44 protein-coding genes, 2 tRNA genes, 2 rRNA genes and 5 pseudogenes (2 of these 53 only partly in view) are annotated in these 57,671 nt (G+C 36.3%); 20 read left to right on the top strand and 33 right to left on the bottom strand.

The annotated features are described in order from the left end of the window. The 4 genes from FEZ18_RS04950 to FEZ18_RS04965 form a co-directional block, all read right to left on the bottom strand. Positions 1 to 155 (bottom strand): 23S ribosomal RNA (locus FEZ18_RS04950) (it extends 2,694 nt beyond the left edge of the window). 250 nt (positions 156 to 405) lie between these two features. Then, positions 406 to 479, bottom strand: a tRNA-Ala gene (locus FEZ18_RS04955). A gap of 249 nt (positions 480 to 728) precedes the next feature. Further along, positions 729 to 802, bottom strand: a tRNA-Ile gene (locus FEZ18_RS04960). Positions 803 to 949: 147 nt separating this feature from the next. After that, positions 950 to 2,469: ribosomal RNA gene (locus tag FEZ18_RS04965) — 16S ribosomal RNA — on the bottom strand. Together the 16S and 23S rRNA genes with 2 tRNA genes alongside form the textbook arrangement of a ribosomal RNA operon. Before the next feature lie 1,227 nt (positions 2,470 to 3,696). Between FEZ18_RS04965 and rpsU the strand changes: the two genes are divergently transcribed. Next, positions 3,697 to 3,891, top strand: a complete 195-nt coding sequence (rpsU, locus tag FEZ18_RS04970; protein WP_153267297.1) for a 30S ribosomal protein S21 — start codon at positions 3,697 to 3,699, stop codon at positions 3,889 to 3,891. A 63-nt stretch (positions 3,892 to 3,954) separates the two neighbouring features. Here the strand turns inward: rpsU and FEZ18_RS04975 are convergent, their stop codons facing one another. Continuing rightward, positions 3,955 to 4,749, bottom strand: a complete 795-nt coding sequence (locus FEZ18_RS04975; protein ID WP_153267298.1) for a DUF2797 domain-containing protein — start codon at positions 4,747 to 4,749, stop codon at positions 3,955 to 3,957. 41 nt (positions 4,750 to 4,790) lie between these two features. On the opposite strand from FEZ18_RS04975, the gene FEZ18_RS04980 reads away from it, so the two are divergent. Beyond that, positions 4,791 to 6,305 (top strand): GH3 auxin-responsive promoter family protein, encoded by a 1,515-nt coding sequence (locus FEZ18_RS04980; RefSeq protein WP_153267299.1) that lies wholly within the window; start codon positions 4,791 to 4,793, stop codon positions 6,303 to 6,305. A gap of 302 nt (positions 6,306 to 6,607) precedes the next feature. Here FEZ18_RS04980 and FEZ18_RS04985 read toward each other — a convergent pair whose 3' ends face one another. From FEZ18_RS04985 to FEZ18_RS05040, 12 genes are all read right to left on the bottom strand, one after another. Further along, the gene (locus FEZ18_RS04985) at positions 6,608 to 8,464 is read right to left on the bottom strand and encodes a SulP family inorganic anion transporter (RefSeq protein WP_153267300.1); all 1,857 of its coding nucleotides are present in this window, start codon (positions 8,462 to 8,464) and stop codon (positions 6,608 to 6,610) included. A 2-nt stretch (positions 8,465 to 8,466) separates the two neighbouring features. Continuing rightward, positions 8,467 to 9,786, bottom strand: coding sequence for a Na+/H+ antiporter NhaA (gene nhaA, locus FEZ18_RS04990; protein WP_153267301.1), 1,320 nt, complete (start codon positions 9,784 to 9,786; stop codon positions 8,467 to 8,469). Between the two features lie 570 nt (positions 9,787 to 10,356). Continuing rightward, on the bottom strand, positions 10,357 to 10,986 hold the full coding sequence (locus FEZ18_RS04995; RefSeq protein ID WP_153267302.1) for a carbonic anhydrase family protein: 630 nt from the start codon (positions 10,984 to 10,986) through the stop codon (positions 10,357 to 10,359). Between the two features lie 229 nt (positions 10,987 to 11,215). After that, entirely contained in the window at positions 11,216 to 11,419 is a 204-nt protein-coding gene (locus FEZ18_RS05000) for a hypothetical protein (RefSeq protein WP_194269519.1), read from the bottom strand. A 120-nt stretch (positions 11,420 to 11,539) separates the two neighbouring features. Then, positions 11,540 to 12,304 (bottom strand): tetratricopeptide repeat protein, encoded by a 765-nt coding sequence (locus FEZ18_RS05005; protein ID WP_153267304.1) that lies wholly within the window; start codon positions 12,302 to 12,304, stop codon positions 11,540 to 11,542. A gap of 1 nt (position 12,305) precedes the next feature. Next, a complete protein-coding gene (locus FEZ18_RS05010; protein ID WP_153267305.1) occupies positions 12,306 to 14,081 on the bottom strand; it encodes a BatD family protein in 1,776 nt (591 codons plus the stop codon). Positions 14,082 to 14,175: 94 nt separating this feature from the next. Continuing rightward, positions 14,176 to 15,015, bottom strand: coding sequence for a tetratricopeptide repeat protein (locus tag FEZ18_RS05015; protein ID WP_153267306.1), 840 nt, complete (start codon positions 15,013 to 15,015; stop codon positions 14,176 to 14,178). A 117-nt stretch (positions 15,016 to 15,132) separates the two neighbouring features. Beyond that, complete coding sequence (locus FEZ18_RS05020; protein WP_153269049.1) at positions 15,133 to 16,170, bottom strand: VWA domain-containing protein; 1,038 nt, start codon at positions 16,168 to 16,170, stop codon at positions 15,133 to 15,135. Between the two features lie 89 nt (positions 16,171 to 16,259). Continuing rightward, positions 16,260 to 17,264 carry a vWA domain-containing protein gene (locus FEZ18_RS05025; RefSeq protein ID WP_153267307.1) on the bottom strand — a complete coding sequence of 335 codons (1,005 nt, stop codon included), beginning with the start codon at positions 17,262 to 17,264 and terminating at the stop codon, positions 16,260 to 16,262. Continuing rightward, positions 17,264 to 18,943 (bottom strand): BatD family protein, encoded by a 1,680-nt coding sequence (locus FEZ18_RS05030; protein ID WP_228122868.1) that lies wholly within the window; start codon positions 18,941 to 18,943, stop codon positions 17,264 to 17,266. The genes FEZ18_RS05025 and FEZ18_RS05030 overlap by 1 nt, the downstream gene beginning before the upstream one ends. 61 nt (positions 18,944 to 19,004) lie before the next feature. Next, the gene (locus FEZ18_RS05035; RefSeq protein WP_153267308.1) at positions 19,005 to 19,868 is read right to left on the bottom strand and encodes a DUF58 domain-containing protein; all 864 of its coding nucleotides are present in this window, start codon (positions 19,866 to 19,868) and stop codon (positions 19,005 to 19,007) included. Between the two features lie 134 nt (positions 19,869 to 20,002). Then, positions 20,003 to 21,004, bottom strand: coding sequence for an AAA family ATPase (locus FEZ18_RS05040; protein ID WP_153267309.1), 1,002 nt, complete (start codon positions 21,002 to 21,004; stop codon positions 20,003 to 20,005). Positions 21,005 to 21,274: 270 nt separating this feature from the next. Here FEZ18_RS05040 and FEZ18_RS05045 point away from each other — a divergent pair, with 270 nt between their 5' ends. Both FEZ18_RS05045 and FEZ18_RS05050 read left to right on the top strand, forming a co-directional pair. Beyond that, a complete protein-coding gene (locus tag FEZ18_RS05045) occupies positions 21,275 to 22,027 on the top strand; it encodes an SDR family NAD(P)-dependent oxidoreductase (protein ID WP_153267310.1) in 753 nt (250 codons plus the stop codon). Between the two features lie 56 nt (positions 22,028 to 22,083). Continuing rightward, a complete protein-coding gene (locus tag FEZ18_RS05050; protein WP_153267311.1) occupies positions 22,084 to 23,217 on the top strand; it encodes an ATP-binding protein in 1,134 nt (377 codons plus the stop codon). Positions 23,218 to 23,345: 128 nt separating this feature from the next. Here FEZ18_RS05050 and FEZ18_RS05055 read toward each other — a convergent pair whose 3' ends face one another. Next, the gene (locus FEZ18_RS05055) at positions 23,346 to 24,899 is read right to left on the bottom strand and encodes an aldehyde dehydrogenase family protein (protein WP_153267312.1); all 1,554 of its coding nucleotides are present in this window, start codon (positions 24,897 to 24,899) and stop codon (positions 23,346 to 23,348) included. A gap of 115 nt (positions 24,900 to 25,014) precedes the next feature. On the opposite strand from FEZ18_RS05055, the gene FEZ18_RS05060 reads away from it, so the two are divergent. From FEZ18_RS05060 to FEZ18_RS14905, 3 genes are all read left to right on the top strand, one after another. Then, on the top strand, positions 25,015 to 26,079 hold the full coding sequence (locus FEZ18_RS05060) for an isoaspartyl peptidase/L-asparaginase family protein (protein ID WP_153267313.1): 1,065 nt from the start codon (positions 25,015 to 25,017) through the stop codon (positions 26,077 to 26,079). 78 nt (positions 26,080 to 26,157) lie between these two features. Continuing rightward, a complete protein-coding gene (locus FEZ18_RS05065) occupies positions 26,158 to 30,639 on the top strand; it encodes an alpha-2-macroglobulin family protein (protein ID WP_317164453.1) in 4,482 nt (1,493 codons plus the stop codon). Continuing rightward, entirely contained in the window at positions 30,593 to 31,726 is a 1,134-nt protein-coding gene (locus FEZ18_RS14905; protein ID WP_317164454.1) for a hypothetical protein, read from the top strand. Before FEZ18_RS05065 ends, FEZ18_RS14905 begins: the two co-directional genes overlap by 47 nt. A 379-nt stretch (positions 31,727 to 32,105) precedes the next feature. On the opposite strand, the gene FEZ18_RS05070 is transcribed toward FEZ18_RS14905, so the two are convergent. Continuing rightward, positions 32,106 to 33,107 carry an NAD(P)H-dependent glycerol-3-phosphate dehydrogenase gene (locus FEZ18_RS05070; protein ID WP_153267314.1) on the bottom strand — a complete coding sequence of 334 codons (1,002 nt, stop codon included), beginning with the start codon at positions 33,105 to 33,107 and terminating at the stop codon, positions 32,106 to 32,108. 131 nt (positions 33,108 to 33,238) lie between these two features. On the opposite strand from FEZ18_RS05070, the gene FEZ18_RS05075 reads away from it, so the two are divergent. Together FEZ18_RS05075 and lysM are read left to right on the top strand one after the other, a co-directional pair. Beyond that, positions 33,239 to 34,177 (top strand): nicotinic acid mononucleotide adenyltransferase, encoded by a 939-nt coding sequence (locus FEZ18_RS05075; RefSeq protein ID WP_153267315.1) that lies wholly within the window; start codon positions 33,239 to 33,241, stop codon positions 34,175 to 34,177. A 161-nt stretch (positions 34,178 to 34,338) separates the two neighbouring features. Then, a complete protein-coding gene (lysM, locus tag FEZ18_RS05080) occupies positions 34,339 to 34,824 on the top strand; it encodes a peptidoglycan-binding protein LysM (RefSeq protein ID WP_153267316.1) in 486 nt (161 codons plus the stop codon). Positions 34,825 to 37,033: 2,209 nt separating this feature from the next. Here lysM and FEZ18_RS05085 read toward each other — a convergent pair. The 4 genes and pseudogenes from FEZ18_RS05085 to FEZ18_RS05100 form a co-directional block, all read right to left on the bottom strand. Continuing rightward, positions 37,034 to 37,879, bottom strand: a complete 846-nt coding sequence (locus tag FEZ18_RS05085; protein ID WP_153267317.1) for a hypothetical protein — start codon at positions 37,877 to 37,879, stop codon at positions 37,034 to 37,036. Positions 37,880 to 38,336: 457 nt separating this feature from the next. Beyond that, positions 38,337 to 38,936 (bottom strand): hypothetical protein, encoded by a 600-nt coding sequence (locus FEZ18_RS05090; protein WP_153267318.1) that lies wholly within the window; start codon positions 38,934 to 38,936, stop codon positions 38,337 to 38,339. Between the two features lie 242 nt (positions 38,937 to 39,178). Next, positions 39,179 to 40,183, bottom strand: a complete 1,005-nt coding sequence (locus FEZ18_RS05095; RefSeq protein ID WP_153267319.1) for a TlpA disulfide reductase family protein — start codon at positions 40,181 to 40,183, stop codon at positions 39,179 to 39,181. 81 nt (positions 40,184 to 40,264) lie between these two features. Beyond that, a pseudogene (locus FEZ18_RS05100) lies at positions 40,265 to 41,080 on the bottom strand (alpha/beta hydrolase). Between the two features lie 408 nt (positions 41,081 to 41,488). Between FEZ18_RS05100 and FEZ18_RS05105 the strand changes: the two are divergent. Then, positions 41,489 to 41,851, top strand: a pseudogene (locus FEZ18_RS05105) (transposase); the annotation flags it as partial. Positions 41,852 to 42,010: 159 nt separating this feature from the next. On the opposite strand, the gene FEZ18_RS05110 reads toward FEZ18_RS05105, so the two are convergent. Both FEZ18_RS05110 and FEZ18_RS05115 read right to left on the bottom strand, forming a co-directional pair. Beyond that, positions 42,011 to 42,307, bottom strand: a complete 297-nt coding sequence (locus FEZ18_RS05110) for a type II toxin-antitoxin system RelE/ParE family toxin (RefSeq protein WP_153267321.1) — start codon at positions 42,305 to 42,307, stop codon at positions 42,011 to 42,013. Beyond that, a complete protein-coding gene (locus FEZ18_RS05115) occupies positions 42,300 to 42,539 on the bottom strand; it encodes a type II toxin-antitoxin system ParD family antitoxin (protein ID WP_110476660.1) in 240 nt (79 codons plus the stop codon). Before FEZ18_RS05115 ends, FEZ18_RS05110 begins: the two co-directional genes overlap by 8 nt. 326 nt (positions 42,540 to 42,865) lie before the next feature. Here FEZ18_RS05115 and FEZ18_RS14635 point away from each other — a divergent pair, with 326 nt between their 5' ends. Together FEZ18_RS14635 and FEZ18_RS05120 are read left to right on the top strand one after the other, a co-directional pair. Beyond that, on the top strand, positions 42,866 to 43,183 hold the full coding sequence (locus tag FEZ18_RS14635) for a phage integrase N-terminal SAM-like domain-containing protein (protein ID WP_228122921.1): 318 nt from the start codon (positions 42,866 to 42,868) through the stop codon (positions 43,181 to 43,183). Positions 43,184 to 43,186: 3 nt separating this feature from the next. Next, a complete protein-coding gene (locus FEZ18_RS05120; RefSeq protein WP_153267322.1) occupies positions 43,187 to 43,603 on the top strand; it encodes a transposase in 417 nt (138 codons plus the stop codon). 274 nt (positions 43,604 to 43,877) lie between these two features. Here FEZ18_RS05120 and FEZ18_RS05125 read toward each other — a convergent pair whose 3' ends face one another. The 3 genes from FEZ18_RS05125 to FEZ18_RS05135 form a co-directional block, all read right to left on the bottom strand. Continuing rightward, entirely contained in the window at positions 43,878 to 44,441 is a 564-nt protein-coding gene (locus FEZ18_RS05125) for a hypothetical protein (protein WP_153267323.1), read from the bottom strand. Between the two features lie 299 nt (positions 44,442 to 44,740). Continuing rightward, positions 44,741 to 45,667, bottom strand: a complete 927-nt coding sequence (locus FEZ18_RS05130) for a hypothetical protein (protein ID WP_153267324.1) — start codon at positions 45,665 to 45,667, stop codon at positions 44,741 to 44,743. After that, entirely contained in the window at positions 45,664 to 46,260 is a 597-nt protein-coding gene (locus tag FEZ18_RS05135) for a hypothetical protein (RefSeq protein WP_153267325.1), read from the bottom strand. The genes FEZ18_RS05130 and FEZ18_RS05135 overlap by 4 nt, the downstream gene beginning before the upstream one ends. A 448-nt stretch (positions 46,261 to 46,708) precedes the next feature. Between FEZ18_RS05135 and FEZ18_RS05140 the strand changes: the two genes are divergently transcribed. After that, entirely contained in the window at positions 46,709 to 47,416 is a 708-nt protein-coding gene (locus FEZ18_RS05140; protein WP_228122870.1) for a tyrosine-type recombinase/integrase, read from the top strand. After that, a pseudogene (locus tag FEZ18_RS05145) lies at positions 47,416 to 48,537 on the top strand (IS91 family transposase). Before FEZ18_RS05140 ends, FEZ18_RS05145 begins: the two are co-directional and overlap by 1 nt. A 301-nt stretch (positions 48,538 to 48,838) precedes the next feature. On the opposite strand, the gene FEZ18_RS05150 reads toward FEZ18_RS05145, so the two are convergent. The 4 genes from FEZ18_RS05150 to FEZ18_RS05165 all read right to left on the bottom strand — a co-directional run bounded on the left by FEZ18_RS05150 (position 48,839) and on the right by FEZ18_RS05165 (position 52,749). After that, entirely contained in the window at positions 48,839 to 49,501 is a 663-nt protein-coding gene (locus FEZ18_RS05150) for a hypothetical protein (RefSeq protein ID WP_228122873.1), read from the bottom strand. Positions 49,502 to 49,659: 158 nt separating this feature from the next. Beyond that, complete coding sequence (ltrA, locus tag FEZ18_RS05155) at positions 49,660 to 50,907, bottom strand: group II intron reverse transcriptase/maturase (RefSeq protein ID WP_153267326.1); 1,248 nt, start codon at positions 50,905 to 50,907, stop codon at positions 49,660 to 49,662. A gap of 648 nt (positions 50,908 to 51,555) precedes the next feature. Continuing rightward, on the bottom strand, positions 51,556 to 52,083 hold the full coding sequence (locus FEZ18_RS05160; RefSeq protein ID WP_153267327.1) for a GNAT family N-acetyltransferase: 528 nt from the start codon (positions 52,081 to 52,083) through the stop codon (positions 51,556 to 51,558). A gap of 12 nt (positions 52,084 to 52,095) precedes the next feature. Further along, positions 52,096 to 52,749 (bottom strand): endonuclease III domain-containing protein, encoded by a 654-nt coding sequence (locus FEZ18_RS05165; protein ID WP_153267328.1) that lies wholly within the window; start codon positions 52,747 to 52,749, stop codon positions 52,096 to 52,098. Positions 52,750 to 53,056: 307 nt separating this feature from the next. Between FEZ18_RS05165 and FEZ18_RS14640 the strand changes: the two genes are divergently transcribed. The 4 genes and pseudogenes from FEZ18_RS14640 to FEZ18_RS14980 all read left to right on the top strand — a co-directional run bounded on the left by FEZ18_RS14640 (position 53,057) and on the right by FEZ18_RS14980 (position 55,015). After that, positions 53,057 to 53,485, top strand: a complete 429-nt coding sequence (locus FEZ18_RS14640; RefSeq protein WP_228122875.1) for a phage integrase N-terminal SAM-like domain-containing protein — start codon at positions 53,057 to 53,059, stop codon at positions 53,483 to 53,485. A gap of 23 nt (positions 53,486 to 53,508) precedes the next feature. Then, positions 53,509 to 53,739 carry a hypothetical protein gene (locus FEZ18_RS14820; protein ID WP_255473341.1) on the top strand — a complete coding sequence of 77 codons (231 nt, stop codon included), beginning with the start codon at positions 53,509 to 53,511 and terminating at the stop codon, positions 53,737 to 53,739. Positions 53,740 to 53,776: 37 nt separating this feature from the next. Continuing rightward, positions 53,777 to 53,896, top strand: a complete 120-nt coding sequence (locus tag FEZ18_RS14825; RefSeq protein ID WP_317164460.1) for a hypothetical protein — start codon at positions 53,777 to 53,779, stop codon at positions 53,894 to 53,896. A gap of 2 nt (positions 53,897 to 53,898) precedes the next feature. After that, a pseudogene (locus tag FEZ18_RS14980) lies at positions 53,899 to 55,015 on the top strand (IS91 family transposase). Between the two features lie 304 nt (positions 55,016 to 55,319). Here the strand turns inward: FEZ18_RS14980 and FEZ18_RS05185 are convergent. After that, positions 55,320 to 56,345, bottom strand: a complete 1,026-nt coding sequence (locus tag FEZ18_RS05185; protein ID WP_153267330.1) for a DUF4932 domain-containing protein — start codon at positions 56,343 to 56,345, stop codon at positions 55,320 to 55,322. A gap of 598 nt (positions 56,346 to 56,943) precedes the next feature. Here FEZ18_RS05185 and FEZ18_RS05190 point away from each other — a divergent pair. Both FEZ18_RS05190 and FEZ18_RS05195 read left to right on the top strand, forming a co-directional pair. Next, the gene (locus FEZ18_RS05190; protein ID WP_228122749.1) at positions 56,944 to 57,546 is read left to right on the top strand and encodes a tyrosine-type recombinase/integrase; all 603 of its coding nucleotides are present in this window, start codon (positions 56,944 to 56,946) and stop codon (positions 57,544 to 57,546) included. A gap of 2 nt (positions 57,547 to 57,548) precedes the next feature. Next, positions 57,549 to 57,671, top strand: a pseudogene (locus FEZ18_RS05195) (IS91 family transposase) (it continues 1,010 nt past the right edge of the window).

A 57,671-nucleotide genomic window follows, 5' to 3' on the forward strand; every position in this document is an offset into this window, starting at 1 on the left:
CTGGATACTATATCTTCAATATAGTGGGTTGCCCCATTCGGATATCTACGGATCAAATCTTGTGTGCAGATCCCCGTAGCTTTTCGCAGCTTATCACGTCCTTCATCGCCTCTGAGAGCCTAGGCATTCCCCATACGCCCTTATTTAGCTTATTGTACTTTTTGCTTTTTTAATGAGTTTACTATACCTATCAAGAAATTGATAAATACAATACAATTAAACATACATCGCTCGCACGGAGTATGCTTAATCTTAAATTATTACTTAAATAATAGATTAAATCTATATATTTTTTCATGTATCTTTTTTTCAATATGTCAATGAACGTTTAAAAGTATTAAGATCTTAGTATTAAGTATTAAGACGCATCTTAATACTTTGTACTTTTATCTTTGTACTCTCTAGTGGAGAATATCGGAGTCGAACCGATGACCTCCTGCGTGCAAGGCAGGCGCTCTAGCCAGCTGAGCTAATCCCCCGTGTTTAAGTGAACAGTCTTTAGTTAAAAGTTAACAGTAACTAATCGCTGCAACGTTAACTGGGTTGCTCTACTTCTAAAATTTCCTTTTTTTTTAAAGAACGTTTCTTTTAAAAACAATCCTATCGATTCCCTTTAAAAGATACCCACTCTCGTGGGCATACTCAGCACTTAAGTGCTTCGTAGTCTCAGGCAGACTCCCCTCGACTACGCTCAGGGTAAACTTCTCGTCTGTCTTTCGACAACTCTGTAGTCTCAGGCAGACTCGAACTGCCGACCTCTACATTATCAGTGTAGCGCTCTAACCAGCTGAGCTATGAGACTGTTTTTTAGTCGTCAGTTTTCAGTTTTCAGTAATTATTCTTACTGAGCACCGTTATCTGGTGACTTTATTATTTTAAATTAACAGCAATGAGAATAAACTATTTTTCAAGCTAGGTTTTTTTCTTCCTCTTAGTCGTCTTTCTCTAGAAAGGAGGTGTTCCAGCCGCACCTTCCGGTACGGCTACCTTGTTACGACTTAGCCCTAGTTACCGATTTTACCCTAGGCCGCTCCTTGCGGTAACGGACTTCAGGTACTCCCAGCTTCCATGGCTTGACGGGCGGTGTGTACAAGGCCCGGGAACGTATTCACCGCATCATGGCTGATATGCGATTACTAGCGATTCCAGCTTCACGGAGTCGAGTTGCAGACTCCGATCCGAACTGTGATAGGGTTTATAGATTCGCTCCTTCTCGCGAAGTGGCTGCTCTCTGTCCCTACCATTGTAGCACGTGTGTAGCCCAGGACGTAAGGGCCGTGATGATTTGACGTCATCCCCACCTTCCTCACGGTTTGCACCGGCAGTCTTGTTAGAGTTCCCGACACTACTCGCTGGCAACTAACAACAGGGGTTGCGCTCGTTATAGGACTTAACCTGACACCTCACGGCACGAGCTGACGACAACCATGCAGCACCTTGTAAATTGTCCGAAGAAAAGTCTATCTCTAAACCTGTCAATCTACATTTAAGCCCTGGTAAGGTTCCTCGCGTATCATCGAATTAAACCACATGCTCCACCGCTTGTGCGGGCCCCCGTCAATTCCTTTGAGTTTCATTCTTGCGAACGTACTCCCCAGGTGGGATACTTATCACTTTCGCTTAGTCACTCAAACCGAAGTCCGAACAACTAGTATCCATCGTTTACGGCGTGGACTACCGGGGTATCTAATCCCGTTCGCTCCCCACGCTTTCGTCCATCAGTGTCAGTTCATTATTAGTAATCTGCCTTCGCAATTGGTATTCCATGTGATATCTATGCATTTCACCGCTACACCACATATTCTAACTACTTCATAATAACTCAAGATAACCAGTATCAAGGGCAATTCTACAGTTGAGCTGCAGACTTTCACCCCTGACTTAATCATCCACCTACGGACCCTTTAAACCCAATGATTCCGGATAACGCTTGGATCCTCCGTATTACCGCGGCTGCTGGCACGGAGTTAGCCGATCCTTATTCTTACAGTACCGTCAAGCCTCTACTCGTAGAGGTGTTTCTTCCTGTATAAAAGCAGTTTACAACCCATAGGGCAGTCATCCTGCACGCGGCATGGCTGGATCAGGCTCTCGCCCATTGTCCAATATTCCTCACTGCTGCCTCCCGTAGGAGTCTGGTCCGTGTCTCAGTTCCAGTGTGGGGGATCCCCCTCAGGGCCCCTACCTATCGTAGCCATGGTATGCCGTTACCACACCATCTAGCTAATAGGACGCATAATCATCTTTTACCGATAAATCTTTAATATAAAATCCATGCGAATATTATATACTATGGAGTATTAGTCAGAATTTCTCCTGGTTATCCTCCAGTAAAAGGCAGATTCTATACGCGTTACTCACCCGTGCGCCGGTCGTCGACAAGTGCAAGCACTCTCGTTACCCCTCGACTTGCATGTGTTAGGCCTGCCGCTAGCGTTCATCCTGAGCCAGGATCAAACTCTTCATCGTTAATTTTTATCGTGCTCGCTAATTCTAAAACTAGCCAACAACTTTAACAACTAAATAGGAATGTTCTAGTTCTCAAAATGGTCTATTCTCTTTTGTGATCTTAACCGTTTCCAGTTAAAATCTTACGCTGTCAATTCAATATGTTTATGAACTTGTTTCTCTTGAACTAACGTCGTTTCCTCCGTTAGCGGGTGCAAATATAACACCTTTTTTTAATCTCACAATGCTTTTTAAAGTTTTTTTTTAAAAAAAATATCACTCTACTTTTTTATCCTTAAATCACACTCTAAATGAACTTCGCTTCTAACAAGTTTAATACCCGTTTTAGCGGGTGCAAACATACAATACATTTCCGTATTATCAACTACTTTTTTTAGCCTTTTTTTAAAGTTTTTTTGCCGCCTTTTTAATCGCCTTGTTTTGTGGGGGTTATAAACTTAAAACCAATCGAATACTATAAACTAATTTTGTTTGAGGCGGTTTTTTGGTGTTAAACACCTATAAGTCCCACACGTTTTACAGATGTTATCGTAAATGTATTGGTTTACATTGGGCCTACTAACAAATTTATTAGATTATGATTCTTTTTAGATAGTCTTTAAATAATACTCCTTAATAAGGTCGCACTACCTCATTACACCCCTACCTATTATAAGTCCGTATGGTATTACCTCGTTTTACGGTTTGTAGGTCTCCTTATTATATAGCTATAAGATTATATAGGTATAAGGTTTTACTCCACTACCATAATATACAGAACCCCAAAAAAAAGCTGAAAACCTACGTGCAACGATAGACTGGGTTAAGGATTAAGGTGACAGCCTTTATTTGCGGCCGCCTATGGTAAAAAAAAGATCTGCCGGCCGGCCGGCAGGTACAGCTCAAAGCCTGACCTTACAACATCCAATGCGCGGTAAGGGAACGCCCTAAGAAAAAAAACAACAGCTCTATTATAAATTACTCCTATATATTGTGTGGATTTATTTATATGTCTATTTTTGCGGATTGAATATAATAAGAATCGCGTTTTAAACCTAAAATGCAAATCTAGAGCTTACTAAGATTATCGGACAGAAATTAATACTAACATGCAACACATAGTCTAGATTTTTGGCTTTCTTTTCAATTTTATAAAACAAAGCGCTTATTTTATTAGGTTTTACTAATTAAATTCTAGAACTTTGCCTTCCTTTTTGGAAATCCTTATAAAGAATAAAAACAATATTTATGTTAAAGATTATAGTTAAAGATGGTGAAAACATCGAAAGAGCGCTAAAACGCTACAAAAGAAAACACAGAAACATTAAAGTGATGCAAAACTTAAGAGATGGTCAATTTTTCACAAAGCCGTCTGTAAAGAAACGCCGTCAACTTCAAAAAGCACAATACATACAAAGTATTAGAGACAACGAAGAGATTTAGTCTTTGTTTTAAAATACACTTTAATATCAATCCTATTTTCTTTAATGAGCTAAATAGGATTTTTTAATTTACAATAATTTTAACGACTAGACCTTCATTAGAGCGAATATTAAAAACGGTATCGTCTTCAAAAATTAAATACTGCCCTTTAATACCCACTAATTTTCCAGTGTACTCTTGCTGTTTTACTAAATTTAGGCTTTTTGGTTTTTTAGGATATTGAATAACAGGGAATTCTATATTTGTTTCGTTATTATTTTCAATAAAATACTTAATGGCTTCGTCTGGAATATAGGTTTTAAGTTTTTCCCGCCATTCGACCAAATTTTCATCGTCGACGTCATTTTTTAACATTTTTCGCCAATTGGTTTTATCTCCAACGAAATCCTTTAATGCTAGTTCTGTAATACCCGCAAGGTATCTGTTTGGCACTTCAACTATTTCAATAGCTTCATGAGCGCCTTGATCTATCCAACGTGTTGGAACTTGTTGTTTTCTAGTAACCCCAACTTTTACATTGCTTGAGTTTGCCAAATAGACAATATGTGGTTGCAGTTGTACTTTCTTTTCGTATTCCAAATCGCGATCTTCTTGACCTAAATGAGCCGTACTCAATTCGGGTCTAATAACCCAATCTGCAGCCTGTGGTACTTCGAAAAAGCATTTTTTATCGAATCCTTGTCGGTAAATAGGTTTGTCTAGACCGCAGTTTAAGCATTGGTATTTAACAAACTGAATCGTTAGCGTTTTATTTAATAACTGATTCATGTGTAAAAAATCGTTCTCGAACACTAAATAGTATTGAACAGGGTTTGAGAGCTCTGTTTTCATTTTTGTTAATACCCCTTGGAAAATCATAAAAAAAAGCCTTATTTTGAGAGCCTAAAGATAAACAAAATATGCCAATTCCTATAGTGAACTCTATTGCTTCTTGGTTTTTAAAAAAACGATTTCATCAAATCGAATTATTTTTAAAATACCCGAACGAAGTACAAAACGAACTGCTTTTAAGCCTAATAGATACCGCTAAAGATACTGAGGTTGGTAAGCAATACGATTTTTCATCGATTACTAACTATGAAGCTTTCGCAGCGCGTGTTCCCATAAAAAGCTACGAAGGGTGGCACGATGTTATTGAACGGTCTCGCCAGGGAGAACATAATATATTTTGGCCCAGCCCTATTAAGTGGTTTGCAAAATCTAGTGGAACGACAAACTCGAAGAGTAAATTTATTCCCGTAAGCACAGAGTCTTTAGAAAATTGCCATTATGCTGCTGGCAAAGATTTATTATGCATGTACCTTAATAATAATGAAGGGTCGCAATTATTCACAGGAAAAAGCTTGCGCTTAGGCGGAAGCAAAGAATTATATAAAGAGAACGGCACTGTATTTGGCGATTTATCGGCTATATTAATTGACAACATGCCATTTTGGGCAGAATTTAGTAGTACGCCCAGCAATAAGGTGTCTTTAATGAGCGATTGGGAATATAAAATGCAAGCCATTGTAGACGAAACTATAAACGAAAACGTTACCAGTTTAGCTGGTGTGCCATCGTGGATGTTGGTGTTATTAAATAATGTTTTAGAAACCACTGGTAAACAAAGTCTATTTGATGTTTGGCCTAATTTAGAGGTGTATTTTCATGGTGGTGTAAGCTTTTCGCCATACGTAGATCAGTATAAAAAAATACTTCCCAAAGACAGTTTCCAATATTACGAAATATACAATGCTTCTGAAGGTTTTTTTGCTATTCAAGACCAAAACAACTCGGACGAGTTATTACTCATGTTAGATTACGGTATTTTTTACGAATTTATCCCCATGAACATTTATGGCTCTAAGGAAGAGAAGGCCATACCTCTAAGTGACGTTCAGTTGAATCAAAATTATGCCGTGGTTATCACCACAAACGCCGGTTTATGGCGTTATAAAATTGGTGATACCGTACGCTTTACTTCATTAAGTCCCTACAGGATAAAAATTTCGGGTAGAACGAAACATCATATTAATGTTTTTGGTGAAGAACTCATTATAGAAAATGCCGAAGATGCTTTGAAACGAGTTTGCCAAACCACAGAAGCAGAAATTGTAGAGTATACTGCCGCACCAATTTTTATGAAAGACCAAGAGAAAGGTGCACATGAATGGATAATAGAATTTAAAACAGCTCCTCAGGATTTAGATCGTTTTGGAGCCTTGTTTGATCAAGCTTTAAAAGACTTAAATTCAGACTACGAAGCCAAACGCTATAACAATTTAACCCTTAATGCACCCAAAATACATGTGGCTCGGCCTAAATTATTTTACGACTGGTTAAAGCAGAACAACAAATTAGGTGGCCAGCATAAAATTCCGAGATTATCGAACTCCAGAGACTATATCGAGGAATTGTTACGTTTAAATTATTAATGGACGCTTTTTCCTGTTATAATTACAACCATACCACACCATTTTTACTTTATTGCCATTTCGATTGGTGCCTCTTAGTAGCCTATAAAAACGCCAATTTAAGGTAATACCAAATTAATAATAAGACAATTCAAAATTAAATTGGTATAAGAGCTAGCTATTGAAACTTGTATTACCAGACATTCTAGAACGCGTTGTTTTTAATTTAGAACTCTTTGATATTTCTCTACATCATGTTTAACATGATATAGCCTTATTTTAGGACGGATCACTTCGTCTAGATTCAAAATTTGAGGCTTCTATTAGGGTGATACTCTTTTATTTATCCATTTTACACAGTCTCCAAATTTAGAGAAAATTTGGTCTTCTGTCACTACGTATGGAATAATATCTATACGTTCCATCATAAAACGTGGTTGCGACGCTAATTTAACAAAAAGCACCTTAATATTTTTTTTCTGTAAATCTCTAAGCATATCTTCCATGGCATATACCCCAGATTGATCCATGTGCCTTACACGCCCCATGCGCATAATAACATACGATGCAGTTTCTGGGATTTGAGATGTTAAATTTAAAAAGTCGGTTATAGATCCAAAAAACAACGGCCCTTTTAAATGGGTGACAAATACCTTTTCGCGCAATTGTTCTGGAAAATCGATTTCATTCTCCCACTCTTTTTCTTTAAATGGCTGCACATCACTTTGCTCGCCAGTTAAATCACTGATTTTTTTCATGAACATTAAAGATTCAATCACCAAACCAATGGCCACAGCATACACTAGATTCCAAAAAGTAGCCAACAATAACACCGCAAACATAACTGCCGCTTCTGAGCTAAATTTGAATGGCCCTAATTTTACATCTTTTGGAAGTCCCGTTATGGCTCGTAATCCCTTGTAATCCATAACTCCTATACCCACAGTAATCAATACTCCAGCTAGAACTGCCGCCGGTATTTGAGAAGCAATTGGTCCTAAGCCTAACAAGATAATAAGCAACATCACGCCAGCTATCATTCCCGAAAGTCTTGTTTTGCCACCAGAATTAATATTAACAACCGTTCTAATAGTTGCACCAGCACCTGGAAGTCCTCCAAAAATAGCGGCAACGCTATTACCAACACCTTGGCCAATTAACTCTTTATTTGGTTTATGCTGGGTTTTTGTAATATTATCGGCCACAACACTTGTAAGCAAAGAGTCTATCGAGCCTAACAATGCCAAGGTAAAAGCCGTAAAGATATAAGGAGATATACTACTTAACGAAAAGCTTGTGAAAATTTCAAAATTTGGTACAGGAAAGCCACTCGGAATTTCTTCGATGGGTTTGTAATCCAAACCAAAACCGATGGCAATTGCCGACATTACAATTAAGGCCACTAGGGTACTTGGAATCGCCTTTGTTATGAGTTTAAACCCATAAATGATGAGAATCGTTCCTAGCGCTAAAATAAGCTCTAACCAATTTATATTTTGAAAAGCACGTGGAAAGGACTTAATGGCTCCCCATACTCCAGAGGTTTCTTTAGCAGCAAGTATTTGAGATTCTTTTAAAATCTGTTCTTCTGAAAACTCGCCGGTATTGCCCAGAATCTCTTTAAAATCTTTTAAAACTAAAATACCGTCTTTAGCCTCATCGGCTAGAATTTCTTTTATAATAACTCCTTCTGCTTCGGCCTTAAATTGATTCACATAATCTAAGTCTTCTTTGGGATAATAACCCAACGAAGGTAAGATCTGAGTTATCAAAATCATAACACCAATGGCCGTCATAAACCCAGAGACCACCGGGTAAGGTATGTATTTCACATATTTACCAAGCCCCAAAACACCAAAGCCTACTTGTATTAATCCCGCTAGAAGAAATACACTTAAGATAATGGGGATAGCTTTATTCACATCGCCATCGTTAACAGCGATAATCCCAGAGACTAACACCATACAAACGGCAGTCATCGGAGCAGTTGGTCCAGAGATTTGAGTGTTTGTACCGCCAAAAAGTGCAGCAAAAAAACCGACAAAAATAGCACCGTACAAGCCCGCTGTTGGACCTAAACCAGAAGATACTCCAAAAGCTAAAGCTAGTGGTAAGGCCACTATACCTGCAGTAACACCTCCAAAAGCATCTCCCCTAAAATTAGAGAAAAAAGATTTCATGGTTACTGTTTTTTATTGGAGTTGAGTTTTAATATTACAAACCCTATAACTGCAGAAACTAGAGACCCGATTAAAATTCCAATCTTGGCAGAATCAATATACTCTGGGCTGTTACCAAAGGCGAGACTTGCAATGAATATAGCCATAGTAAACCCGATACCTGCTAAGAAAGAAACCCCAATAATGTGCATATTGTTTATCTCTTTTGGTATTTGAACTATTTTTAATTTTTTAACGAGAAAAACAATTCCAGAAACCCCTACACTCTTACCTAGAACCAAACTAGCGACAAGCGTTGTAATTAAAGCGAAATTAAGATCGTACTCACTATTTAACATCACACCGGCATTAGCGAGTGCGAAAACTGGGATAATAAAATTACCAACTACGGTATGAAGTGAATGTTCTAAATGCTGTAAAGGCGATCTAAATTTTAATGTCCATTTTTCTAAGTTATCAATTTGCATGAGCTGTCCGCTAGATAAAACGGGGTCTTTTGTATCTTCTGCTAACTTTAGTTCGCCTGTAATAGTTTCTAAATTCTTTGTAAATAAGGAGGCGTCAACCTTTTGTCTTAAAGGAACAGCAAAGGCTAATAATACACCAGCTAATGTTGGATGAATACCAGACTTAAGGAACAGCACCCAAACAACCAGACCTACCACAATTAAAACAGACTTCGAATATAAATTTCGGTAGGTTAAGAAAAACAAAATTAGTAACAATATACTCGCTATAATAAGTAGCGAAATTTGGATGTTATCACTATAAAATATAGCAATTACCATTACGGCACCCAAATCGTCAACAATAGCAAAAGCGGTTAAGAAAACTTTCAGACTTAAAGGTATTTTATCACCTAATATTTTTAGCACTGCTAAAGCAAATGCAATATCTGTTGCCATAGGAATACCCCAACCACCTGCTGTTTCTGGGTTCGAGTTAATGAAATAATAAAACAGGGCTGGAATAATCATACCTCCTAAAGCGCCATATAAAGGAAATGCTATTTTTTTTGGTGAATTTAACTCGCCTATAGTTAGTTCTCTTTTAACTTCTAAGCCTATTACAAAGAAGAATATGGCCATTAATCCATCGTTAATCCATAAAATTAATGGTTTTTTTAACTCAAAGACGTCAAAAGAAAATCCGAGTTCATATTGCCAAATTGCATTATAGGTTTCTCCCCATGCTGAATTTGCCCAGATTAAGGCAATAATGGTTGCAGCTAAGAGTAATACGCCACTTAAGCTTTCCGATTTTATAAAATTTTGTAAAGATGATAACACACTACCTTTTCCTGATATTTCTTTATTTGACATTCTTTTATCTTTTTTTAAGATTTATAAAATGACTTAGTAAAACTAGTCGGTTCTAATTATATAACAACCACTTTTTATGGCTCCTCGTTGTATTTTTTTTAAAATTATTATCGCTGTTGAAATTTTAGAATACTAACCTCAGTAAAGTTGGTAATAAAAAAATCTGACATAATGAACAAAGGAAAAATTATGGAAGTTACCTCCAATGCTTTATTATGTTTTGAAAATAGTTGTAAAAAAAATAGCAAGTGCGAATTTAAAAATCATTTTTCAAAAAAACACTATTAAAAACCGATAAAGATACTTTTAGTTAATAAAATTATGAATTATTCGGGTTAGATCAGTAAAAACACGATTTATCTACGATATTCCAGCGGTATTAGACACATATCTAAGAGGAAGTCTTTTAAAGAAGGTTAATACTAAGGCTTTAAAACATCGAAATGGAATGAACTTCATGAATTGAAGACCAAAAAGATTACAATTAGTCTACAGGCCTCATAATTTTAGAACAAAAAAGTAGCATTAACAAGCTCATTAATGCTACCCAGATTTTAAAAATTTAAAGTTTTATTCATAAAAATCTACTGCTCCTGTTTTTACATCGTACATGCCTCCCACAATCTTAATTTCTTTGTGGTTCACCATTTCGGCTAGCACACTGCTTTCAGCTATTATTCTACCCATATTTAGTAAAACATTTTTAGCCGCAACATTGTCGACGAATTGGGAATTTGATGAATTGCGCCTAGATTCATCTTTAGGCTCGGTAACGGCATCTATAGCCGGTTTAATATGAGATAACATGTGTGTTAAATTACCCAATTTAGCATTGTCGCAGGCACCTTTTACAGCTCCACAAGACGTATGGCCAAGAACTACAAGTAATTTCGTGCCTGCCAGCTTGCAAGCAAATTCCATGCTACCTAAAATATCCTTATTTATAAAATTTCCAGCAATTCTAATGCTAAAAATATCTCCTAAACCTTGATCAAAAACTAATTCTGCAGACACTCGAGAATCGATACAACTTAGTATGGTTGCAAAAGGGAATTGCCCCTCTCTTGTATCGTTAACTTGTTCTAGTATATTTCTATTAGCTTTTAAATTGTTCTGAAACCGTAAATTACCTTCTTTTAAAAAACGTAATGATTTTTCTGGTGTCATTGTCGCTTGAGTTTCTTTTGTATGTGCTTTCATTTTGCTTTGTTTTTGTATATGTGATGTGATTAGAACTTATACCAATTTAATCTTGAAATGTCGTATTGTTAATTTGGTATTTAAGAAATCAAGTTTTTTAACCTCTATTTATTACACTGAGCAGGACGTCTAAAAACACCGGTTGTATTTATACCCCTTTTTCTAAACTAAATGATTATAAAGTTCTGGTTTACTTTAAAAATGCAGACAGACTTATTTACCCGCCTATTTAAACCAGCTGTTCTGGAGGTGGAAGTATGATGTATGAAAACCGTGTTAAGTAATGGTTAACATAGCTTGAAGAATTATTTACAGCCTTGTAACCCACAGTAAGCGGCTCTTTCTCTATATTGAAAAACACTAATTCTGAGTGTTCTTCAACCTCTTCTGAGCTATAAAAAACCGAATGTAATTGCGCCTTATCTTCAGCCATAAAAACCATGGTAGACCAAGAAAAGGAGAGCAAAAAGAGGGCTGCAAACCATATGGATAAGCTCGTATTTTTCATTAGAAAAAAATAACATTATCCTCAAATATAGCGAATTTTGTTTAATTAATAGCTAAAATCGTTCAACAATTTTATATCTGCAGAATCGATCCAACCCGTTTTTCCATCGGCTAGTTTTATCTTTTTCCAATTGTTTAAAGTATCTAACACCTGAACTTTAGTCCCTTCATGTAATCTAAACGCTATCTCACTTCGCAAATTTGGTTCGTTTTTCACCTCGCTCTCTTGAGCAAAAACAATTGCTGGTCTATTATTTTTATCACTATTAAATTTATGAAAAGTAAAAGCTAAACTTAATAGTACTAAAACTAAGCTTATAAAACTTCCAATAAAGGCCAAACGCTTATTAAAGGACGAATATGCGAAATAATAGATTAAAAAGAGCGCAACAAAACACAATACAAATACAATTGAGGTTTTAGCCCAAGAATCGAAACTCATGATATTTGTAAAGCTTTTAATAAATTTAGATAGCCCTGTTTGGGGAACAACATCTATGGCATCAATAGTCATGTTTTTTGCAAAAGCCATGTTGTTTTGTATCGTTTTATCCTGTGGTGCCAACAACAACGCCTTCTCGTAGAAATAAATACTTGGCGCAATATTGTTTAATTTATAGTGCGCGTTAGCCAAATTAAAATAAAGTGCTTCAGAATGATTTCCAGAATCTAAAATCGCGGTATACTTCTCAATGGCTTCAGCGTATTTTCCTTGGTTATACAAAGCGTTGCCCTGCTCAAAAAGCTTATCGTTTTGTGAAAAAACTAAGGTACTGCATAAAAATAATAGAAGGTATGCTGCTGTTTTCATTTTAGCGTGCTTGTTTATCAATTAAAGAAATCGTTTTTGCAGCCTTATCATAATCCTGCTGCATCTCTACATTAGTAATTGGCGTATAACGTGCCAGTTCGCAATTTTTAATGATACTCATAAAATCGGATATTGCAACGGCACTAACCTGCTTGTCTTCTAATAGAGCAACTACTCTGTCTTTACTAAGCTCACTGGTTTCAATTTGTAATTTAGCTTTTAAATAGTTGTGTAGTGCACTTTCTAGGGCATCGTAAAAAGCGTCTTTATCTCCGAGAGTGCGTTTCGCTTTTCCTAAATATTTTTTAGCAAGTTTATCTGCTTTTCTAATTTTACTACCATCGACATCGGCGTCTAGAGCCCTTTTTTTCTTTCTAATTACTATGGCAAGCGGAATGGCTATAAATGGGAGTAATAAAGACGTCCAAAACCAAGGTGTTTTAAAAAAATATCCTGTTTTTGTAGGCGAAAACTTAGTTTTCGTTTTTATAAAGGCAAACTGATCGTTATTTAAAACAACCCGTTGTTTGCCAGTACCGACATTCGCATTGTTATTGGTACTCGAAACACTACTTACTGGTCCTTCTAAAACGTCTATAATAAGGTTATCAGACGATATTCTTTTGTAAGTTTCCGTTCTTAAATCGAAATACGAAAACGAAATACTTGGTATGGGGTATTTACCTTTAAATTGCGGAACAACCGTATAACTATCTTGAATTTTCCCCTGCATACCAGCTAAATTTGTTCTGACACTTTCGGTATGCTCTGGTTCGTATACCTCTAAAGAGCTAGGTAAAGAAACTTTAGGTAATTTAAACAATTTTAGATTGCCTTTGCCACTTACCTCAACTTTTAATTGTAGCGATTCTAAGGCGTCTAATTCCGTTTTAGACGCTGTAACATTAAAATCGAAGCTACCTACGGCTCCCGTAAAATCAACAGGTCTACCTTGCTCGGGTAGTGGCTTTACATTTATGGTTCGTCGCCCTGCAGACACGGTTTTGTTAGTTCGAGTCATTAAACGCCCTCCAAAAATATCACGCCTGTTTGTTGGTACTCTTACGGCAATATCTAAGCTTAAAGGTTCTATGGTTAATTTTCCGGTTTTCTGCGGATATAACACGGTTCGTCTCAACACTAAAAATTGGTATTCCTCACCTTTATAGGTCCCCATTTGGACTTTTTCTCCTTGCACATCGATATTCTGACTCCAAAAATCGTTGTACCGCGGACTATCGATTTCCCGCCAATTATCAACCCCAGTATTTGGCGATACATAAAGTTTATAAACTACCGTTATCCCTTCGTTTAGATAGGGGTCTGTTTTAGAAACCTCGGCGACCAAATGAATGTTTTGAGAAGCTATATAGTTTGGATCGTTAGGATCCTTGGGTTTATCGATAGCGGCTGTAACTTTAACCTTTACCGGTAGGGTTTTATAAATTTCTCCATCTATTGAAATAGTGGCTTGATTTATAGTGAAATCGCCTTGCTTTTTTGGGGCCAAAAAATAACTAAAGGTCTTTTTATAAGTTCTAACCCCATTAATCCATGAGTTGCTTACCGCTTGGTTTGGACCTCCAACAACAGTAAATCCGTTAAAATCTGGAGGATTAAAATTATCACCATCTTGATTCATTTCAAAATCGACACGTAAGCGCTCATTAATACCCAAAGTACTTTTGCTCACTTTGGCTTCAAATTTTACTTGTGAAAAAGTAAAACCTGTTACCAACATTAAAATTATAAATGATATGTGTTTTTTAATTTTCATGTTTTACTTTACGATTTAAGAATACGCTTTTTGATTTAGGTTTTTAATAGTTTGTAAATTTCTATTAACACCGGTTCCTTATTCTCGATTCGTTTTACCAGTCCTTCTCTGCTTTTACGCTTTCGCCTTTTTGTTTTTTTGCGTTCATTTTTTCTTGAACTTTCTTCTCTTGATTATTCATCGCTTCTAACAAACTCTTAATTTGCTGCGGCGACAGTTGTCCAGGCTGTGGTTGCGACTTCTGCTGGTCTTTATTATTACCGTCATCTTCCTTATTTTTGTCGCCTTCATCTTTATTATCCTCGTTAGGTTTTCCTTCATCTTCCTTTTCATCCTCTCCGGCATCATTATCCTTATCGCCCTGATCTTTTTTATCGTTGCTATCATCTTCCTCTTCGCCGTCCTTTTTATCTTGGTTTTCTTGGTCGCCTTCTTCTTTATCGTCTTGATTATCGTCTTCTTTATCTTGATCTTGTTGATTTTTTTGCTGCTCTGCACAGGCTTTTGCTAAGCCCAAATTATAACGCGCCTCATCATCTGTGGGGTCGTTTCTTAATGCATTCTTATAAGCTTCAACTGCGGCAATACAGTTTTTGTTTTTCATTAAAATATTACCAATATTATGATATGCCTTATGCTTTTCTGTTTTAGAAACGGCATTTTTAAGAGCCAGTTCATGTCGGTATAGCGCCTCGTCGTAATTTCCTTTTTTATAATACGAGCTTCCCAAATTATATAAGCCCGCTACCGTGGTTGGCTGTTCTGATATTGCTTTCCTATAAGCCATTTCGGCCGATACAAAATCGTCGTCTATTAAAGTATTACCCTGATAAATGTAATTGTTAGACTTTTTAGATGCCTCTAACTCTTCTTTTTCTTGTGCAAAAGAAAAAGATGCAAATATTGTAAATAGAAGTATCGCTGCTTTTTTCATCGTCATTGTTTCTAAATTCTAATATAGAAAACCTTTCAAGTTAATATCGTTAAAAAATTTATAAATTATAAGTGCTGTTTTGCTTGACTTGAACCTATGGATTTCAAGTCGGGAAGCCTAAAGATTTTCATTAAATAAATTTAATTTTTTAAGCCATTCTGTTTTTCGTTCTAAAAGAAAAATATCTAAAAGCAAAAAGAAAATTCCAAAGCCTAAAAACCATTGAAATTGGTCTTGATACTCTGCAAATTGCTTGGCTTCGAATTCGGTTTTGTCCATTTTATTTAAAAGTTCCCTAATGCGCTCAACCACCGCATCGGTATTTTGGCCATTAATGTAAACTCCATTGGCTCCTGCTGCGATATTTTTTAGTGTGGTTTCGTCTAGTCGTGTAATAACCGTTTCTCCCTGTCTATCCTTTTTGTAATTTGAAATCACACCATTTCTTTTTATGGGTATTGGTCCGCCTTTTACATCGCCCACTCCAATAGTAAAAATTCTAATTCCTTCTTTTAGAGCTTCTTCGGCTAAAGACACGGCATCTTCACCATGGTCTTCACCGTCTGATATGATAATAAGTACTCGGTTGGTTTGCTGCTCGTTGTCGAAATAGGTTTTAGACAGTTTAATGGCTTCATCGATTGCTGTCCCTTGCGAGGATAGCATATCGGTATTCATACTGTTTAAAAACATTTTGGCCGCTGCGTAATCTGTCGTTATTGGTAATTGCGGAAAAGCTTTACCCGCATAAGCAATAATACCGATACGATCGCTGGCCAAATTATTGATAATTTGTGTTACCAATTGTTTCGATTTTTCTAGTCGGTTTGGTGCAATATCTTCGGCAAGCATACTTTTGGACACATCGATAGCAAAAACAATATCGACGCCTTCCCGCTTTACAGTTTCCAACTTAGAGCCAATTTTCGGATTTACCAAAGCCAGAGCTAAACAGGCAAAACCAAGACTTAATACCGCGATTTTTAAAATAGATTTGAATAAAGATCTGTTTGGGCTTAACCGTTTAAGCAGTTTTTTATCGGCAAACTTCTGCTGTGTTTTGTGTTTCCAGATTTGAAGCACAAAAAAGCATAGAACGATTGCTGGAATCACTCCCAGAGCCCAAAACCATATTTTTTCTTCTAACTGCATTATGTGTTTATTTGTTTTTCGTGGATTTGTTTTCCTCGAATTCACTAATTAAAACTAAAAGTCTTCCGCTTTTGCGGAAATAAAAACCGTTGTTATATAAAACTTCTAAAAATTGTAAATCGCAATAGCAATTCTAAAAGCAATAATAGCCCTGCTAGAATAACCAAGGGTCTAAATTTTTCTTCATAATTATAAAACTTAAATTCTTCAATTTCTGTTTTTTCAAGTTTATTAATTTCTTCGTAAATATCTTCTAGTTTTTTATTATCGGTCGCTCTAAAATACTTGCCTCCAGTAAGATCTGCGATTTCCTGCAGTAATTTCTCATCAATTTCAACTTGTACGCGGCCATATTGAAAATTGCCGTTGGGCAAGATGGCAACTGGTGATAATGCCATACCGTTTGTTCCTAAACCAATCGTATAGGTTTTAATGCCGTATTCTAGTGCCAATTCGCTTGCAATTTTAGGGTCTATAAATCCAGAATTGTTAACGCCATCGGTTAACAAAATAATAACCTTACTTGTGGCTTTACTATCTTTTAAGCGGTTTACAGCGGTTGCTAAGCCCATTCCAATAGCGGTGCCACCTTCTATAATGGTATTGTATTGTATCTCCTTTAAAGCGCGTAGCACTATAGATTTGTCGCTGGTAATTGGTGTTCTGGTAAAGCTTTCGCCGGCGTACTCCACTAACCCAATTCTGTCGTTTGGTCGGCCTTTAATAAACTCTGCAGCGACACCTTTTAAGGCTTCCAATCTATTTGGTTTTAAATCTTTTGCCAGCATACTAGCAGATACATCAATAGCCATAACAATATCTATACCTTTGGTGGTTTTTGTTCTTGAAGACACATCTACCGTTTGCGGTCTCGCCATGGCCACGATAAGCAATGTTAAAGCCAATAGTCTTAAAACAAATAAGAAGTGCTTGGCTTTAGGTAACCACGAATTTTCTAGTTTAAAACCCTTTAAACTAGATATTTTTAATTCTGAGGTTTGTACACGATGCTTTAAAACATACCAAAATACCGCTAACGGTAAAAGCAGTAGTAACCAAAAAAAATCTTTATTTAAAAATTGTATTCCTTCAAACATTATTCTTCGACTTCTTTAAGTTCTATTGAATTTAAAATACGTGCCACCATCTGATCTGCATAAGTATCGTCTTTAGGACTTGTAATTATAATTTGTTGGAGCACATTTTCTGCCGTAAAATGAAGCATAACATAGTTCCCTTCCTGTAGTTTATTAGAAATCGGACTAAGTATTTTAAATGTCCCATGTGTTTTTAATCCCTCGGCACCATTTGGGGTCGTAAACAGTTCTTTTAAAACAATAATATCTTTTGCTCCTTGGGCTTCAAAATCTTGTAAGGTGTTTTCAGAAATTTTTTCCAGATCGACACCTTCCTCACCAGGATTTTTTAGTATTGATGTGCTTGTACTTACCCAAAACATCTCGGTTAGCGCTCCATAACTAAACGTAGACACGCTTGTGTCTTGATTTAATTCTTGAGATTTAGGTGTGTCCATTCGTTTTAATACTTGGGGTGTTGAAATATGTATGGGCGGAAAGCCATACGCACTGTTTACCCAGTTACCCTCTAAAAGGGTTTTACTTTCGTGACCAAAAATATGATCTTTAACATAAGTAAAACCATATTTTAAACCAAAACCAACAAAAGTTGCTATGGCTAAAAATAGACCAACCGCAACGGTGGCTATAATTTTATTACGCTTTTGTTTGCGCTCTAATTCTTTTTTGTACTGCTCGTCTAAAAGTTTTTCTTCTTCAGTAGGTTCGGGTAAGGCTTCTTTAACCTGATCAATTTTAGCATCAATGGTGTTTCTATCTAACTTTGCCAACTCCACATCTGGTGCAGATTTTGCAAATTTCACTAAATCGGCGCGTTTTAATATGCTTTCTAAATTAGCAATATCTTCTTTTGTGATTTTTATCTGATTACCGTCTTTAAGAAGGTTTAGCCTATAAATTAGCTCGTCTGTTGTACTTTCTAAAGCGCGGTCGTATACCTTTTCATCAAGATACTTTTTGATGATGAACGTTAGATCTGAATAGTAATCTTTTAAATTTTCGTGTTCGAGATAAAGGCTATCGTCTAGTTTTTTTAAGGCCAATTTAGCTCTATCATAGGGTGGTAATAATGCGATTTCTTCGGCTTGAGTAAGCGGTTTTTTTCGCCAAATAAACCAATACAGCACAAAGCCAACAGCAGCAATTATAAGTAAGGTTATTAATAGGTATTTAAACCAATTACTTCCCGTTTTGTTAACGGTTATAATCGGCTTAATATCGTACAAGCCTTGTTTTGTGGTATCAATTAGAACATTTCTAACCTCAACCTTCATAGAATCTGTGAAAAACAGTTTATCACCAATGGCAATTTTTTGTCTTGGAATGGTATAGGTTCCCGAATCAAATTGAGTTAAACCATAGGTTTTTATCAGATTAAATTTATCCTTGTTTTTTAAAGTGTCTGTTTTATAAGACTCAATCACTTCTAAGGGCAAAAAAGTTTGTCCTTCTGGAAAGACAACAAGATTTGTGGTATCGGTTTCAACTTGAATCTTATATGTAATTTGTTCACCAATTTTTATAGACGTCGAGTCGATTTCAGCGGTGACTTGAGCATTTATGAACCAAGATGAAAGCACCAAGACAAAAGACAAAACCCGTTTACCAAAATTAAAAACCCTTCTCGATTCTTGACTCTTAACTCTTGACCTTATTATATTTGATTTTTTATTTTTCATTTTAAAAAAGCTTCACTTTGGCGCTTAGCCCGACATCACTTTTAACCTTTAACTTAATATCTTATCTGTGTTTAAAATATCCCAGTAATTTTTTTACATAACTTTCGTCTACCCGACAGTTTATGGTTCCTGCGCCAGATTTAGCGAAGGCATCTTTGTAGTAGTTTACTTTTTCATGATAAAATTTACCGTATTGACGTCTTACTTTTTTAGAGGTCGTATTCACTAACATAAACTCACCAGTTTCGGCATCTTGCATTTGTACGACACCCAAGTTTGGAATTTCGGCTTCCATTTTATCATAAATTCGAATACCCGTAACATCGTGTTTTCTGGCCACAATTTTAAGGGTTTGTTGATAGTTGTCTGCAAAAAAATCAGATAGCATAAACACAATGGCTTTCTTCTTCATGACATTGGACAAAAACCTTAAGGCTTCAGAAACATCGGTGAGCTTACTTTTTGGTTTAAATTCAATTAACTCTCGAATTATTCGCAAAACGTGAGAACGTCCTTTTTTGGGAGGAATAAATAATTCGACTTGATCTGAAAATAAAATAAGTCCGATTTTATCGTTATTCTGAGTTGCCGAAAAGGCCAGCGTTGCCGCAATTTCGGTGATTATTTCATTTTTAAACTGATTTTGAGTACCAAATAATTCTGAGCCCGACACATCGACCATAAGCATCATGGTAAGCTCGCGCTCTTCTTCAAAAACTTTTACAAACGGTTCGTTATAGCGTGCGGTAACATTCCAATCGATGCTTCTTACATCGTCTCCAAATTGATACTGACGCACTTCAGAAAAAGTCATACCCCGCCCCTTGAAAGTCGAGTGGTATTCGCCTCCAAAAATATGATCGGACAAACGTCGTGTCTTAATCTCTATTTTGCGTACTTTTTTAAGTAGTTCTTTAGTATCCATAAGCCCTTACTCCCCGTAAAAGAGGAATTAATCGCTGTTAAATTTTAATTTGAAATGTTTTTAAGTATCATATTTTGTTCCCTCACACCCACATCCTTATACAATGGCGGTTTCCTTTACGGGACTAGAACCTTTTATGGTACTTCGATCTCGTTTACAATTTTATTAATAATGTCCTCTGAGGTTACATTTTCGGCTTCAGCCTCGTAAGTAATGCCTATCCTGTGTCTTAGTACATCTTGAACTACAGCACGAACATCCTCTGGAATAACGTAACCACGACGCTTAATAAAGGCATAGCATTTTGCGGCAGTTGCCAAATTAATACTTCCTCGAGGTGAGGCGCCAAAAGCTATTAAGGGTTTTAAATCGGCCAGTTTATATTTTTCTGGATATCGCGTAGCAAAAACAATATCGAGAATGTATTTCTCAATTTTCTCGTCCATATAAACCTCTCGAACAACCTCTTGAGCTCGTAAAATTTGAGCAGTAGAAACCACAGGATTTACCTTATCCCATGTACCTTTTAAATTGGCGCGCATAATAAGCTGCTCTTCGTTTATTTTAGGATAATCTATAATGGTTTTTAGCATAAAACGATCTACCTGAGCTTCTGGCAACGGGTACGTACCTTCTTGCTCCACTGGGTTTTGTGTTGCCATTACTAAAAACGGCTTATCTAAAATGTAAGTTTCATCGCCAATAGTAACTTGCTTTTCCTGCATGGCTTCCAGTAGTGCCGATTGCACCTTAGCTGGTGCTCTATTAATCTCGTCTGCCAGAACAAAGTTGGCGAATATAGGCCCTTTTTTAATAGAGAAATCATTAAGTTTCATATTGTAAATTAATGTTCCCGTAACATCGGCAGGCAATAAATCTGGAGTAAATTGTATTCTACTAAAGCTCCCCTCGACCGCTTGCGCTAAGGTATTAATAACAAGTGTTTTTGCTAAGCCTGGAACCCCTTCAAGTAAAATATGCCCACGACCTAATAAGCCTATTAGTAAACGCTCGACCATATCTTTTTGCCCAATTATCATTTTATTCATCTCAAACATGAGCAAATCAACAAAAGCACTTTCTTTCTCAATCTTTTCGTTAATTGCCTTAATATCAATTGTACCTGTTTCTTCCATTATTTTATTATTTGAAGTGTCGAATATACTGCGCTTATTTTTAAGCAATGCAAATTGTTAAAATTTTAGTTGTAACGCTGTTAAAAATTGGTTAAAAATCAGCAAGGCTATTAATACAGCTTGCCGTAATCAAATATTTAACAAGAGTATATACCATATTTGGCCGATCTAGTACACTACTCAAAAAACACCAAGTACATTTTTAAAACTAGACAAACAAATTCATCTGTTTTAAGTATTTTTATTGAAAATTATAACGATATAAAAACCATGAGAAAAACAGCACTAATCACAGGAGCTACCAGTGGTATTGGAAAAGCTACAGCATACGAATTAGCAAAACACGATATAAATCTAATACTTTGTGGGAGACGATTAGAACGCCTAAACAGCATAAAAAACGATTTAGAACGTTTAACCCATGTGCATATTTTAAATTTTGATGTTCGCGATAAAAACGAGACTTTAAAAGCTATTGAGTCGCTACCAAAAGCCTTTAAAATTATTGATATTCTTATTAATAATGCTGGAAATGCGCACGGATTAGACCCTATACAAACTGGAAACCTCGACGATTGGGATGCCATGATGGATATTAATGTAAAAGGCTTACTTTATGTAAGTAAAGCAGTTATTCCGCAAATGACCGAGCGTCAAACTGGACATATTATAAATATAGGCTCTTCTGCTGGAAAAGAAGTTTACCCAAAAGGCAACGTGTATTGTGGCAGTAAACATGCCGTTTTAGCAATTACTGAAGGCATGCGCATGGACTTAAACCCGTTTGGAATAAAAGTTGGTGCCGTAAACCCTGGCTTGGTTGAAACCGAGTTTTCTAAAGTGCGTTTTAAAGGCGATGCTATGGCTGAAAACGTTTATAAAGGCTATAAAGCTTTGCAAGCCGAAGATATTGCAGAGATTATTTATTTTGCCATTTCAAGACCGCCTCATGTAAATATTGCGGATGTATTGGTGTTGCCCACGGCGCAAGCGAGCAGCACTATTGTTAAAAAAGAATTTTAAAATTACAACTATAAGATTCCCGTCTTCACGGGAATTAAAAATAAACAACTTTAATAATGATTAACAAACGCTTACTTATAAAACACCTTTTAGCTCACAACGATGAGAACAGTTTTTATGACAAAAAGCGTAAAATAGATATTAGTCAAAAAGAAGGGAAAGGCAAGTTTTTAAAACACATTTGTGCGCTTTCCAACAGCAACCCTAAAAACAACTCTTATATTGTAATTGGTGTAGAAGATGAAGACAACAATATTGTTGGTGTCGATTTTTTTGACGATAGTAAAATCCAGAACCTCATTAATGCCTATTTAACCAATCCGCCTATTGTGCAGTACGAAAACATTCCGTTTCCGCATTTGCCAAACGACAAAGTAGTAGGATTAGTCACCATTCGCCCTACGGGGAAAATCACTTCCTTGCGGAAAAATATATGGAAATATTATGGGGGTTCGGTATTCTTTAGAGATGGCAGCATAAGTATGCCCAAGGTGTTTGATGTGGATATAAAAGACATCAATTCTAAAATTGTTGAAGCTATTGAAAACAATGCACAAAACAATATTGAACACACCTTAGATGCCGTTTTTCATTTTATGAATACCCGAAAAGATTACAATGCCCAATACAAAGTGTTTAAAGAATATTTTGTAGTGTGTTGGTCTGGGCAAAAAAAGACAATAAAAGATGAAACCTTTTACTCTAGGGTAGATATTGAATTGATTAATGAGCAAGTCCGTTTATTTTTCTCGGCTTTAGATCAAGTTTCAATCACAATAAATCCAGACTCGTTTCAGATTATTGAATATGTAAATCTCGGACTTCAAAACACCAATAAATATTATCCGCTGGAGGAAACCATTATTAGTTTTGAAGATAACGCCACTTATAATATTGATACTAAGCTATTATTTGAACCGCCTCAATTTGATAAAAAAATATTACATCATATTTATAATTCTAACAATGCGCTATTAGAAAAACTAAAAAAAGGACTTTCGCTTACAAAAAATGAAGAAGACGATTTAAAAAACTTACCTGTAACCTATTTAATATGCTATTTTAATTTATTTCATGATGCTATCGATAAACTCAACGAGGCCAAACCCTATTTAAAAGCTTATAGTGAAGAAATATATAATCTATACAAAGAGGCTTTACGCATTTTAAGAAAAGTGAAATATAGCTAAATTCATTAAAAATTAATTCTCAGAGATGTTATCTATATTTTTTTCAGTAAAAGCAAAGACCCCACAGTTTCTATATCCTGTGGGGTCTTGAGTTAAAAATTGACTGAATTTTATTATAAATTAAAAATCTATAAATCAAACTTAATGCCTTGGGCTAAAGGCAACTCATCTGAATAATTAATCGTATTGGTTTGTCTTCTCATATACACTTTCCAAGCATCACTACCAGACTCGCGACCGCCACCAGTTTCTTTTTCACCACCAAAAGCACCACCAATTTCAGCACCCGAAGTCCCAATGTTTACGTTAGCAATGCCACAGTCTGAACCAGCATAAGATAAAAATTTCTCGGCCTCTTTCAATTCATTAGTCATAATGGCCGACGATAAACCTTGAGCAACCGCATTCTGCTTTTCAATAGCATTTTCAACACCTCCGGAATACTTCATTACATATAAAATTGGAGCAAAAGTTTCGTGTTGAACGATTTCAAAATGATTTTCAGCTTCAATTATGGTTGGTTTTACATAACAGCCGCTTTCGTATCCTTTACCTTCTAAAACACCGCCTTCAACTAAAACATTACCGCCTTCAGCCTTAGCTTTTTCAATAGCAGCTAGATATGTATTTACCGAATCTTTATCAATTAAAGGCCCGATATGATTTTTTTCATCCAACGGGTTACCAATGGTTAATTGGCCGTATGCACCTACAATGGCGTCTCTTACTTTATTATAGACTGATTCGTGAATAATTAAACGTCTTGTTGAAGTACAACGCTGTCCGCAAGTGCCCACAGCACCAAATACAGCACCTGGAACCACCACTTTTAAATCGGCCGTAGGCGTAATAATAATGGCATTGTTACCGCCCAATTCTAATAGTGATTTACCAAAACGCTGGGCAACTGTTGTGCCTACAATACGTCCCATTCGAGTAGAACCCGTAGCAGATACTAACGCCACTCTAGTATCTTTAGTCATCATCTCGCCTACTTTATAATCGCCCGTAATAATACTTGAAATCCCTTCTGGCAAGTTATTTTCTTTTAAAACCTCGGCAATAATATTTTGACAGGCCACAGAGCATAGAGGTACTTTTTCTGAAGCTTTCCAAACACATACATCACCACAAACCCATGCTAATGCCGTGTTCCATGCCCAAACCGCCACTGGAAAGTTAAATGCCGAAATAATTCCAACAACCCCAATAGGGTGCCATTGCTCACGCATGACGTGTCCTGGACGCTCAGACGGCATGGTTTGTCCGTTTAACTGTCTTGATAAGCCTACAGCAAAATCGCAAATATCAATCATTTCTTGAACTTCGCCGTAACCTTCTTGCAAGGATTTACCCATCTCATAAGACACCAATTTACCTAGAGGTTCTTTTAATTCTCTTAATTTATTTCCAAACTGGCGTACAATCTCCCCACGCTGTGGTGCTGGCATATCTCGAAAAGTTAAAAATGCTTTGCTAGCTGTTGCCATCACCTTTTCGTAATCGTCCTGCGTAGAGGCTTTTACTTTAGCAATTAGCTTACCATCTACTGGTGAATAAGATTCTATAAGGTCTCCGTTCGAAAAATTATTGGCCCCTGTAGATGTGCCATTATTTATAGGTTTTATACCTAATTCTTTTAAAGTGTCTTGTATTCCAAATTCAGCTGCTACTGTTTCCATGTATTGTTTGATTTTTTTATTGACTTCACTGCGAATATACTAAATTACGGCGTTATTTTTTTCTGAATTTCATATTAAAATACTATATTGAAACGCTTAACAAGACTAATCCATTATGAAAAAACTCATTCTTTTAACTACTATCGTATTATCTTTCAACGCTTGCAAAAATTCCGAAAATAATACAGAAGAAGTCCCACAACTCCCTAAACAAGAATTCGCAATAATAATTCATGGTGGTGCTGGCACCATTCTTAAAAAGAATATGACCCCCGAGAAAGAAGCCGCCTATAAATCGAAATTAGAGGAAGCCATTCGAGTGGGTTATAACATTTTAAAAAATGGAGGAACAAGTTTAGAAGCGGTTACAAAAACCATAAACGTTATGGAAGATTCTCCGCTTTTTAACGCGGGTAAAGGCGCCGTGTTTACACATGAAGAAACGAACGAACACGATGCCTCGATTATGGATGGTAAAACATTAAATGCTGGTGCTTCTGCTGGCACAACCACCGTAAAAAACCCTATTGATTTAGCGCGTGCTATCATGGATAATTCGCCTCATGTTATGCTTTCTGGTAAAGGTGCCGATACCTTTGCAAAAGAACAGGGTTTGCAAATGGTTGACCCTAGTTATTTTCACACCGACACCCGTTTTAAAGCCCTTCAAAAGATAAAAAACCAAGAAAAAACAGAATTAGACCACGATACCAAAGTTTCATTTTATGATGACACCATTCAAGATTCCAAATTTGGAACGGTAGGTTGTGCTGCACTCGATAAAGATGGTAATTTAACGGCTGGAACCTCGACTGGAGGCATGACGAATAAACGTTGGGGTCGTATTGGCGATTCGCCTATTATTGGAGCTGGTACCTATGCTAATAATGCTACTTGCGCAGTATCGAGTACAGGTTGGGGTGAGTATTTTATTCGAGGTATGGTAGCTTACGATATTTCTGCTCTTATGGAATATAAAGGTTTATCGCTTAAAGAAGCCTCAAAAGAAGTTGTTCAAAATAAACTAAGCAATCTTGGTGGTACTGGTGGTATTGTTGCTGTTGATAAAAACGGTAATATGGTGGCAGAATTTAATACCGCTGGAATGTATAGAGCAACTATGGACGATAAAGGCAACTTAGTGATTGGTATTTATGAAGACGAGGAAGAAAAACCTTAGTACGACCAACCTTTTTCTATAATCTCACGTTACTCGAACGCCGCTTTTTGTTTATATCTCAGTTCTTAAATCCATACTATGTCATTTAAAAAACTCGTCCCTTTCGTTTTAATAATTACGTTCTTAGCTTCTTGTAAAAAAGAAGCTGAAGAAACCGATAATCTTTTCAAATTTAGAGACTATATTAGTTATACCACTTCGGGAATGACATCGGTAGCTTCGCCCATACAAATAAATTTGGCTAAAGCTGTTGACGAGTGGGAAATGGGTATGGAGATATCAGACCATATCTTGAGCGTAAAACCTCATGTTCAAGGGAAATTAACGGCTAATAACAGCAACACATTAACCTTTACTCCAGACGAGTATTTAGAGCCCGATACAGAATATACAGTCACCTTAAAACTTGGTCGCATTTATACCGATATGCCTCAAGACTTTAAAGACTACACCTTTCAATTTAAAACAATTGCACCTAGTTTTAATGTACTAACCAACCATTTGCAATCTTACAGTAAAAACTGGCAATACCTTGAAGGCGTTATTAAATCTGCCGATGTAATCGCTTTAAAAGATGCTAAAACCTTAGTTAAAGCATCTCAAAATGATAAAAACTTAACCTTGGTTTTTAATGAAACCGATTCGCTATCTAGATTTTTTGAATTTAAAATTGACAGTATAAACAGGCAAATAGAAGACAGTAAAATTCTAATTAAATGGAGTGGTAAAACCATAAGTGCCCCAAATTCTGGAGAAAACACGATTGCTATTCCTGGCATAAATAATTTCTCGATTGTAAATGTAGATGTCGTGCAATCTCCAGAACAATATCTCTCGATTAATTTCTCGGATCCTTTAAAAAAACAACAGAATTTTGATGGTTTGGTAGCCATTGAAAAAACCAAAAACCTAAAATATATTGTGCAAGGCAATGTCTTAAAAATTTATCCAGACAGTAAATTAGTAGGCGCAATAAAAGTTGATGTTTTTCAAGGGATTAAAAACACAGATGATTTTAAACTAAAGCATCCTTTTTCCGAAACCATTACTTTTGAAGACTTAAAACCTCAAGTTCGTTTAATAAGCAATGGCAGCATCCTACCTAATTCTGAGGCTCTAAAATTTAATTTTGAAGCTGTTAATTTAAGTGCGGTAGATGTTAGGGTTATTAAAGTTTTTCAAGACAATGTGCTTCAATTTCTTCAAGAAAACACCATAAACAGCAACAATACCTACGAGATAAAAAAAGTTGGAAGACGCATTGCCAAACAAACAATTCAATTACAAACTGCTGCCGAAAACACAGGGAAATGGAAAGCTTACAGTATTGATTTGTCAACGTTTTTTAAAGCCGATCCTGGTGCTATTTATCGCGTAGAACTGAGCTTCGATAAAACCTACTCGCTTTACGATTGTGCCTTAAACTCAAATAATACAAGCCCTGAGGAAGACAGCTATAACGATTATTATGAAGACGATTTTTATAGCGATTTAAACGACATTGCTTCGTACGACGAGGATTTAAAAGAAGAGGCCTATTGGGACAACTTACTTTACCGCTACAAAAACTACAACTATAACTGGCGTGAAGAAGAGAACCCTTGCCACGATGCTTATTATAACGAACGTAAAATAGTCTCTCAAAATCTGTTGGCCTCAAATATAGGTGTTATTGCAAAACGCGGCACAAACAATTCTTATTACTTCGCAGTTACTAATATTTTAACCACCAACCCAGAAGCTAATGCCAAGGTGACGCTCTACAACTACCAACAACAAGAGATTGAGAGCAGGTCTACCGACGAACAAGGTTTAATAACTATAGATTCTGATAAACATGCTAGTTTTGCTATTGTTTCTAAAGGGCAAAACAGTGCCTATATAAAACTAGACGACGGCAATTCCTTATCCCTAAGTAAATTTGACGTTTCTGGAAACCGTTTACAACGTGGACTTAAAGGCTACATATACGGAGAACGTGGGGTATGGAGACCAGGCGACACCCTGCATTTAACCTTTTTATTAAACGACGCCAACAACAAACTACCCAAAGGACATCCTGTTAAAATGGAGATTACAAGTCCTGAAGGAAAATTAGTTTATAAAAATATAACCTCGGCTAATCTTAATAACTTTTACAAATTTACAGTACCAACCGCTCAGGAGGACAAAACTGGAAACTACAACGCCAAAGTTTCGGTTGGTGGTGCCGCATTTTACAAACAATTAAAAATTGAAACCGTTAAACCAAACCGTTTAAAAATTAAAGTAGATTTTGAAGATGAGATCTTAACCAGTGAGACCCCTTTAAAAGGAGTTCTAGATGTAAAATGGCTTCATGGCGCGCCAGGAAAAAACTTAAAAGCGGAAATTAAAGCGAAATTCTCACCCTCGAACACCAGTTTTAAAAACTATAGCCAATACACTTTTAACGATCCTACACGTCGTTTTAACACCGAAGAAATAACTGTTTTTACAGGCAAGGTTGATGGGGATGGTTTAGCGCGATTAAACAAGCAATTAAATATTGGTAAAAATGCGCCGGGCATGCTTAACGCGCAATTTTTAGTACGTGCTTTCGAGAATGGCGGCGATTTTTCAATCGATGCTTTTACCAAACCATATGCCCCGTACAAATCGTTTGTGGGTTTACGTTCGCCAGAAGGAAATGCCTATGGTTCGTTTTTTACAGACGAAAACCAAACATTCGATGTGGTGGTGGTTAATGCTGAAGGACAACCTGTAAAACGCGATAATCTTGAAGTAAAAGTTTATAAAATTGAATGGCGCTGGTGGTGGAATTCCTCTTACGACAATCTGTCTAGTTATGTAGCTAGCAGCTACCATAAACCCTATTTAAACTCTAAAATAAACACCGATGCTAACGGAAAAAGCACCTTAAACATCAATATCCCAGATAAAGATCGTGGGCGATACTTGATTAGAATTTTCGATCCAGTTAGTGGGCATGCCACGGGAAGAACCGCCTATTTTTACAAAAATTGGTGGAGCAATTCTAGCTCTGGAGATAAAGAAGCGGCAAAAATGCTTGTGTTTTCAGCCGATAAAGAAAAATATAATGTTGGTGAAACTGCAAAAATAACCTTCCAATCGGGTAGCGCAGGTCGTGCTTTGGTAAGTATAGAAAATGGCACAGAAGTTTTAGACTACAAATGGGTAAAAACGCAACAAGGAGAAACCACGGTTAATATTCCAATAACATCGGTAATGGCACCCAATGTATTCATTAATATATCGCTTTTACAGCCACATGCCATTTCGATTAACGATTTACCAATTCGATTATTTGGTGTTATTCCATTACGCGTTGAAGACCCAAATACCAAGTTAGAGCCACAATTACAAATGCCAGATGTGCTGCGTCCTAAAGAATCTTTTAAGATATCTGTTTCAGAAAAAAATAAGAAACCCATGACCTACACTGTTGCTATGGTAGAAGAAGGCCTATTGAGTTTAACTAACTTTAAAACACCAAACGCATGGGAAGAATTCTATAAACGTGAGGCTTTAGGCGTAAAAACTTGGGATATTTTCGATGCTGTTATTGGCGCTTATTCTGGTAGTATCGACCAAGTGTTTGCTATTGGTGGAGACGGCTATATGGAAGGCGGAAAAAACAAAAAGGCCAATCGGTTTAAACCTGTTGTTACTTATTTAGGCCCTTTTAATTTACAAGCTGGCGAAGAGAAAACACACACTTTAAAATTACCAAACTATATTGGTGCCGTGCGAACCATGGTAATTGCAGGCGATATAAACCATGAAGCATACGGAAGCATCGATAAATCTGTGGAAGTTAAAAAACCTTTAATGGTTTTAGCTTCGCTGCCGCGGAAATTAAGCCCGGGCGAGAAAGTAATACTACCCGTTACTGTTTTTGCCATGGAAACCAAGGTGAAAAATGTAAACATTAATTTAAAATTAAGTGATGGTATTGCTGTAGTTGGAGCAAAAGAGAAATCTTTATCCTTTTCAAAACCAGACGAAAAAATGGCGTATTTCGAGCTCGATGTAAGCAAGGCAAAAGGTATAAATACCGTTGAAGTTATTGCAACAGGACATGGCGAGAAATCTACTTATAAAGTCGAATTAGATGTTGTAAATCCGAATCCCATTTCATCAAAACCAACAGATATAACCCTATCTGCCAATAAAACTGAAGCGATTACGCTGTCAACATTTGGTGTTCCTGGAACAAATACGGCTACTTTAGAGTTTTCGACCTTACCACCCATGGATTTTTCGCGCCGCTTACAGTTTTTAATTCAGTACCCACATGGCTGTTTAGAGCAAACGGCATCTGGGGTATTCCCGCAGTTATTTTTAAGCGATATTTTCGATTTAACACAAGACAAAAAGCAAGAGATTCAAAATAATATAGAAAAAGGTATTACGCGCTTAGCGCATTTCCAATTGCCGAATGGCGGTTTGAGTTATTGGATGGGTGAAAATACCGTAGACGATTGGAGTACCAGTTATGCTGGGGCATTTTATGATAGAAGCCGAAAAGAAAGGCTATGTTTTACCCTTAACCTTTAAAAGCAATTGGATGGCTTACCAAAAACAAGCGGCGAGAGATTGGAGACCTAGCTATAGAACATATAATTCTGATTTGGCTCAGGCTTACAGATTATACACTTTAGCATTGGCTGGAAGCCCAGATTTAGCAAGTATGAATAGGCTTCGTGAATTCTCAGAAATTTCTAATGAAGCAAAATGGCGTTTGGCTGCAGCATTTGCCTTAGTGGGCCAAAAAGAAGCGAGCGACAAAATTTCGCAGTCGGCAAATATTGAATTCAAACCGGTTAAGCACAATTATTACACCTACGGATCTCGAGATAGAAATCGCGCAATGGCTTTAGAAACTATGGTGCTTACTAAAAACGAAAAGCAACGTGAATTAGCCGAGTACATTGCGAAAGATTTATCGAGTAACCGTTGGATGAGCACCCAAACTACAGCTTACAGTTTATTGGCGATGGCTAAAATGGTAAATGCTAACGGCGGAAAAGCATTACACGTAAACTACACCATTAACGGAAAAACTAAAAGCATAGATAGTAAAAGTGCTATTGCCCAGCGTGAACTGCAAATAAACGATGGCAGCAACGAACTATCCTTTACAAATAATAAAGACAATATTGTTTATGTACGTGTTTTAAATTCGGGTAAATTACCCTTAGGTGAAGAGCTAGTGGAGCAACGTGGTTTAAGTGTAGCCTATACTTTTAAAGATTTAAACGGCAATGCTATTTCTATTTCAAAACTTAAACAAGGTCAGGATTTTGTTGCGAGCGTTACCATAAGTAATTTAAAAAATGAGTATGTTAACGATGTGGCATTAACCCAAATTTTCCCTTCGGGATGGGAAATTGTGAATACCAGATTTACAGATTTTGGAAGCAGCACAACCAGCCAAGCGCGTTTTACCGATATTAGAGACGACCGCGTAAATTTCTATTTTGATTTAGCTGAAAAAGGAAAACAAGGTCGTAAAACATTTCATGTCATGTTAAACGCTTCGTACCTTGGCACCTATTATTTACCCGGTATTCAAGCCGAAGCCATGTACGATAACGACTATTTAGTACGAACCAAAGGCCAATGGGTTGAGGTTGAAAAATAATTAGGGATAATTTTAGCTCATCCTGCAAGATTGCACTGAGACCTAACCGGTTTTGAAAACCGGTTAGGCCTTTGTTAACGCATAAACAGATAGCAGTATATGCTCTAAATTATTTTTTGTCAAACACTTCGCTACAAGATTTAAAAACACCTTGCAGAATAACCTATTTTATTTCAAATAAAGGTTTTTACCTTTTGTGATTTTACTAAAATTACACCCCAAAAAACTAACATTACAAACTAGCGCGTTAGGGATTGAAAAGGAAATCCTTTTTTGAGGCACGAAAAAAAGATTGTATTGGAAAGCCCGACCCCTTTTTAGGGGTAACGCCCAAATAAAGTTAAAAGACCAGTTAAATTTGCTTATTAGAACGACTACATTAATCTAATTTATCGGCTAATTTTTTAAACACCTTTTTAGGCTCTTTATTTTCGTATAAAATCTCGTAAACAGCGTTTATAATAGGAATTTTAGCCTTTTTGCCATTTTTTTCGTGCAGTAAACGGGCGCTTTTTGTGGCGTAATAGCCTTCGGCAACCATATTCATTTCCATTTGAGCAGATTTTACAGTATACCCCTTACCAATCATGTTTCCAAACATACGGTTTCTGGAAAATACCGAGTAACCTGTTACTAATAAGTCGCCCAAATATGCCGAATTATTAATATTGCGTTTCATTTTATGGCGTTTTTTAATAAAACGTTTCATTTCTCTAATGGCATTACTCATTAACACACTCTGGAAGTTATCACCATAGCCCAAACCATGAGCAATACCCGCAGCAATAGCATAGATATTTTTAAGCATTACGGCATATTCAATACCAATAATATCGTCGCTAATGGTTGTTTTAATATAGTGGCTAGAGAGCTTGTTGGCAATTTGTTGTGCTTTCTCTGAATCTGAACAAGACACTGTTAAATACGATAAACGCTCTAAGGCCACCTCTTCGGCATGACAGGGCCCGGCGATTACGGCGATATTATCGTAAGGTATATTGTAAACCTCATGGAAATGCTCGCCAACCAGCAAGCCAGTTTCCGGCATAATACCTTTTACGGCAGAAACAATAATTTTATTTTCAATGTTTTCTGTTAATTTTTCTAGTTCTGAATGCATAAAAGCCGATGGTATCACAAAGATTAAAACATCGGCATAATTGGCAATTTCATTAATATCGTTACTAATTTTTAATTGGTCTAAGTTAAATTCGACCGCGCTTAAATAATTAGGGTTATGTTGCTCTCTTAATAAATGTTCTTTGGTATAAACACTTCGCATATACCAACCTACCTCATCTAAATTTTCACAAAGCATTTTTACAATGGCGGTTGCCCAACTTCCAGCGCCAAAAACTGCGTATTTTAAAGGTTTATCCATAAATGGTGTTATTTTCTTGTGCCCAAAAATACACAAAAAAAACAAGCTACATTAAATCATTATATTTCTTAAAACTGTATTTTGGCACGTGTTTTGAAAATGAATACAACAGAACTCAAAAATGTTTGATTATGAAGACTATAAAAATACTTTTAAGCTTTGCTTTAGCAACGACATTATTTACATCATGCTATGTAGAATCGAACATAGTCGAAGAGACACCGAGAATTTCTATAAACCAGTTACTAGGCAGTTACGATTTGTGGTATGTAGACATTAACAGTACGAAAGGCTATGGCACCACACCATTTTTACAAAAAGCATTTACCTTATCGTTTAAAAATGGCATAATGTTCGCCAATAATAACCTAGTAGGAATTGGGAGTACGGGTAATGGCTATGGTATTGCCGTGGCCGATTACGATGCCTACGATATGATTTTAGATGTGGTACATGATGTGGATGGTTTCGAAACTTTTGATGTTTTTCAAATAGATTATAATACTATAGAATTATACAACCCGAATAACGATACCTCTTATTTTCTAGATGGTTACCAACGCAGTAATTTTGATTACGACTTTGTATTTTATGATAATATTCATTACTTCCTGCAAGAATATGTGGCGTGGGAAAAAACATTTACGAGTAATTTTGGTGCGATAAACGACTTTGATAACGAAAACTTCCTGCAGTTTGTAGCTGGCGGTACAGACGATACCTTTAGAAGCTCTCAAGATTTAAATGGTACACCTATAAATGGCTTACTTTGGGATTATACTGGTATTTATGGAGTTGGAGATATAGTTGGTAACCCCAATCTAAAAACACTAAGCTTAGATTATGATTATTTTAACAACGAATATTTTGAATTAAGTGTTATAGACGACGGTACGATAGAATTGTTTCATCCAGCATCTGAAACGGTGTACGAGTTTCAAGGTCGCGGGTACATACAGTTTATGAAAAACGATGGAGTTCAAACTAAGTCGGCTGTAAAAAGAAACGACATGCGTAAAGCACCAAAAAACAAAGTAAATAACCCTAGAGAAAACACAAGAACAACATAGGTTTAAATTTAGATTTTTAGTTGAACAACTGTTAGGGTTTTATCGCCTTAGCATTTGTTTTTTTATGAAAATTCTTTCGTTTACAAAACTGTAATTTGAATAAAATTACGTATTTTGTGACAAGCATAAATCACTTATTAACCCTTAAAATTTAAAACAACATGGGCATATTTTCATTTATTAAAAACGCTGGAGCTAAGGTCTTCGGAATAGGAAAAACAGAGGCCGAAGAAGCTGCTGAAAGCGCGGCTGCCAAACTTAAACTTGAAGAGGCTGCAGCAAAAAAACTAGAAGAAACGATTAACGACTTACAATTAAAAGTTGAAGGTTTAGAGGTTCACATTAACGATGATGCTGCTACCATTAAAGGCTTAGCTCACGATCAAGCCACCAAAGAAAAGGTGGTGTTAGTGGTAGGAAACTCTAGTGGTATTGCTACTGTAAACGACCAAATGACTGTAGAACATGTAGAACCCGAAGCACAGTTCCATACCGTTGTAAGCGGAGATACTTTAGGTAAAATAGCTAAAAACTACTACGGTAACGCTATGAAATACCCTGTAATTTTTGAAGCTAACAAACCCATGCTTAAAGATCCAGACAAAATTTACCCCGGACAAGTATTACGTATTCCAGCTTTAGATTAAAATCCCAAAACTTATACACTAAAAAACCAGCAATATTAATGTTGGTTTTTTTAGTTTAGTGCAGTTTTTAAACCTAATTTTTATGGTGCTTATTTTAATTAAATTCGGACTGTATTACCAAGCCAATCGATAACACCCGTACTTATTTGATTGCTGTTATTTTATTTAGAATCGATGATGTCCGATAAAATATTGTACAATACTATTAAAACAAAGAACTTTACACATCATTTTTTAATGTCAACTTGCCTATTTTGAAAACATTATTAATATTTAAAGGAGCTATTTTTCTAATTAAAGCACTGCTGTTTATCGGTTAGTTAGACTCAAGTCTTTGTTCTTAATTCTAAAAGCGAAGCGGTCTTATGTCTTTTATCTAGGCATTGATGATTTTACACATCATTTTTTAATGTCAACTTGCCTATTTTCAAACCATTATTAATATTTAAAGGAGCTATTTCTTTAATTAAAGCACTACTGTTTATAAGCTAGTTAGAATCAAGTCTTTGTTCTTAATTCTAAAAGCGAAGCGGTCTTATGTCTTTTATCGGGCATTGATGATTTTGCACATCATTTTTGAATGTCAACTTGCCTATTTTCAAACCATTATTAAGATTTAATGGAGCTATTTTTCTAATTAAAGCACTACTGTTTATAAGCTAGTTAGACTCAAGTCTTTGTTCTTAATTCTAAAAGCGAAGCGGTCTTATGTCTTTTATCTAGGCATTGATGATTTTACACATCATTTTTTAATGTCAACTTGCCTATTTTTAAACCATTATTAATATTTAAAGGAGCTATTTTTCTAATTAAAGCACTGCTGTTTATCGGTTAGTTAGACTCAAGTCTTTGTTCTTAATTCTAAAAGCGAAGCGGTCTTATGTCTTTTATCTAGGCATTGATGATTTTACACATCATTTTTTAATGTCAACTTGCCTATTTTCAAACCATTATTAATATTTAAAGGAGCTATTTTTTTAATTAAAGCACTACTGTTTATAAGCTAGTTAGTCTCAAGTCTTTGTTCTTAATTCTAAAAGCGAAGCGGTCTTATGTCTTTATATCGGGCATTGATGATTTTACACATCATTTTTTAATGTCAACTTGCCTAATTTCAAAACATTATTAATATTTAAAGGAGCTGTTTTTCTAATTAAAGCACTACTGTTTATAAGCTAGTTAGAATCAAGTCTTTGTTCTTAATTCTAAAAGCGAAGCGGTCTTATGTCTTTATATCGGGCATTGATGATTTTACACATCATTTTTTAATGTCAACTTGCCTATTTTCAAACCATTATTAATATTTAAAGGAGCTATTTTTTTAATTAAAATACTGCTGTTTATCAGCTAGTTAGAATCAAGTCTTTGTTCTTAATTCTAAAAGCGAAGCGGTCTTATGTCTTTTATCGGGCATTGATGATTTTACACATCATTTTTGAATGTCAACTTGCCTATTTTTAAACCATTATTAATATTTAAAGGAGCTATTTTTCTAATTAAAGCACTACTGTTTATAAGCTAGTTAGTCTCAAGTCTTTGTTCTTAATTCTAAAAGCGAAGCGGTCTTATGTCTTTTATCGGGCATTGATGATTTTACACATCATTTTTGAATGTCAACTTGCCTATTTTTAAACCATTATTAATATTTAAAGGAGCTATTTTTCTAATTAAAGCACTACTGTTTATAAGCTAGTTAGTCTCAAGTCTTTGTTCTTAATTCTAAAAGCGAAGCGGTCTTATGTCTTTTATCGGGCATTGATGATTTTACACATCATTTTTGAATGTCAACTTGCCTATTTTCAAACCATTATTAATATTTAAAGGAGCTATTTTTTTAATTAAAATACTGCTGTTTATCAGCTAGTTAGAATCAAGTCTTTGTTCTTAATTCTAAAAGCGAAGCGGTCTTATGTCTTTATATCGGGCATTGATGATTTTACACATCATTTTTGAATGTCAACTTGCCTATTTTTAAACCATTATTAATATTTAAAGGAGCTATTTTTCTAATTAAAGCACTACTGTTTATAAGCTAGTTAGAATCAAGTCTTTGTTCTTAATTCTAAAAGCGAAGCGGTCTTATGTCTTTTATCTAGGCATTGATGATTTTACACATCATTTTTGAATGTCAACTTGCCTATTTTAAAAACATTATTAATATTTAAAGGAGCTGTTTTTTTTAATTAAAGCACTGCTGTTTATCAGCTAGTTAATTGCCCTTCTTATTTAAACTTAGAAAATCCTTTAAATACAGCTTTTGGTTTAATTGTAGTTTTGGGTGATGGTACATATGATATGTTTTACTTTGCATGTGCGTAAACATAGCACCTTTTAATTTGACTTCTTCTGAACTCAAAGAGGTATATGCAATACCTTCGTTAAATTTTAAGGGATCATATTTGTCATTAGGATTAGTCAATAGAATAATATATTCAAGAGCCTCTTTGTTTTTATCACTTGATTTTAATCGATCCTGTTGTAATGTATTCTCTGTTAAAAACACAGGAATCTCCATAAAGTTCTCAAGAGAGATTATCTCACTTTCTATCACTTTTAAGTCAAGTAACAATTTATGTTCTTCAGCTTTTAAAAAGCCAAAAAACTGAATGTTCCAGTTTCTAACTAAGCTATCTTGATTTGTTTCCAGTTGAAATATAACTGCTTTTTTATGAGGTGAAGTTGTTGAGTCGATAAATGCTTTAATTTGAAAACTTTTAATAACATCTATTTTTGTGTATTGGTTGCTCTGTTTTTCAATAGCCAAACTCCTCTCTTTTCCCATTTTTTTAGATGAGGTGTCCTCAAACAGAATGATGGCATAAACAATTATTGCCATACTTATAATACCAATAATTAGGCCTAAAAATATTTTCTTAAAAGCATTGAATGACGAAGGCATTACAAAAGAAACAATTAAACTGATAAAACAAATAATCATACCTGCATAGAAAAACAGAGAAGTAATATCTCCCAAACCTCTAGATTTATAAGTTTTTCCTAAAAAGTAAAATAAAATTATTCCTAAAAAAGAGAGGATGTGCGGCCAATATTTCATACTTGTAAGGTTTAATAAAGGTAGTATCTCACAAAGTGTTCAATTAAGTAGTTAAAACAAATATAGCAAAATTGTGCCTATATTAGTATTGTGCCTATATTAGTATTGAAGCCATCCCATTTTATTCATTTTCAAGCTTTTCCATTAAGATCTTTCCTAAAATATGGTTCTAGGTGAAAATTGCTTTTACGTTTTTTAACTTATTATCAATTGTTTATTTTACGTTCTCCATATGCAGAAGATGCCTGTACTAGCCTTTTGCCTGCACTATAGTCTTTGATGTGGTGTTGTGGTCAACTTATTCATTACCGTCTCAACAAATTCAACTCCTAAAAATCCAAAACACACCATTACCCATAAGGGCGAACCGACAAACACTGGTTCAGTCAACACGGCATTCATGTTGCATTCATGTTGGGTCGTACCGACCACACGAATGCTTAATTGTTACCTGTAGTTATTTTTTCCGATACACTATTAAATTATACTTAAATTCGGTTCCATCACTTTCTAAAGGCTCAAATACTTTCAATTCCGTTTGAGTGATTTCCGCAAATTCTATTTCGTTTTTCGTAAATTCTATTAATGAACCAGACTCTTTTAATTGTTCCAAAAGTCCTGGTGCAAGTTTATCAATCGGAACATTATATTTTGGTTCGTCATAAGTCATTCGAAATAGTTTGTGCTCTCGGTCATATTCCCATTTTCCAGATTCGCAATTATAGGGGTTTTCACAGCCCATTAATTTGTATGTTCCATCTTTTTCAATCCGCATATTTGGTCGCCAAACAATTTCATTTGCAGTTATCGTGTCATTTATAAAATGCATGATTTCAGATATTGTTTTTCCGTTACTATCTGTAAGTTTATCAAATTCCCACGTTCCTATAATCAGTTTCTCAATTTGGTCTGCACTTTTATTTGTTTTTGCTTCATCAATTAATTCCAAGTAGGTTTTAGTTGTTTGACTAAAAGTCAAAAAAGGTAAAAATATTATGGCAAGCAAGATGTTTTTCATAATTAAATGTAACGGCAGTCTATCTAATAACGCTCCCATAATTTTTAATTCATGAACTAAAATACAGAATTAGTTTTAAACTTGGATTAATCATTGATGGTTTGTCTTTATAGTGACAAACTGAATTGCCAACCGAAAAAAATAGTACTTCTCGAAACAAAACAACTCTAACCACATTTATCCTTGCACAAATTCATCGTTCTACCAATAGAGGGCAAATTAACAGAATATTCAGCTCTAGCCACTAGGTGAGCCGAATATTTCGTTATTGGTAACTGGCATTATTTTAATAGCTCTGTTAATTTTTCGTTCAATTCTTCTCCTCGCAAATCTCTCGCTATTATTTTTCCATTTTGGTCAATCAGAAAGCTGTCTGGTATTCCTTCAACTCCATAAATCAAAGAGGCTTTACTTCCGTTGCCTTTAAAATCGTTTACGTGATACCAATTTAGTTTGTCTTTTTCAATTGCTTTTATCCACTTTTCTTTGTTTTCGTCCAAGGAAACAGCAAATATTTCAAATCCTTTAGTTTTAAATCTATTGTAAGTTTTTACAAGATTTGGGTTTTCTTTTCTGCAAGGTGCACACCAAGAAGCCCAAAATTCTAAAAGTATAGTTTTGCCTTTTAAATCTGAAAGTTTTATTGAGTTCCCATTTTTGTCATTCATTTCAAAATCAATAAAATGTTGTCCAATTTCTGCTACATCATTCAGTTTAATGTAAGTTTCAATTATTTTCCCGTATTTAGATGTTTTATTTTTTTCTGAAAGTTGGTCAAACAATTCTTTAGTTTCCTTTTTCCCGAAAGTTGTTGAGTAGGTAGATAGCGTTTCAACACTAACAATACTATTTGGATGTTTTTGAATAAATTCTATTTCTTTTTTTCTTTGATTTTCTTCTGATAGATTTTCTAGTTCTTTGCGTAATTTTTGTCCTAAATTTTCTTCATTCGAACCAGTTACAATTGCATTTTCAAAATCGGTCAGCGAAGCATCAAAGGCCATAGCATTGTTTTCCAGCCAAAGAAAACGGTAATTGGAATCGTCATTTGTTCGTATTACTACGTGCAATGGTGAGTTTGTTAATTTTGTTTTGAAAACAAAAGCATTATTTTCAACTAGTGTAGAATCGATAAGGTCAACACTTTGACTGTCCGCATTGTCCAAATAAACCCATGTTCCGTTTTCGATTCCATTTGTTTTTCCAGTCAAAGAAAATTCAGTATCAGTTCTTTCATTACAGGACGTTATCAATAATAAAAATATTCCTAAAGCTACTAATTTCATCGCTGTTCGTTTTGCTGTCTCGTCCTAAAATACGTCTACAGGTTATTGATTCAAATTAAGTTGTATTTTGGTACTCGTTATTTATTCGTTCAAACTCCAAATTAATGCCTTTTCTTTTGTGGCTCTAAAAATAGTACTATGTTGTTCGTTTGGTTCATCTGAATATTTCCATGTTATATTTTTTGGTTGTTCGGTTTTAATGATTTCACTTAATTCAGTAATAAAAGGGGTTTCTTTTTGAACACTTGAACCTGCAAACCAAAATCTCTTCATATTATGACGCGTATTATTCTTAAAATTCTCCTTTGCGTTTTTTACTAATGATTGGTTGTTCCACCATAAGGCTGGATCCATAGCGATATAGAAATCGAAAGTTTCGGGGGCAAGTTCTAATGTTTCTACAACGAAAAGTCCTGCCAATGACTCTCCAATAATTCCTTCATAATTTTTTGTTCGATACCTTTTATTTATTTCGGGTTTCAGTTCTTCTTGAATGAATGCTCGAAATTCTGTGGATTTTCCAACATTAGATGCTATTTTTTTTTATTCTTCGTTTTCAGTTGGACCAGTTAAATCTCTTTTACGTTCTGTATTTTCAATTCCGACTAATATAACTGGCGGAATTTTTCCATTTTCAACGAGTTCAGCTATTGTATTCGCAATATGCGGAAAATCTTCTTTAATTCCACCGTCTGGCATATATACAACTGTCAAACTATCGGTTGACTGATTGTAATTAGGCGGTGTCCAAATATTGATTATTCTATCTTCATTTAGCAAATTAGAAGTAATTGTTAAACTCTCGTATATCGGGACTGGGTCGCTGTACGTAGTTCCTTTGTTTTTACAATTAACCATAACGAAAGCAATAATTGAAATGCAAAATAGTTTTTTCATAAGTCTGTTTTTTTAATGATTGCTAACGTTTGTGTTTATGGTTTTTTGTGTGTTTAAGCACTAATTTGGCAAATAATCACCTACCAAGAAAATCCGCGAGGACTTTCGTAAGTTGGCAAGAACTAGCCATTAATTATACACATTGCGCCTGTTGCACAACTGTTTGCTAAATATACAGGAATTTCGTATTTGTATTAATGCAAGACACAAAAATATTTCAAGAAAAGCTGTTTAGTAATTTCCAGTTGAGCGCTCGCGTTCCAAAAGACAATTTTTACCGCAGATTATCATCGGTTTTAAATTTAGAATTCCTTCATAGAGCAACCCAAGTGTATTATGTAGCTGCTTTCAGAAAAGCATTGACCTGGTAGTCTTCTTTAAATTTAAGAAAAGAAAAATCAAACAAAAAAGAAGGCATGCCGTGCCTTAAAAAAGGTTTGTATGGGCTGCCCGATTCGCAGTGCTTGTTTAGGGAAATCGGCGCAAGAAAAAAAGTTCACCATTACATATTACAAGGCTGAGTACGACCGCAATATAGCCCGAGCAAACAGTCCTAAAGGGCGTTATATGAAAGGGAAGCGGCAAAGTACAGTAGAGCCTGTATTTGGAACCTTAACTCAGTTTTTAGCAATGGGAAAAGTAAACACTTTGGGACTAGCACAAACTAATAAATGTATGCACATGTCTGCAATTGCCTATAATTTAAAGAAATATATAAATTTTGTTAACAAAAAGCCCAAAAGCATAGCAGGGGTTATTTGTGTATTCTAAACTAAAGTAAACTGGCTAATAAAAGGCTATATAAAGCATTCTAAACAAGTCTTAAATACCCTTGACATAAATGGTATGTTTTTAAAAACGGTGACTAATCAGTTTTAGTTAAATTTTCCTAGAGGGTTGTGCAACGGTTACTGATGTTACCATAGTATTTTATTCAGATTCTAATTTTTCATTCAAATCTTGTCTTCCTACAATTGCTATTATTTCGACAATATTTTCATTAATTTTATAATAAATACTATCAACTCCACATACGCATCTTCTATATCCCTTTTTTATATAGTCAACCGATTCAAAAGAAAAAGGTCGTTCGGCAATAATGTCAAAATATTCAAAAAATGACTCAAAGTATTTGACCGCTTGCGTCATTCCGAATTTTTCAACTCCGTAATGATGAATCCATATCAAGTCATTTTTTGCTTCGTTTGTCAGTTTATATTTAGCCATTTAGCAAGGACTTTGATTGGGCTAAAATACTCTCTTTACTATCATTTGTAAATCCACTATTTTCAGCCTTTTCTAGTTTTGCTCGAATCCAGTCAATTTGAACTTGTTGTTTTCGGGCTTGTCTAATCAAATCGTTAACTAACTCGCTTTTGCTTGAATATTCTTTATTGTCCACTTGAGTTTTTAGCCATTCATCGTTCGGCTTTGTAAATGATATACTTTGTCTTGACATAATTTCATTATTTGGTGTAAATATACACCAAATTCGAATCATTTCCAAATTGTTGCCAACGTGTTTACATATGATTTGTTCCTTGAATTTAGCACTTAATTTAATAAATAATTACTGACAAAAAAAACCCGCGAGGATTTTCGTAAGTTGGCTTGCACTAGCAATTAATTATATACGGTGTTGAACTAAACCTAAAGGTAGCTTCACGAGACAGTTTTATCACGATTCACTACCTTTAGGATCAAGGTTTAATCTAATACTCAATATTATGAAAAAAAAATTACACTCTCATTGAAAGGGCTATTATTTCCGTTCCAGAGTTTTCAATACTCTACCACAAACTCAAACGGTCTGTTGAGCTCGCTGGCAAAAGCCAGAGCACTCTTACCAACTATGCTCGCTGTTTAGCGCACATCGCACTCCATTTTAACTGTAGTCCACTTGAGCTCGATGAGGAACAGATCCTGGACTATCTACACGTTTTAAAGTCACAACACAAGACCCCCTCAGATAGTTTTTTCAAGCACACTGTTTATGGGCTGCGCAAAGAGCTGGGAAAATCACAACCCGCTTCATTTTACGAAAGCCTGTTCAAGAACCAGTGGGTGGTCTATTGCAAACGCCCATTCTTTGGGCCTTCATAGGTAGTGGAATATCTAGGGAGCTATACCCATAAAATTGCGATAAGCAACCATCGTATAAAAAGTCTTGAAAGTGGAAACGTACGGTTTATGGTAAAGGATTATCGCCAAGGGGGTAAGAAGTCGGTACTTGCACTATCCGATGCCGAGTTCATCAGGCGTTTTTCATTGCATATCCTGCCCAAAGGGTTTACCCGCATCCGGCACTATGGTATCTTGAGCAGCTATTATAAAAGAACCATAATCCCAGAACTACAAAAAGATCTGGGCAGGCCAGAACTAGCGGAAAAAGTACTTTTAAAGCACCGCAAGTGTTCCAGCTGTAAAAAAGGAAACCTGGTTACCATTGCAACCTTCCCCGCTCGTGGACCACCGAATGGTTGGCGCGAACAGATCGAGAAACACCTAAACAGACCAATATGAAAAAAACGCAAAACCGACGTAACGGGACTGCTATGGCCAAAACTGAAGAAAACACATCAAAGCAGTAATGAACAAGGAAAAGTAAGTCCTAAATCTGCCATATTCTTTTAATATTCCAAAGAAAGGGAGGTCAAAAACTCCCAAAACAGAAAAAACCAACTCCTAAAAATCCAATCCAAAACAGACCATTCCCCATAAGGGCGAACCGACAAACACCGGTTCAGTCAACACGGCATTCATGTTGGGTCGTACCGACCACACGAATGCTTAGTTGTTATGCACTGTTATTATTGCACGTTATTTCAAATGTTTCTTTGAATAGCCGACTTCTTATTGGATAACAACTTTTTAAGCCATCCCCATCAAATATTTCAAAATATACATTGAATTTTTCGGAGTTAGAAAGCTCTTTTTTTGGAATTACTATTTTGAAAATAACATGGTTTTTCTTTGAATTTTCTGAAACTCCAAAGTTCTTTTCACAAGTTGATCCTGACTCAAAGTTGCATGTTGTTAGTATACTTTCAGTATATATTAATGATTTACATACTTGATAGTTATTCTCTCGTTGGTACGGGGAGAAAGCTCTATCAGTCAATGAATCTATTACTTTATTATTATTGAAATCAACCCAAATGTGGTAATGATCTATTCTTGGCCATTTTCCTTCGATATTATTTGATTCATCTCCAATGAGATCAAAAGTGAATTCCACGGTTTCGTTTTTGCATTTATAAGAAATCACGTGCAAATCATTTCGTACCAATTCACGTTCGTTTTCAACTATTAATAATTGGAAAAATAAGATTAAAAAAAATAAATTTACATTAATTGGCATTAGATTTTTTTGTAAATATGGGCAGTAAGACTAATAACGCTACCATAATTTTTAATTCACGAACTAAAATACAGAATTAGTTTTAAACTAGGATTAATCATTGATGGTTTGTCTTTATAGCCACAAGCTGAAATAGCTAACTAAAAGATAGTGCTTCTTGAAACAAAACAACTCTAATCACATTTATCCTTGCACAAATCCATCGTTATACCCATAGACGACAAATAAACCGGATTCGTTAACACGATATTTAGCTCTAGCCTATCGGCGAGCCGAATACTTAGTTATTGGCAATAGTTTTACTCTCCAACTAACTTCAAATATTGTTTAGGTTTATATTCTATAATCCGCTTTTCAATCATATTATTCACACAGTTATTTACTTCATAAGGATAACAATAATGAATTTTGTTTTTTGTTAATTCATTATAGATGTTAGATTTGTAACAATTATTGTTGCGAATAATATCTTTAATCTTGTCTTTGATTATTCGATTTAAACCAATATATTTTTTAGCATATTCATTGAGTAAATCATCTTCAATGTTTAGGAATCCAACCTCAAAAATTATTTTATCTTCTATTTTTGTAAATAATGAATTAGGAATTCTAATAACTTTGTTACTTTCAAAATCCTCATTACTTGTAAAGAAATCACATATTCCAGACCAATATTTTTCTATAGTGGATATAGATATAAAATAAAAAGTAGGTTCCTTTGAAGTGTTTATTTGTTGTCTGTCTGTAAATGCCAACCAAACAGGCATTAAAATAGAGTTTTGTAAATTCCTTAATGCTTCAAATTCTGATGTAAATAGTGTGAAATATTTATCTTTACTATTATGAAAACCTATTTTATTTCTACATTTAGCATCAAAGAGGATAGTTCCCATATCTTTTATATTTACTAAAAAATCTGCTCTCTTTGATTTTGTTTTGTCAATTAATACTCCTGAACGTTCTATTCCAAATGGTCCTTGACCGATATATAAATAAGGAATATTGTTTTTATCTAAAAGTTCTTTAAATTTCAACTCTCCTTTTAAACCATCTTGTTCTATAGTTGATAAAAAATCAGTAATTTCAATTCCATTAAATTCTTCATTTAAGAAATATTCTGAATAATCAGGATACTTTCTTTTGATTGTTATTTTTTTTCTATTTCTCGAATCGCCTTTACATACTAAAATTGAATTCTCAGTATAATCAAAATCTAAATAACTCATTCCATTTCTATTTTTTTTCTAACAACACTTGGTTGTCTTTTTAATAATTCTGCTACTTTGTCAATCCTACCAAAGGCCTCAAAAGCTCTATTCATTAATCTTATTTCATTGTTACTCCAATTTTCATAAGCTCTTTCATAAAGTTTTCTGGTTTCAATTTGTGGTAATGTCAATTTGGTATCATCTTTTTTAGGAAAACCCTCAACATATTCTTGCGCTTTTTCAATAAGTACATTTATTTCATCTTCTGGTAATTTTGGGGTAATAATATTTTTAGTTTCATTATTTGTTTCATTTTCAACTATGTTATTCGTAGTTCTATAAAAATGCCATTCAAAATGTTTTGGATTTCTGCTACTATGTTGAAACTTGCATTGTGGTATTAAGTTTAAGGCATTTTTTTCTTTTAATTGCCTTAAAAACTTTCTGAATTGACTCCCATTATTTTTGTCTTTTTCAATCAGTTTTTTTCTAGCTAAAATAGGGTACAAGTCTGTACTTCTCAAACCGTCATCATTTATTTGTTCAAGATGTTCCTGTATTGCTTTGCTAATTCTTCTAGCTTTCTGAAATTCTTCGTGACTGATTTTCATCTAAATTATTGCCAACGGTCTCGTGTATGAGTAGTAGCGGATTTCTACTCACAAACCTTTCGGTTTTGTATAGACCTTTATTTTATGTTTATACTTTCTTTTTATGATTTAAACCGCTATTACTTATACACATCTTTGTTGAACGAATCCTCCCTACCGGTCGGAAGCCCATCTTTATTGCTTAGTTATTACATTCTTTCTGTAAATGTAATATATTTATTAATTTGTAGCTAAATTTTAAATTTATTATGATGTTTAAAAAAAAGTAAAACCATTGCTGAACGCGCTTTCGAGGAAGTATCCGGTTTCAGCACCCTTCAAAGCAAATTAGAACGGAGCTTTTCTATTAATGGTAAAGCTAAAAGCACCTTAAGTAATTACCTGCGATGTTTGGCACACCTAGCTTTGCACTATTAAACAAAGCCCAGAAACGCTCTCGGTTGAGAGTATGGAGTCTTATCTTTATTATTGCCAAAAACTACACAAAACACCTTCTGAGAGTTTCTTTAAACACACCATTTACGGACTTAGAGCGGCCTACAAGGTTATGGGTATGCCGGCCAAACGCGTGGCTTTGCCAGTGATTAAACGGGACTTAAAATTACCAACTGTGCTTAGCCAAGACGAAGTTAAACGTCTTTTAAGAGCCCCCAAGTATCTTAAACACCGTTTAATTATAGGGATGCTTTACGGGTGTGGACTGCGCAGTTACGAACTTTGCAATCTAAAATTGGCAGATATTGACTTTGATCGCAAAACGGTTTTTGTTCCTAAGAAAAAAGGTAAGATAGACTGGTATATTCCTTTAAGCAAATATTTAGTAAATGGTTTAAAGACCTATATTAAAACGGAAAGCCCTCAGATTTATCTTTTCAATAGTCAGGTTACCAAACAAGGGGAACCCCGAGGACTAAGCACTAATGGCGTTCGATGGGTGATAAACGAAAACCGAAGTAAAATAGGAAGTTCCAAAAAGATTACAGCCCACACCTTGCGGCACAGTTTTGCCACACATTTGTTAGAGTATGGTGTTGACATCGTTAGCCTAAAGGAGCTTTTAGGGCATGCGCATATAGAAATGACCCTAACCTATTTACATGTGGCCAATCTCCCCAGTGGTTCGAAGTTTTCTCCACTAGACAAGCTTTACGATTAATGTCTGGCGAGCATAAGGTAGCCCACATTTTAGAAATGGAGCAGCTACAGCTTAAAAGATTGAGTTTAACCTCTTGGCATTATCGTGCTTTACAAGCGATACGCAGATGCCGCACTAAAGCTATGGGCGGACACATTGATAAATGCGATGGTTGCCATCAATTACACATCAGTTATAACAGTTGTAGGAACAGACATTGTCCAAGCTGCCAAGGTCACAAACGCGAAACGTGGATCAGAGCAAGGGAGTCCGAACTTCTTAATGTGCCTTATTTTCATTTGGTGTTTACCCTTCCAAGTGCGTTTAACAGCTACGCCTTGAGCCATGGTAAAATAGTGTACGGCAGTTTATTTAAAGCTGCCTGGCAGACCTTGCAGCAATTTGGGTATAATCCCAAACATCTGGGCGGTCGCATGGGTATGATTGCGGTGTTGCATACTTGGGGTCAAAATATGATTTTGCATCCGCACCTGCACTGCATTGTGCCAGGAGGTGGTCTGAGCAAATCAGGGCTATGGAAAAAGGCAAAGAACAATGGAAAGTACCTATTTAATGTAAAATCCATGAGCAAGGTATTTAGAGGAAAGTATGTCGCTGAGCTTAGAAAAAGCGGGTTAAAAATCCCTCAAAAGGTATATAATGAAGTATTCCGAAAAAAGTGGGAGGTCTATGCCAAACCACTATGTCATTGAGTATTTAGGTAGATACACCCATAAAATAGCCATTAGTAACCATCGCATTACCAATATTGACCGTAAAAATTGCAGGGTGACATTTACAGCTAAAGATTATCGTCGTGCAGGAAAGAAAACCAACTTAACCTTATCTAGTCAAGAGTTTATCAGGAGGTTTGCTTGCATATTTTACCCAAGGGTTTTACACGAATACGACATTATGGTATTTTAAGCAGCAGTTGGAAAAAGAACAAGTTGCCAAAGCTACAAGCTGAATTGGCTACCCAAAAGATAGTGCTTGTTGAAACAGAGCGCCCTCTCTTACACCGTCGATGTCCTGTTTGTAAAAAAGGAAGACTGCATACCATTTTACTGTTTAATGACCGCGGACCTCCCGAAAATTGGCACGTTTTACTAAAAGATAAAAAATTGAATAGGAGCAACTAAAATTTATCTGCAGATGCGGACTGGATCTGGTATGCTTTAACCTAAAAATTAAACGATAAAAACTAGAGTTTATAAATTAAAACCACCAAAACAGCCCTTTTAACCTTATAAAATGACTGAGTTTTATACATTTTAGCCTCTCAAAAAAAATCTAATCACATTTATCCTGACATAAATCTATCGTTATACCCATAGACGGCAAATTAACCGGATTCGTCAACACAATATTCAGCTCTAGCCTATCGGCGAGCCGAATACTTAGTTATTGGCAACTGGCTTTTTTAGTTCATATCAATAAAGATCAATCGGGTCTTTCAGGAATATAAACAACATCAACTTCTACATTATTTCCATATTTTACTATGATAGAACATAATACTGAAACACTTTCTCCATTGTGAACAGCAGGTTTCATTATAGGCATTTTTCTAAGCACTCTTAAGATTTCTGCTTGAACGGTTACTTCTGAATTTCTAACTTTCATTCCAGTCAGTTTTCCAGATTCGTCGATTATAAAAAACACATCTACTTGCTTTGGTTCTAACAGATTTAAATCTTTAGATACACTCAAGTTAAACTCTCTTTTAATAAATGTCGATACTTTATTAATGAAACATTCTCTTGTTTCTTCTATTGAGAGTTCTTCACAGCCATTATATACTGGCGCAATTTCTACATCATTCAATATTATACTATCGTCAGAAGTATAGATTGCCATACCATCATCTTGCGATACTATGCTGCATAAACTTAATAAAGCCTGTTGCTCTGCTTCTGTCATATTTCCTTGTGCCATTACTTGTTCCTGAACAGCATTTATTTTCGTCATTAAATCACTTTTTGTGTTTTTTAACGAGTTGGATTCTTCCTTACAAGAAAAACATAGTAAAATAATAAATATGGTTGAAATGACCATGAAATTTTGGAATTCAAATTTTGTTTTACGATTAAATTTGTATTTCATAAGTTTTAATTTTTTGCTTGTTGCCAACGTCTCCGTAGTCGAGTAGGCAAAGGGAATTTTACCCTAAGCCTCTCACATAACCGTACCCCGCATCAAGTGCGGGGCAGGCTGTGATAGTCTCCCATCATACGGCTCTTGTTATACAAATCTAAACTATCTTACTTAATAAAGCCCATTTGCCAATGATAAAACAAGTTAGGGAATTGCTCCTGTACTCTTGTAAACCACTGATAAGCTCGCTTTATACTGTTTTTATAGCGTTTATACCTTTTTCTTGCCCATCTCACTAAACGATTGTTGAGTAATTTGAAAACCTTGTGTAACATAGAGATTCTAAATTTTCCATAGTAACGTATCCAACCCCTAATCATTGGATTAAGGCAGTAGGCAATTCCTACAATACTCTTAACGGTCATTCTATGTACCTTCAATTCTCCTAATTTATCTGCAATGCGTTTCTTGGAACTTATGCTTATTGCACAGTCAAAGCTTAAAAATAATCTTTTTGTTTTCTTTGATTTTGATGTTCTAGGTTGAAATGAGTATCCTAGAAAATCAAATTTAACAATTGGATATTTCTGTTGTCTTCGATAGTCCTTGCAATACACAATTTTGGTTTTCTTTGGATGTAATTCCAAACCTATTTTTGTCATTCTGTTTCGGATGGTGCTCAGCGTTCGTTCTGCGTGTTGTTGACTGCTACAATGTACAATTACATCGTCGGCATAACGTGTGTAGTTTATTGTAGAATCGTTTTGTTCCAACCATTTGTCAAAACCATAATGCAGAAACAGGTTTGCCAGCACAGGACTTATAACTCCGCCTTGTGGCGTTCCTTTTCCCTTGTTTATTATGATTTCTCCTGTCTTGGTCAAAACAGGGCTTGCGAGCCATCGTGCAATATAGCGTTTCACCCAGTTTTCTGGAATGTGCTTCTCTACTGCAAGCATCAGTTTGTTATGGTCAATATTGTCAAAGAATCCTTTAATGTCTAGGTCTATTACCCAATCGGACTTCCAACAGTTTTTCCTCACAGCTGTTAATGCTTGATGTGCATTTCTGTGTGGTCTGTATCCGTAGGAATTAGGACTGAATACTTTTTCTAATCGAGGTTCTATGTACATCTTTATAACCATTTGTCGGTCGCTTATGGTAGGAATGCCTAATTTTCGAACGTTGCCATCCTTCTTTGGGATTTCTACTTGTTTAACCATTGGTGGAAAATAACTACCCGATGCCATCCGATTCCAAAGTTTGTACAGGTGTTTTCTACGATGTGCATCAAATTCTTCCATGCTAATCGAGTCTACACCTGCGCTACCTTTATTGGCTCGCACTTTCTTATAAGCTTCCCATACCATGGTTCTGCTTATAGGTATTGATTTTGTTTCATTCCATAAATTCATCCTCAATGTATTGAGTTGTTAAATGTAATGCAACTGTATAACCTAATCCCTTCGCTCCATTTCCATTACAGAAACATCATCACTACTACGGACTAGTCCGCCCCTGAACTATAACATCGGTATTCTACCTTTAGATTGTTTCTATTGTGTATTTCCCTTAACATTTATAATCAGGTTCTCGAGTTCCGTAAATAAGCCTAGATAAAAGTCATGCCCCCTGAATGACGCCTGCCGTATAGCCAATAAAATAGGTGACCGCTATACTTATAACTCCGTATCATACTCCGTAGCTTTTGACAGAATGTAGCAACTTCTCGACACCTCGAAAGGGGTTCACTTGCGTTCATCTCTTTTATCCGTACCTGACCAGTTCTTGACTCGCCGTTTCCTAAACGCTCAATACCTTGGCTCTTTACCAAAGCACCTTTAGGTGGTTTAATGCCTCTTCCTATAAAGCAACATTGGTGGGTCGGTTCCACCATCTTATTTACAGTTCACAATGAGTTATTGTTGCCGCTCATTGCTTGCTCGACACACTATGAAAAGTAGGCGATTTCGAAGCACCAAACTTTTTGGATAAGCACAAAGCTTGATACGAGCCACAACTCTTGATTTTACTCCTGTTTCGCCTATTTTTTATATACATTGTTACCTGCTGGCTTTTTTCTTCAGTTTTAGTTTCATCATTATGTCTGTCTGTTCATCATTTCCCAATTGGAAAATATGTTTGTCAAATGCTACAAATCCATTTTTTTCATAAAATCTGATTGCTCTTGGGTTTTGCTCCCAAACGCCTAACCAAACATATTCTACGTTTTTTTCTTTCGCCAATTCAATCGCTTTGTTGTAAAGAATTTGTCCGACTTTTTTTCCGTGAAATTCCTTTAGCACGTAAATCCGTTCAATTTCGAGTGCGTTTTTATCCTTTATTTCTGTTTGTGATTGTCCGAAATTCACTTTTAAATACCCAATCACATTGTCGTCAAGTTCCGCAAAATAGAATTCAGCGTTTTCGTCTGTCAGTTCAGTTTTCAGTTTTTCGGTCGAAAATCCTTCTTCCAAATATTTTCGCATATCTTCTTCGCTGTTATCGGAAGAAAATGTCTCGGCAAAAGTCAATTTCCCGATTTCCTTTAGGTTTTCAATGTCTTGGATATTTACTTTTCTAATTTTCACTTATTGTTTAGTTTAAAATTCTTTTTCATAATAGTCACATAAACTGGAAACGATACATTCTTCGCATTTCGGTTTTCTTGATATGCAGATGTTCATTCCGTGCTGTATTAGCCACTCGTGAGCGTGTTTTTTATATTTTTTTGGTGTAAGTCTGTTTATTTCGTCAGCGGTATCTTCATTGGATTTAGTTTCCACTATTCCAAGTCGGTTCAAAACTCTGTGTACGTGTGTGTCAACTGCAATGGTGTCTCCACCAAAATTAAAATTCATCATTATATCTGTACACTTCCGTCCCACACCTTGTAGTTCCAAAAGTTCTTTTTCCGTTCGTGGTACTTCTCCGTTGTGATTGTCAATTAACTGTTGGCACATTTCTTTTAAATGTTTTGTCTTTCGATTATAATGTGCCACAGGTTTAATCAACTCGGTAAGTTCGTCATCTGACAAATCCAATATTTCTTTTGGTGTTGTAGCTTTATCATATAGGGCATTGCACGCTCGGATTACCCGTTTTGTGTGTGTCATTGTTGAAAGCATTACAGAGACCAAACTTTTAAAATCCGTACTGTTAAGTCCGTTTTTTTCCCATTCATTATCGTTTTCGGCAAATATTTCGTACTCGTTGCTTAATTTCTCGTAAACTTTTTCAATGTTCTTTTTTGCCATTTTTTCGATTATGTTTTTGCTGTTTTTCAGCTTGCAGGTAACGTGATTGTGTATGATTAGTGGCGTGTTTAAGCACCTAATTTGGCAAATAAAAACCGAATAGAAAATCCGCGAGGATTTTCGTAAGTAGGCGAGAACCAGCCATTAATTATACACGGTGTTGAACTAAACCTAAAGGTAGCTTCACGAGACAGTTACATCACGATTCACCCTTTACGAGGATCAAGGTTTAATCTAATACTCAATATTATGAAAAAAAAATGACACTCTCATTGAAAGAGCCATTATTTCCGTTCCAGAGTTTGCAATGCTCTACCACAAACTCAAGCGCTCCGTTGAGCTCGCTGGTAAAAGCCAGAGCACACTTACCAACTATGCCCGCTGTCTGGCGCACATCGCACTCCATTTTAACTGTAGTCCGCTTGAGCTCGATGAGGAACAGATCTTAGATTATCTACACGTTTTAAAGTCACAACATAAGACCCCCTCAGATAGTTTTTTCAAGCACACTGTTTATGGGCTTCGCTATGCTTATCGCATCTTTGGGATGAAAGAAATGCGGGTCATACTTCCTTCTATTGAACGCTCCAAGAAGCTCCCCGTGGTATTAAACCAAAGGGAGGTAAAAAAACTGCTTCGCACTCCAAGACTGCTCAAGCACCGATTGGTACTTGCCATGCTCTATGGCTGTGGGCTCCGCAATTTTGAACTTCGCAACCTACAACGCAGGATCTAGATTTTGACAGGAAGTTGCTGCACGTGCGCCAGGGCAAGGGGCGCAAGGATCGCTATGTTCCCTTATCCGAGATACAGATCCGTGGCCTTAAGAAGTACCTACAGGCAGAGAATCCGGTCACTTGGTGCTTTACCGGCAATGATAGAACAGGCAGTCCGGCGCAGCTTTCCTCGCAAGGGATACAGTGGATCGGCGTGAGGCCCGCAAGCAAAGCGGTATTACAAAGGAGATTACCGCCCTATCCTGCGCCATAGCTATGCCACCCATCTTTTGGAAATGGGTCTGGACATTATGAGCGTGAAGGACCTCTTGGGACACGCAGATATTCAGACCACTCTTATCTACCTCCATGTGGCACAATCAGGTAGGCAAAAGCCGTTCAGTCCGCTGGATAGGCTTTATGGTCAATAGGGATGTGCTGTCCCGATCATGAAGTAGCGCACGTATTGGAGCGCAACAGGGAGCACCTTGCCAATCATTGTGCCAACAGTTGCGCAGTCCGCACCCTGCATGCCCTGCGCAAGTGCCGCACGGCGGCCCTTGGCGGCCACATTGATTGTTGTAATAATCTGCCTGTTATAAGCTCCATCTTAGCTACAACAGTTGCCGTAACCGTCATTGACCCAAGTGCCAAGGACACAAGAAGGAAGCATGGATCCAGGCAAGGGAGGCAGATTTATTAAAGGTTTCTTACTTCCACGTGGTCTTTACCCTGCCCTGTGAGCTGAACAGGTTATCTCTGTACGAGCCAAAATTGGTGTACAACCTTTTGTTCAAACGGCCTGGGGCATCGTTAAGGATTTTGGCGCTAATCCCAAGTTCTTGGGTGGCAGGATGGGAATGGTCGCTATACTGCACACTTGGGGGCAGAACCTCTCGTTGCACCCACACCTGCACTGCATTGTCCCGGGAGGTGGGATTACCAAGACTGGCAAATGGAAGAACACCAAGAGCAAGGGAAAGTACCTGTTTCCGGTAAAGGCGATGAGCATAGTTTTTAGGGCTCGGTTTGTTGCTGGGCTGCGCAAAGAGCTTGGAAAATCACAACCCGCTTCATTTTACGAAAGCCTGTTCAAGAACCAGTGGGTGGTCTATTGCAAACGCCCATTCTTTGGGCCTTCACAGGTAGTGGAATATCTAGGGCGCTATACCCATAAAATTGCGATAAGCAACCATCGTATAAAAAGTCTTGAAAGTGGAAACGTACGGTTTATGGTAAAGGATTATCGCCAAGGGGGTAAGAAGTCGGTACTTGCACTATCCGATGCCGAGTTCATCAGGCGTTTTTCATTGCATATCCTTGCCCAAAGGGTTTACCCGCATCGGCACTATGGTATCTTGAGCAGCTATTATAAAAGAACCTTAATCCCAGAACTACAACAAAGATCTGGGCAGAGGCCAGAACTAGCGGAAAAAGTACCTTTAAAGCACCGCAAGTGTCCCAGCTGTAAAAAAGGAAACCTGGTTACCATTGCAACCTCCGCTCGTGGACCACGAATGGTTGGCGCGAACAGATCGAGAAACACCTAAACAGACCAATATGAAAAAAACGCAAAACCGACGTAACGGGACTGCTATGGCCAAAACTGAAGAAAACACATCAAAGCAGTAATGAACAAGGAAAAATAAGTCCTAAATCTGCCATGTTCTTTTAATATTCCAAAGAAAGGGAGGCCAAAACTCCTAAAACAGAAAAAACCAACTCCTAAAAATCCAATCCAAAACAGACCATTCCCCATAAGGGCGAACCGACAAACACCGGTTCAGTCAACACGGCATTCATGTTGGGTCGTACCGACCACACGAATGCTTAGTTATTATTGCCAGTAGTTTTTTATTTCATTCGTTCGATTAATATCGGATAAAACTTGTCAAAGTCCACGTATTTATTTCTATTTGTTTCATATTCTCTTAAAATTTCCAAAATTTTTTCGACTAACTCAAACCCAATTGATTTTTCGTATTCCAGAAGTTTGTTGGCTTTTTCTTTTCCGAAATGTTTTTGGGCAATTTGTATGGTTGTTGCCCTCAACAAAAGTTCATTAAACACATATTTCCATTCGCCATAGCCTTGAAGTTTGGCATTTTCTTCGAGTTTTTGCGTAAAATATTTGGATTTTAGTCGTTCAATTTCTATATCGTATTTTTCTACTAATGGATTCACGAACGAATGCCCAAATTCGTGCAAAATCATATCAGTTTCCATATAGTTTTTGTCGAAATAAGGCACAAAATCAATTTCTCCGTTCGGACCGATTAAGGCGTAAACTTCTTTCTTTCCGTTTTGGTCGGTTATTTCCGAATTAAATCCACCGGAATGGAGTAATGGGGAAAGAATTAGGTTGTATGAACTTAATTTTTTACCGTAATATTTTTCCAAATAGATTGGTAATTCGTCAATCGTTTCCGATTTTTTGATTTGGGAAATGATTTGTTCGTTTATGGGTTTGACCACTTCCCAATAGTGTTGAAAAAGACTGTCTTGATTGAATTTTATGAGTTCTTCCCTAAACTCTTCAAGTAAGGTTTGGTTGTCGCCTAAATTTTTGTTGATTTTTCTGAATTCAGGAAAGTTGGAATGTTGCAAAGCCCATTCTACGGTTCGATAATAGGTAAAATGGTGGTTTTTTGATAAACTGTCAAAAAGCTGAACAGCTTTATGTTGTTTGAGTGGTTGAAGTTGTTTTACGAGCTTCTGTTTGTAAAGGTTGTCGTGTTTTCCAATCAAGAAATAATTGTCTAAAAAGGCAACAGAATAAAGCGTTTCAATCCGCTCGTCAATCGTGATTTTCAGTTCCGATTTTTGTCCAATGCTTTTTATTGAAACAAGAAATAGGATTAGTAAGATTGATTTTTTCATTAGCAGTTGGTTTTTTAAAATTACTGGCAACGTCTCGGCTATGGTTAGTACGGGAATTAAAAGTAATGAATTTCCGAGTAAGCACTTAGCCGAATCTTTTTATTTTGTTTTATCTTTTTTATTATAAAGCCAAATCAAAAGATTTGGCGGACTTAGTTTAAAGCACTAAACCTTGGGTTAAGCACCAAAACCCGTATTAATTATAGCCATTGTTGAACTAAACCTAAAGGTAGCTTCACGAGACAGTTACATCACGATTCACTACCTTTAGGATCAAGGTTTAATCTAATACTCAATATTATGAAAAAAAAATGAGACTCTCATTGAAAGAGCCATTATTTCCGTTCCAGAGTTTGCAATACTCTACCACAAACTCAAGCGCTCCGTTGAGCTCGCTGGCAAAAGCCAGAGCACACTTACCAACTATGCTCGCTGTCTGGCGCACATCGCACTCCATTTTAACTGTAGTCCACTTGAGCTCGATGAGGAACAGATCTTAGATTATCTACACGTTTTAAAGTCACAACATAAGACCCCCTCAGATAGTTTTTTCAAGCACACTGTTTATGGGCTTCGCTATGCTTATCGCATCTTTGGGATGAAAGAAATGCGGGTCATACTTCCTTCTATTGAACGCCCCAAGAAGCTCCCCGTGGTATTAAACCAAAGGGAGGTAAAAAAACTGCTTCGCACTCCAAGACTGCTCAAGCACCGATTGGTACTTGCCATGCTCTATGGCTGTGGGCTCCGCAATTTTGAACTTCGCAACCTACAACGCAGGGATCTAGATTTTGACAGGAAGTTGCTGCACGTGCGCCAGGGCAAGGGGCGCAAGGATCGCTATGTTCCCTTATCCGAGATACAGATCCGTGGCCTTAAGAAGTACCTACAGGCAGAGAATCCGGTCACTTGGTGCTTTACCGGCAATGATAGAACAGGCAGTCCGGCGCAGCTTTCCTCGCAAGGGATACAGTGGATCGTGCGTGAGGCCCGCAAGCAAAGCGGTATTACAAAGGAGATTACCGCCCATATCCTGCGCCATAGCTATGCCACCCATCTTTTGGAAATGGGTCTGGACATTATGAGCGTGAAGGACCTCTTGGGACACGCAGATATTCAGACCACTCTTATCTACCTCCATGTGGCACAATCAGGTAGGCAAAAGCCGTTCAGTCCGCTGGATAGGCTTTATGGTCAATAGGGATGTGCTGTCCCGATCATGAAGTAGCGCACGTATTGGAGCGCAACAGGGAGCACCTTGCCAATCATTGTGCCAACAGTTGGCAAGTCCGCACCCTGCATGCCCTGCGCAAGTGCCGCACCGCG

The sequence above is a fragment of the Oceanihabitans sp. IOP_32 genome (genome assembly GCF_009498295.1).
Lineage (GTDB): Bacteria > Bacteroidota > Bacteroidia > Flavobacteriales > Flavobacteriaceae > Wocania > Wocania indica.

Coding starts and splice junctions, on each gene's coding strand:
- rpsU (WP_153267297.1), top strand. CDS start 3,697: ATGTTAAAGATTATAGTTAAAGATGGTGAAAACATCGAAAGAGCGCTA.
- FEZ18_RS04975 (WP_153267298.1), bottom strand. CDS start 4,749: ATGATTTTCCAAGGGGTATTAACAAAAATGAAAACAGAGCTCTCAAAC.
- FEZ18_RS04980 (WP_153267299.1), top strand. CDS start 4,791: ATGCCAATTCCTATAGTGAACTCTATTGCTTCTTGGTTTTTAAAAAAA.
- FEZ18_RS04985 (WP_153267300.1), bottom strand. CDS start 8,464: ATGAAATCTTTTTTCTCTAATTTTAGGGGAGATGCTTTTGGAGGTGTT.
- nhaA (WP_153267301.1), bottom strand. CDS start 9,786: ATGTCAAATAAAGAAATATCAGGAAAAGGTAGTGTGTTATCATCTTTA.
- FEZ18_RS04995 (WP_153267302.1), bottom strand. CDS start 10,986: ATGAAAGCACATACAAAAGAAACTCAAGCGACAATGACACCAGAAAAA.
- FEZ18_RS05000 (WP_194269519.1), bottom strand. CDS start 11,419: ATGGCTGAAGATAAGGCGCAATTACATTCGGTTTTTTATAGCTCAGAA.
- FEZ18_RS05005 (WP_153267304.1), bottom strand. CDS start 12,304: ATGAAAACAGCAGCATACCTTCTATTATTTTTATGCAGTACCTTAGTT.
- FEZ18_RS05010 (WP_153267305.1), bottom strand. CDS start 14,081: ATGAAAATTAAAAAACACATATCATTTATAATTTTAATGTTGGTAACA.
- FEZ18_RS05015 (WP_153267306.1), bottom strand. CDS start 15,015: ATGAAAAAAGCAGCGATACTTCTATTTACAATATTTGCATCTTTTTCT.
- FEZ18_RS05025 (WP_153267307.1), bottom strand. CDS start 17,264: ATGTTTGAAGGAATACAATTTTTAAATAAAGATTTTTTTTGGTTACTA.
- FEZ18_RS05030 (WP_228122868.1), bottom strand. CDS start 18,943: ATGAAAAATAAAAAATCAAATATAATAAGGTCAAGAGTTAAGAGTCAA.
- FEZ18_RS05035 (WP_153267308.1), bottom strand. CDS start 19,868: ATGGATACTAAAGAACTACTTAAAAAAGTACGCAAAATAGAGATTAAG.
- FEZ18_RS05040 (WP_153267309.1), bottom strand. CDS start 21,004: ATGGAAGAAACAGGTACAATTGATATTAAGGCAATTAACGAAAAGATT.
- FEZ18_RS05045 (WP_153267310.1), top strand. CDS start 21,275: ATGAGAAAAACAGCACTAATCACAGGAGCTACCAGTGGTATTGGAAAA.
- FEZ18_RS05050 (WP_153267311.1), top strand. CDS start 22,084: ATGATTAACAAACGCTTACTTATAAAACACCTTTTAGCTCACAACGAT.
- FEZ18_RS05055 (WP_153267312.1), bottom strand. CDS start 24,899: ATGGAAACAGTAGCAGCTGAATTTGGAATACAAGACACTTTAAAAGAA.
- FEZ18_RS05060 (WP_153267313.1), top strand. CDS start 25,015: ATGAAAAAACTCATTCTTTTAACTACTATCGTATTATCTTTCAACGCT.
- FEZ18_RS05065 (WP_317164453.1), top strand. CDS start 26,158: ATGTCATTTAAAAAACTCGTCCCTTTCGTTTTAATAATTACGTTCTTA.
- FEZ18_RS14905 (WP_317164454.1), top strand. CDS start 30,593: ATGATAGAAGCCGAAAAGAAAGGCTATGTTTTACCCTTAACCTTTAAA.
- FEZ18_RS05070 (WP_153267314.1), bottom strand. CDS start 33,107: ATGGATAAACCTTTAAAATACGCAGTTTTTGGCGCTGGAAGTTGGGCA.
- FEZ18_RS05075 (WP_153267315.1), top strand. CDS start 33,239: ATGAAGACTATAAAAATACTTTTAAGCTTTGCTTTAGCAACGACATTA.
- lysM (WP_153267316.1), top strand. CDS start 34,339: ATGGGCATATTTTCATTTATTAAAAACGCTGGAGCTAAGGTCTTCGGA.
- FEZ18_RS05085 (WP_153267317.1), bottom strand. CDS start 37,879: ATGAAATATTGGCCGCACATCCTCTCTTTTTTAGGAATAATTTTATTT.
- FEZ18_RS05090 (WP_153267318.1), bottom strand. CDS start 38,936: ATGGGAGCGTTATTAGATAGACTGCCGTTACATTTAATTATGAAAAAC.
- FEZ18_RS05095 (WP_153267319.1), bottom strand. CDS start 40,183: ATGAAATTAGTAGCTTTAGGAATATTTTTATTATTGATAACGTCCTGT.
- FEZ18_RS05110 (WP_153267321.1), bottom strand. CDS start 42,307: ATGGCTAAATATAAACTGACAAACGAAGCAAAAAATGACTTGATATGG.
- FEZ18_RS05115 (WP_110476660.1), bottom strand. CDS start 42,539: ATGTCAAGACAAAGTATATCATTTACAAAGCCGAACGATGAATGGCTA.
- FEZ18_RS05125 (WP_153267323.1), bottom strand. CDS start 44,441: ATGCCAATTAATGTAAATTTATTTTTTTTAATCTTATTTTTCCAATTA.
- FEZ18_RS05130 (WP_153267324.1), bottom strand. CDS start 45,667: ATGAGTTATTTAGATTTTGATTATACTGAGAATTCAATTTTAGTATGT.
- FEZ18_RS05135 (WP_153267325.1), bottom strand. CDS start 46,260: ATGAAAATCAGTCACGAAGAATTTCAGAAAGCTAGAAGAATTAGCAAA.
- FEZ18_RS05140 (WP_228122870.1), top strand. CDS start 46,709: ATGGAGTCTTATCTTTATTATTGCCAAAAACTACACAAAACACCTTCT.
- FEZ18_RS05150 (WP_228122873.1), bottom strand. CDS start 49,501: ATGAAATACAAATTTAATCGTAAAACAAAATTTGAATTCCAAAATTTC.
- ltrA (WP_153267326.1), bottom strand. CDS start 50,907: ATGAATTTATGGAATGAAACAAAATCAATACCTATAAGCAGAACCATG.
- FEZ18_RS05165 (WP_153267328.1), bottom strand. CDS start 52,749: ATGGCAAAAAAGAACATTGAAAAAGTTTACGAGAAATTAAGCAACGAG.
- FEZ18_RS14640 (WP_228122875.1), top strand. CDS start 53,057: ATGCTCTACCACAAACTCAAGCGCTCCGTTGAGCTCGCTGGTAAAAGC.
- FEZ18_RS14825 (WP_317164460.1), top strand. CDS start 53,777: ATGAGCGTGAAGGACCTCTTGGGACACGCAGATATTCAGACCACTCTT.
- FEZ18_RS05185 (WP_153267330.1), bottom strand. CDS start 56,345: ATGAAAAAATCAATCTTACTAATCCTATTTCTTGTTTCAATAAAAAGC.
- FEZ18_RS05190 (WP_228122749.1), top strand. CDS start 56,944: ATGAAAGAAATGCGGGTCATACTTCCTTCTATTGAACGCCCCAAGAAG.